We start from the raw sequence: 57,671 nt of genomic DNA on the forward strand, positions 1-57,671 counted from the left end.
ACATCGCTTTGATTGATGAAGAATTGACCAAGACCCTGATGGAGCTGAAAATTGATGACAGCAAAGAAGAAGTAATCGTCCTGCGGCATGTGCTTCTCAGCCACCATGGTCTCTTGGAATATGGCAGTCCTGTACGTCCTAAGATTATGGAGGCAGAAATTCTGCATATGATTGATAATCTGGATGCGGAGATGATGATGATGACTACTGCCTTAGGACTTGTAGATCCAGGTGAAATGAGCAATAAAATATTCGCTCTTGAAGGCCGTTCTTTCTACAAACCAAAACTTGAACAGTAAAATACGAAAAATGGACATTACTTGGAAAAGAATGTTCGTTTTTTTGTTTCTGTTATGGTATAATGAATAAAATAACTTTAATTGGTGAAAAAATGAAATTAAGAAGAAGTGAGCGTATGGTGGTTATTTCTAATTATTTGATTAACCATCCTTATGAATTAACGAGCTTAAATACATTTGCAGAAAAATACGAATCTGCCAAATCTTCTATTTCAGAAGATATTGTCATTATTAAGCGAGCCTTTGAAGAGATTGAAATTGGGACCATTGAAACGATTACTGGTGCCGGTGGAGGAGTCATTTTTAGCCCGTCCATCTCCGATACAGAAGCTAAGACCATTGTGCAAGGTCTTTGTGATCAGCTGTCTGAAAGTAATCGGATTCTTCCCGGGGGCTATATTTACCTATCGGATCTGCTCAGCACTCCATCCATTTTGAATAATATCGGACGGATCATTGCCAAAAGTTTTAAAGATCAACAAATTGATGCGGTCATGACGGTTGCGACTAAGGGTGTTCCTTTGGCCAATGCAGTAGCCAATGTTCTCAATGTACCTTTTGTCATCGTTCGTCGGGATTTAAAGATTACAGAAGGGTCAACGGTTAGTGTCAACTATGTATCGGGCTCCAGCGGAGATCGTATTGAAAAGATGTTCTTGTCCAAGCGCAGTCTCAAGGCCGGCAGCCGCGTCTTGATTGTAGATGACTTCCTCAAAGGCGGGGGGACCATTACAGGGATGATTAGCCTCTTATCAGAGTTTGACTCTGAGTTGGCAGGTGTAGCTGTCTTTGCGGACAACGCACAGGCCAACCGCGATTATCTGGACTATAAATCGCTCTTGAAAGTAACCAATATTGATGTCAAGGCGAATACCATTGATGTGGAAATTGGAAATATTTTTGATTAGGGAAAAGGGCGGAGATTATAGATGAAAACAGTTTTAGAAAAGTTTGACCACAGTCCGCTGTGGATTCGTTTAGGAGTATTGTCGATTTTATTTGGGATTCTGATTACCGGCATGGTTTTTGTACAAGGTCAGTCTAATGCCAATAGGAATTCAGTTAGTTCAGCTGCTAGCTTCGCATCAAGCAGCTCTTCCTTACAGCTATCTTCTGCTCAAAAAGAAGCACAGGAAAAAGAAATTCAGGAAGAGGAGCAAGCAGTTCAGGCCGCAGAAGAAGCGGTTAAACAGCTTGAAACCATGCAAACTTTGGAAGATTTACAGCTAGCTAAGACTGCAGCAGAGAAGGTTAAGGATGCAGCGACGAAGGCTAGATTCCAAAGTCGTATTCAGGCGATATCAGTCTTGATTGATCCGGAAGCAGCCCAGACAGCTATTTCTGAAAATCCAGCTGCTGTATCAGAAGAAGCAGTGGCTCAGCCGCAGCAATAAGTTAGCAGCAATCTAATAAGCAGAGATAAGCTTAAAATAGAAAAAATGTATTGACAGAAAAGTATCGTCGTGCTATAATGATAGACGGTACTTTTTACTTTTGGTCTCTCAAAAGTGTACAGAGACGTGCTGACAAATGTTGCAAAAGTACACGCAGATGGTAGCTGTCACCAAGTGTATCATCACCAAAATTAAAAAAATACAGGAGAATGTAGATGCCTACAATTAACCAATTGGTTCGCAAACCGCGTAAATCAAAAGTAGAAAAATCTAAATCACCAGCTTTGAACGTTGGTTACAACAGCCATAAAAAAGTTCAAACAAACGTATCTTCACCACAAAAACGTGGAGTTGCAACCCGTGTCGGAACTATGACACCTAAGAAACCAAACTCTGCCCTTCGTAAATTTGCCCGTGTACGTCTGAGCAACCTGATTGAAGTTACAGCTTACATCCCAGGTATCGGACACAACCTGCAAGAGCACAGTGTTGTGCTTCTTCGTGGTGGACGTGTAAAAGACCTTCCAGGGGTACGTTACCATATCGTCCGCGGTGCACTTGATACAGCAGGTGTTACTGATCGTAAACAAGGCCGTTCTAAATACGGTACTAAAAAACCAAAAGCATAAGGAAAGGGGAGAAAGATAAATGAGTCGTAAAAACCAAGCGCCTAAGCGCGAAGTATTGCCAGATCCGCTTTACAATTCAAAATTAGTTACTCGTCTTATCAACCGCGTTATGCTTGATGGTAAGCGTGGTACAGCAGCTTCTATCGTTTACGGAGCTTTTGACCAAATCAAAGAAGCAACTGGAAACGATGCGTTGGAAGTATTTGAAACAGCTATGGAAAACATCATGCCTGTACTTGAAGTTCGTGCTCGCCGTGTCGGTGGTTCAAACTACCAAGTTCCGGTTGAAGTTCGTCCAGAACGCCGTACAACACTTGGACTTCGCTGGTTGGTAACTATTGCTCGTCAACGTGGTGAGCACACAATGGTTGACCGCCTTGCAAAAGAAATCTTGGATGCATCTAACAACACTGGTGCAGCTGTTAAGAAACGTGAAGACACTCACCGTATGGCAGAAGCTAACCGTGCCTTCGCACACTTCCGTTGGTAAGAATAAGATACTAAGGGCGTTAAAAAAGCGACTGAAAATTAGGAAGCTTGACGCAGAATCAAAGATTCTAGAAAAGCTTATCTATTTTCTGAGTTTTTGGCCCGAATTCAATTTAACTTATCTACAAGTTGAAACCAACAAAAACAAGATAAACATTGAGAACGGGTAGGTCCTGCCTATCCGTTTTTGCTAAATAATGTTATAATAAACTGTAAAATAAATTAATAGGAGAAATAACCAAATGGCTCGCGAATTTTCACTTGAAAAAACTCGTAATATCGGTATCATGGCCCACGTCGATGCTGGTAAAACAACAACAACTGAGCGTATTCTTTACTACACTGGTAAAATCCACAAAATCGGTGAAACTCACGAAGGTGCGTCACAAATGGACTGGATGGAGCAAGAGCAAGAGCGTGGTATCACTATCACATCTGCTGCGACAACTGCTCAATGGAACAACCACCGCGTAAACATCATTGACACACCGGGACACGTGGACTTCACAATCGAAGTACAACGTTCTCTTCGTGTCTTGGACGGTGCGGTAACCGTTCTTGACTCACAATCAGGTGTTGAGCCTCAAACTGAAACAGTTTGGCGCCAAGCAACTGAATACGGAGTTCCTCGTATCGTATTTGCCAACAAGATGGACAAGATTGGTGCTGACTTCCTTTACTCAGTAAGCACTTTGCATGATCGTCTTCAAGCAAATGCTCATCCAATCCAATTGCCAATTGGTTCAGAAGATGACTTCCGCGGAATTATCGACTTGATCAAGATGAAGGCTGAAATCTATACTAATGACCTTGGTACAGATATTTTGGAAGAAGATATCCCAGCTGAATACCTTGAGCAAGCTCAAGAATACCGTGAAAAATTAGTGGAAGCAGTTGCTGAAACTGATGAAGACTTGATGATGAAATACCTTGAAGGTGAAGAGATCACTAACGAAGAATTGAAAGCTGGTATCCGCCGTGCGACTATCAACGTTGAATTCTTCCCAGTATTGTGTGGTTCTGCCTTCAAGAACAAGGGTGTTCAATTGATGCTTGATGCAGTTATTGACTACTTGCCAAGCCCACTTGACATCCCGGCAATCAAAGGTATCAACCCAGATACAGAAGAAGAAGAAACTCGTCCTGCATCTGATGAAGAGCCATTTGCAGCTCTTGCCTTCAAGATCATGACTGACCCATTCGTAGGTCGTTTGACTTTCTTCCGTGTTTACTCAGGTGTCTTGAACAGCGGTTCATACGTATTGAATACTTCTAAAGGTAAACGTGAACGTATCGGACGTATCCTGCAAATGCACGCCAACAGCCGTAACGAAATCGAAACAGTATACGCTGGTGATATCGCTGCTGCCGTAGGTTTGAAAGATACAACTACTGGTGACTCATTGACAGATGAAAAAGCTAAAATCATCCTTGAGTCTATCAACGTTCCTGAACCAGTTATCCAATTGATGGTTGAGCCTAAGTCTAAGGCTGACCAAGACAAGATGGGTATTGCTCTGCAAAAACTGGCTGAAGAAGATCCAACATTCCGTGTTGAAACAAACGTTGAAACTGGTGAAACAGTTATCTCTGGTATGGGTGAGCTTCACTTGGATGTCCTTGTTGACCGTATGCGTCGTGAGTTCAAGGTTGAAGCAAACGTAGGTGCTCCTCAAGTATCTTACCGTGAAACATTCCGCGCTTCTACTCAAGCTCGTGGATTCTTCAAACGCCAATCTGGTGGTAAAGGTCAATTCGGTGACGTTTGGATCGAGTTTACACCAAACGAAGAAGGAAAAGGCTTCGAGTTTGAAAATGCTATCGTCGGTGGTGTGGTTCCACGTGAATTCATCCCTGCGGTAGAAAAAGGTTTGGTTGAGTCAATGGCTAATGGTGTCCTTGCTGGTTACCCAATTGTTGACGTAAAAGCTAAACTATACGATGGTTCATACCATGATGTCGACTCATCTGAAACAGCTTTCAAGGTTGCTGCATCACTTGCTTTGAAAGAAGCTGCTAAGACTGCACAACCAGCTATCCTTGAGCCAATGATGTTGGTAACAATCACTGTTCCTGAAGAAAATCTTGGTGACGTTATGGGTCACGTAACAGCTCGTCGTGGACGTGTTGACGGTATGGAAGCGCATGGTAACAGCCAAATCGTTCGTGCCTATGTGCCACTTGCTGAAATGTTCGGTTATGCAACAGTTCTTCGTTCAGCATCACAAGGACGCGGTACCTTCATGATGGTATTTGACCACTACGAAGATGTACCTAAGTCAGTACAAGAAGAAATCATTAAGAAAAACAAAGGTGAAGCTTAATCTTTGAGCAAACCTTGGCACTCGCATTTGCGGGTGCTTTTTCTATTTTTGGAGAACGACCCCTCAATAAAAAGGGGAAAGGATTGATCAGATGAATCTGAATTTATAATTTCAATTCTGTCTTGTAAGTTGTATTTCTACATTTTCAAAAGATACTGCTTTGCTTTTTCAAATCAATGAAAGTCAAAATGAAAGTTAGTGAAAGAATTCATAATACTTGTTAATAACAATGAAATCAGTTGCATTTTACCTCAATTAAGTATATAATAGAAATGTTGAAAGGTGATTTGTATCAACTCAAGTTACTCTTTTCACATAAAAATTTTTTGATTTTCATAAGGAGGAAATCACGAATGGTAGTTAAAGTTGGTATTAACGGTTTCGGTCGTATCGGTCGTCTTGCTTTCCGTCGTATCCAAAACGTAGAAGGTGTTGAAGTTACTCGCATCAACGACCTTACAGATCCAGTAATGCTTGCACATCTGTTGAAATACGATACAACTCAAGGTCGTTTCGATGGTACTGTTGAAGTTAAAGAAGGTGGATTCGAAGTTAACGGTAAATTTGTTAAAGTTTCTGCTGAACGTGACCCAGAACAAATTGACTGGGCTACTGACGGTGTAGAAATCGTTCTTGAAGCAACTGGTTTCTTTGCTAAGAAAGATGCTGCTGAAAAACACCTTAAAGGTGGTGCTAAGAAAGTTGTTATCACTGCTCCTGGTGGAAATGACGTTAAAACAGTTGTATACAACACTAACCACGACGTTCTTGATGGTACTGAAACAGTTATCTCAGGTGCTTCATGTACTACAAACTGCTTGGCTCCAATGGCTAAAGCACTTCAAGACAACTTCGGTGTTGTTGAAGGATTGATGACTACTATCCACGCTTACACTGGTGACCAAATGATCCTTGACGGACCACACCGTGGTGGTGACCTTCGTCGTGCTCGCGCTGGTGCTGCAAATATCGTTCCTAACTCAACTGGTGCTGCTAAAGCTATCGGCTTGGTTATCCCAGAATTGAACGGTAAATTGGACGGATCTGCACAACGTGTTCCAACTCCAACTGGATCAGTTACTGAATTGGTTGCTGTTCTTGAAAAGAACGTAACAGTTGATGAAGTAAACGCAGCTATGAAAGCAGCAGCTAACGAATCATACGGTTACACAGAAGATCCAATCGTATCTTCAGATATCGTAGGTATGGCTTACGGTTCATTGTTCGACGCAACTCAAACTAAAGTTCTTGATGTTGACGGCAAACAATTGGTTAAAGTTGTATCATGGTACGACAACGAAATGTCATACACTGCACAACTTGTACGTACTCTTGAATACTTCGCGAAAATCGCTAAATAATTCAATAGTGAAAGAAAGAGGCTCAAATGAGCCTCTTTTTCTGTACCTTGCTTTGTGAGAATCATCAAAGACAGGGCTGTGGTATGTTGTACTTCTATTTTCCAAATTTTCAGTCATATAGAAAGTCATTTTTACCATATCTGTCCATTTTTCTAAATGCTTCAAGGAGCTATTTTGCGGTAAGAGAAGCTAAGCATACTTTTCTTAAAGAAAACTATACCAATTTCACGCTTGACAAAGTGAAAAACTTTGTGTATACTAGCTTTGTTGGAGTTTTTAGACTCCAAGAAGACTATACCAATTTTTAATAAGAAGGGCTGGTTTCTAAAATATAGGAAATCAGAAGTAACGTTATGTGTGGAATTGTCGGAGTTGTCGGAAATCGCAACGCAACAGATATTTTGATGCAGGGCTTGGAAAAGCTGGAATACCGTGGTTATGACTCGGCCGGAATTTTTGTAACAACAGGGAAAACTTCTAGTCTGGTCAAGTCAGTCGGTCGTATCGCTGACCTACATGCTAAAATTGGCATTGATGTTGCTGGGACTACTGGTATCGGACATACTCGTTGGGCTACTCATGGAAAACCAAGTGAAAACAATGCCCATCCTCATACTTCACAGACCGGTCGTTTTGTCTTGGTTCATAATGGTGTGATTGAGAACTACCTTGATATTAAGAATACTTATCTAGCTGGCCATGACTTCAAGGGGCAGACAGATACAGAGATTGCTGTGCATCTGATTGGCAAATTTGCTGAAGAAGAAGGCTTGTCTCTTTTAGAAGCATTTAAAAAAGCTCTTCACATTATCCGTGGTTCTTATGCCTTTGCTTTGGTGGACTCAGAAGATGCAGATGTTATCTATGTTGCTAAAAATAAATCACCTCTTCTAGTTGGACTGGGTGATGGCTACAATATGGTCTGCTCAGATGCTATGGCCATGATTCGTGAGACGAATCAGTTTATGGAAATTCATGACCAAGAGCTGGTTATTGTCCGTAAAGATAGTGTGGAAGTGCAGGATTATGACGGGCATACTCTAGAGCGTGAAAGCTATACTGCTGAGCTAGATCTGTCCGATATTGGTAAGGGAACTTATCCATACTATATGCTCAAGGAAATCGATGAGCAGCCAACTGTGATGCGTAAGCTAATCAGCGCTTATACAGATGATAAGGGGCAAGTATCAGTAGATGCGGATATTGTCAAGGCTGTTCAGGAAGCTGACCGTCTCTATATTCTTGCAGCTGGAACTTCTTATCATGCTGGCTATGCTTCTAAGCGTATGCTGGAAGAGCTGACAGATACACCTGTTGAGCTGGGCATTGCTTCTGAGTGGGGCTATGCTATGCCGCTCCTTAGCAAGAAGCCTCTCTTCATCTTTATCAGCCAATCTGGTGAAACAGCTGACAGCCGTCAGGTCTTAGTCAAGGCGAATCAGATGGGCATTCCAAGTTTGACCGTGACCAATGTTCCGGGTTCTACGCTTTCTCGGGAAGCCAATCATACCATGCTGCTGCATGCAGGTCCGGAAATTGCGGTTGCTTCTACTAAGGCCTATACAGCTCAAATTGCAACCTTGGCTTTCTTGGCTAAAGCTGTTGGTGATGCCAATGCTTCTGAGAAAGCGGCAGCCTTTGACTTGGTTCACGAGCTATCCTTAGTTGCGCAGTCTATTGAGTCCACTTTGTCAGAAAAAGAGTTGATTGACAATAAGGTCCGCGGCCTTCTAGAAACAACTCGCAATGCTTTCTATATCGGCCGTGGTCAAGACTACTATGTGGCGATGGAAGCTAGCTTAAAACTCAAAGAAATTTCTTATATCCAGTGTGAAGGCTTTGCTGCTGGTGAGCTCAAACACGGTACGATCTCTCTGATTGAAGACGGAACACCAGTTTTGGCTTTGCTTTCAGATGAAGTCTTGGCTAGTCATACTCGGGGCAATATTTCAGAAGTCGTAGCTCGGGGTGCCAAGGTGCTGACTATTGCTGAGGAGAATGTAGCCAAAGAAGGTGACGATATCGTACTCAATCAGGTTCACCCATACCTGTCACCAATCTCTATGGTGGTACCGACACAGCTCATTGCTTACTTTGCAACCTTGCACCGTGGTCTGGATGTAGACAAACCGCGTAATCTGGCTAAGTCTGTCACTGTAGAATAAGCACAGAGGGCTTTGCCTATAAAAATTATCTATCTCGTCTATAGAAAATATATATGGTACTTATCTAAAAAAGGTACAAAAAACAAGGTTATTCAGCAGAGTCTGAAAAGCCTTGAAAAAGCTAGCTTAGTCTAGCTTTTTTATTTTGCTTTGATAAATATTTTTAATCAGGCTGATAGGGAAAATATATTTCCCAGGAGAAAGAGAGGATGGTAAGATATATTACAAATTCAAAGAAGGAGGAAGTAATGGTCAGCAAGAAAGAATTAGTGCTGAGAGCTTTTCGGGGTGAAGAAGTTGACCGCGTACCAGTTGGTTTTTGGTTTCACTTTGTAAGCCAAGAGGAAAAGATGCTGGGCTTAGATAATCCAGTGATTTTCAATAAAAGTGTTGAGGGGCATGCTGCTTATGTTCGAGCTGCACGGCCAGACTTTGTCAAGATTATGAGCGATGGCTTCTTTAAGTATCCCAGCGCGCTTTATTCGGATCATATTGAGTCCATTCGGGACTTGGCTACTATCCAGTCTATCGGTGAGGGTCATCCTTGGATTGAGCAGCAGATTGAGATGGTGAAGGCTGTAAAAGCAAGCTATCCGGAGGACCTCGCTTCCTTCTACAATATCTTTGCACCGGTCTCCTATCTCAAGCGCTGGTTCCGCAGGGAAGGGTCGCGAGGAGATAGAGAAATTGTAGATTTTCTGGCAGAGGATCCTGAGCTGACAGGACATGTTCTAGATGTCATTGCTGGTGATATTGCTATTTTGACTAGGCGCATCATTGAGGAGACGGGCATTGAGGGGATTTATCTCAGTACCCAGCAAATCCAAGACGGCCGGGTAGATGCAGCCAGTTATCGTCGTTATATCGAGCCTAGTACGATTAAGGTTCTGGAAGCGGCCAATGCGGCTGGCGGTCAGAATATTCTCCACATCTGCGGCTTTGAAGGGGCCAGCAATGATTTGGAACTGTTCAAGGACTATCCGGCTCAAGTGTTTAACTGGGCAACCCATCATGAGGGGGTCAGTTTAGCGGAAGGGCGCAAGCTCTTTGGCGGTCAGACTGTCCTGGGCGGCTTTGAAAATGGCAGAGCAGCTCTTCTAAATACAAGCAGTCGTGCAGAATTAGAGGCTGAGACCAAGCAACTGCTGGCTGAAACTGGCAGTCAGGGAGTGATTCTAGGGGCTGACTGCACTGTACCAGATGATTTCGAAGTAGAAAGACTGGACTGGATTCGTCAGGCAGCTAGTCAGTTCTGATGGAATTGCCAAAGTTCTAAAGAGCATTTTTCAACTCTTTCAAGGAGGGAGATAGATGAATCGGTATCAAAAAAGGCTTGCAGCTCTTGCTCTGATATTCTTGATAATAGGAACCTTTCTGAGCATCAGTCAGATTTATGCTCATCAGTCTTCAGACAAAAAAGAAGATGATTTGCAGGTGCTCAAGAAATTACCAGATCAGTCAACTGGCTTGATGCAGCCCAATGATATCGCTGCCCTGCTCTTGTCGGATTAGAATTTTTACTAAAAAGTTAGATTAGCTCTATGAGAAAGCTAAAAAACAACTCATTGTTTAGATAGGAACGATTTAAAAAAGGAGAGAAGATGACTTCAAAAAGAGAATTAGTACTGAAGGCTTTTAGAGGAGAGCCTGTTGATCGAGTGCCAGTTGGTTTCTGGCATCATTTTACCAGCGAGGATGAGTGGCTGGCTGGTTTTGGAAATCAGGCCATTATTGATAAAAATCTGGCTGGTCATCAAGCTTTTCTGGCAGAAGTCAAGCCAGACTTTATCAAGCTGATGAGTGATGGTTATTTTTCCTATCCTAACGAACGCTTGAAAAAAGTCCAATCTATCAAAGTCTTGGCAGATATTGAGCCGCTAGGTGCTGATCACCCTTGGATTAGTGAGCAGGTGGAGCTGGTTCAGAAGATTAGGGCTGGCTTTACAGAGGACTTGGTCGCTATTTACAATATTTTTGCGCCAGTGACCTATTTCAAATGGTTGGTCGGCAAGGTTGCTGGTGGAGATGATATCATTGCAGATTTCTTGGCGGAGAATGCGGTGCTCACGAAGCGGGTGCTGGATGTGATTGCTAAAGATATTGCGGCTTTGACGGAGCGGATTATCAAGGAAGCTGGAGCGGATGGAATCTACCTCAGCGTTCAGAGCATTCAGGATGCACGGGTGTCAGCAGAAGATTATAAGACTTTTATTGCTCCTAGTGAATTGGCGGTGCTGGAAGCAGCCAACGCGGCTGGCGGAGTGAATATCCTGCACATTTGCGGTTACGAAGGCGCGCGAAACGATGTTCATCTTTTCACTGACTATCCAGCTCAGGTCATCAATTGGGCAGTGGGGCCAGAAGGTATCAGCCTAGCGGAGGGCCGGAAATTGTTTGGCGGCCGGACTGTCCTCGGTGGCTTTGAAAATGGCAAGGACGGCCTGCTTTACACGGGCAGCCAAGCGGCTATTCAAGATGAGACCAAGCGGCTGATAGCAGAGGCTGGCAAGGAAGCTTTGATTATCGGGGCTGACTGTACTATTCCAAGCGATATTAAGGCAGAGCGGATTCAGTGGGTTCGCCAAGCAGCAAGCTTAACATAAGAAGGAGACGAAAGAATGAGCAAGAAAAAATGGATTATTGGTGGAGCAGCAGTGATTGCTATTGTAGCTGCAACTTATTTGGGGCGGACCTTGACAGGTGCTTCATCTAGCAAGACGAGCAGCTCTGCATCAGGCAGTGGCAAGGTCACAACTTTGAAAGTAGCACATACACAGAACTATGTTCCTTATGACTTTGTGGATGAAAAGGGAGAGTCAGATGGCTATGAGGTTGCTGTTCTCAAGGCCATTGATGAAAAGCTGCCAGACTATCAGTTCGAATATACTGGCACTAGTGATGAGGATCTCTTAGTCGGTCTGGAATCTGGAAAATATGATATTGGAACCAAGGGAGCATGGTACACCGAAGAGCGGGCGAAGAAGTTCATCATTCCAGAAAGCCCAATCGGCGCTAGTATTATCGGTTTCACTATCCGAAAGGAAGACGCTGAAAAATACAAGACTATTGATGATTTTGCTAAGGAAAAGGGTAAGCTGGTACCGATCTCTCCGCAGAATGCTCAATGGGCCGTTATCGAAGAGTATAATCAGAAGCATAGCGGTGCTCCTATTGATTTGACTGCAGCAGAGTCCTTCAAGGTTGCTGATGCTTATGCTTGGGTTCTGGAAGGGCGCTACGATGCTTTCTTTGACATCAAGCTGTCTTTTGAAAAAGCTGTGACAGATAAAGAAGGTTCTTACCATCAGTATGCGGATCAACTGACTTGGTTCCCTTACAAGGGGATTCCGACCTATCCCCTGCTTCATAAAAACGAAAAAAATCAAGAATTTGCCAAGGCATATGAGAAGGCAATTAAGGAACTGGTAAAAGACGGAACCTTGGCTAAACTATCTGAAAAGTATTTCGGAGAAGATGTCTTCTCTTATGTGGACAAGGATTAGTGCCTGCTGTCTGCTGCTCATGGGAAATCAAAGGCTGACTGAAAAGCTAGCTGAATACGGAGCTGAGGGCTTCTAAGCTGACCTTGATGCTGTTTGAATGAATTTTCAAAAAGAGAGCAAGGCTGCTCCAATCTGAAAGTGCCCGTCCAAGAGAAGCTTATTCTATCTAATCACTGTCGAAGGAGAAGAAAATTATGGTCTCGTATGACTTATCCCGTGTCTTTGGCCTGCTGCCTAGTCTGCTGCAGGCTCTGCCGACCACTTTATGGATTATGTTTGTGACAGCATTTATTGGGTCTTTTCTGGGTAGTCTGTTGGCTTGGACTCAGATTGCTGAGGAGCAGTCTTTTGCTGGTCTGGCTAGAGGATATATATTTATTCTTAGATGTACACCGCCTATTGTCTTACTTTTCTTGGTTTTTTATGGGATTCCAGAGTTTTTAGAATGGTGGCTGGGGCTGGATATCAATCATTGGTCGCGGACTGTGTTTGTCATCATCACCATGATTCTTCTCTTTGCGGCCATGATTGCGGAAGTCTTCAAGGCAGCTTATCTTGCTGTTCCCAAGGGACAGACCGAGGCAGGTCTCAGTATTGGCTTGACACCGCTGCAGACATTTCTGCGCATCGTCCTGCCACAGGCGTTCCGCATCGCCCTGCCCAATCTGACTACTGCCCTTCTTAATCTCATGCGGGATGCTGCGCTGGCTTATACGATTGGAGCTGTTGATGTCATGGGAGCAGGACAAAATCTCATCAGCCGGAATTTGGGAAATTATTCCCTAGAAACCTATACAGCGGTGGCCTTGATTTACTGGGGGATTGCCCTAGTGGTTTCGCTGACTTCCCAGCTTCTGGAAAAAAGTCTGACAGTCAAGGAGAGGTAAAGCATGGATTTGAATTATATTGTAAATACCTTTCTGGTAACGTTGAAAGGCATACCGGTAACCTTAATCATTATGGCGGTGGCTATTCTGCTCAGCTTTATTCCGGCTCTGCTTCTAGCTCTGGGGCAGATTTATAAAGTTCGGGGTGTGCGGACCTTTTCAGTGGTTTATCTGGCCTTTATTCGTGCAACGCCGCCCATTTTGCTCATTCTCTTTTTCTACAGTCTTTTTCCTAGCTTACTGAATCAAATATTCAAAAGTCTGGGCAGTCAGGTAGACGTCTTTAAGTTCAATCCGCTTTACTATGCTTTCATCATCTATAGTCTGATGACGACAGGCAGTTTGTCGGAAATTCTGCGCTCTGCCATATTGACAGTGGATAAAGGGCAGTTAGAAGCGGCGCAGGCGATTGGTTTAACGAATTTTCAAGCTTATCGGAGAATTGTTTTTCCTCAGGCTCTGCGCTCTGCCCTCCCCAATCTGGCCAATCTGGTTATCAATCTAGTCAAGGGAACCTCGCTGGTATTTGTCATGACAGTCAAAGATATCACAGCCTTGGCTAAGATAGAGGCCTCCCATTCTTACCAGTATTCAGAGTCTTATCTGGTGATTTTTGTTATTTATCTCATTATTTGTGGCTTGATTCAGTGGATTTTTAGGGGCTTGGAAAAGCGCTATGCTCTTGCTTAGGAAGGAAAGATTATGTTAGAAGTAAAACATATCTCCAAACGATTTGGAGAGCACCAGGTGCTGGCAGATGTCAGTCTCAAGGTCAATCAAGGTGACGTTGTGGTTATTCTGGGCCCCTCAGGCTCTGGGAAAACAACATTTCTACGCTGTCTGAATCACTTAGAAAAAGCGGATGGCGGCCAGCTGACTTTGTCTGGTAAGGACTATGATTTGGCTAAACTTAGCAAAAAGGAGATTTTGGAAATTCGTAGAAAGACAGCCTTTGTCTTTCAGAATTATAATCTCTTTGCCAATAAAACAGCCCTTGAAAATATCTTAGAGGGCTTAGTGATCGCTCGTAAGATACCGAGGGAAGAAGCGCTTGAGATTGCGGAAGCGTCCTTGAAGCGCGTGGGTCTCTTGGCCTACAAGGACTATTATCCTTCGCAGCTATCAGGCGGCCAGCAGCAGAGGATTGGGATTGCGCGTGCCATTGCTGTTAAGCCAGATGTCATCCTGCTGGATGAACCAACTTCGGCTCTAGATCCGGAATTGGTCGGCGAAGTCCTTAGTGTCATGAAACAGCTGGCTCAAGAGGGAGTGACCATGGTCCTTGTGACCCACGAGATGAGCTTTGCCCGAGATGTGGCCAACCATGTCATCTTTATGGACGGAGGTCATATCGTCGAAGAAAATCCTCCTCAGGAATTCTTCAGCAGTCCAAAGGAAGAGCGGACCAAACAGTTTCTGTCCCGCATTCTGTCGGACGCCAGCTATAGCGTAGAGTATATGATTTAAAATCTGGATTCTGTCCAGATTTTTATTTTTGATAGATAGCTGTTATTCTTTGACTTGATAATGGGGGGATGAGAAGATACTAAAAAACTAGACCGAGATAGGCGTATCTCGGTCTAGTTTGTGTTTTATAAAAGTTGCTTACCAGAGGATTTCGCACTGGCTCCCGACAGCATTTTGGAAGGATTCGACTGGTGGCTGGTCGGTGATAATGCAATCCAGACTAGAATAGTTAGAAAGTTTGAAATAATGACTGGTGTTAAACTTAGAGTGGTCGGCCAATAGAATTGCCTTGTCACTATTAGCGATCATTTCCCGCTTGATATGTGCCTGATTATGGTTAGCTTCGTAAGCGGCGTAGCGATCCAATCCGCGGCAGCTAAAGAAGAGTAAGTCTGCATGGAAATTGTTGATGAAGTTGGCAGCAAAATCGCCTAGCGCAGAATTGGTCCCGCAGCCAATATGTCCGCCTGATAAGAAGAGGGTGACATTTTCAAAGTTATTTAGCTGGCGGGCTGCTTCAATACCATTGGTTATGACACGTAGGTTCTGGAAAGGTGCCAAATACGGAATGAGCATGGCTGCAGTCGTAGAGCTGTCAATGAAGATAGACTGGTTATGAGTGATAAAAGTTGAAGCAATTTCAGCAATTTGTTGCTTGCTTTTTTCTTCTTCACGGGCGCGAGCAGAATACACATATTCTACATTGTTGGCCGTAATCAGCATGACTTCACCATGAGAGCGGATGATTTTTCCCTCTTTTTCTAGCTCAATCAAGTCCCGTTGAAGTGTTGATGTAGAACAGTACAAAAGTTCTTCAAGTTGGGCGGTTGCAATAATCTTTCGCTTGCTGAGAATGTCTATAATTCGACTCATTCGTTCCAAAGAAACCATAGTGACCTCCACCGATGAACAAAGCTGAACATTTATGGTCACATTATAACACAATAAACGAAAAAAATCAATATAGTAACCATTAGATTGAACGATTATGAACAGTTTTGGCTATATTGTTATATAAAAGTTGGCTATTTATCAATTAGAGGTATAGGTATTGAATGCGCTTACAAAAAAGATTATGATGAATCCAGAAAGGAGTGAGATTATGGATCATCAAGAAGAAATAATCCGCGAACAAATATGTGATGTATGCCACAAGATGTGGCAATTAGGCTGGGTAGCCGCTAATGACGGCAATGTCTCAGTCCGTTTAGACCAAGATACCATTATTGCAACGCCAACAGGTATCAGTAAGAGCTTTATCACGCCTGAAAAACTCGTCAAGCTCAATCTGAAAGGGGAGATTATCGAGGCTCAGGACGGCTATCGTCCATCCAGTGAAATCAAGATGCACATTCGCTGCTATCAAGAACGGGAGGATGTGAATGCTGTTGTCCACGCGCATCCACCAATTGCAACAGGCTTTGCACTGGCTCATATTCCGCTTGATACCTATTCCTTGATTGAGAGTGCCATTGTAGTAGGGGCAATTCCTATCACTCCCTTTGGTGTGCCATCTACCATGGAAGTGCCAGATGCTATCACTCCGTACTTGCCAGAACATGATGTCATGTTACTTGAAAATCATGGTGCCTTGACTGTAGGAAGCGATGTAATTACAGCTTACTATCGGATGGAAACCTTGGAGTTGGTTGCTAAGACCACCTTCCACGGACGCATGTTGCTTTCTACTAAGGGAGTTGAGGAGGAAGAAATTTCTCTTCCAACCTTGGAACGCTTGTTTGCAATGCGGGCCAATTATAAAGTCACAGGCCGTCACCCTGGTTATCGTAAATATAATGGTGACGGAAGCATCAAAGAATAAGAAACATTGGAGGAAATGATTATGACTCAACATCCACGTATTGGAATTCGTCCAACCATTGACGGACGTCGCCAAGGTGTTCGGGAATCACTAGAAGTACAAACCATGAATATGGCTAAAAGTGTGGCTGACTTGATTAGCTCAACCTTGAAATATCCTGACGGTCAGCCTGTTGAATGTGTTATTTCGCCATCTACCATCGGTCGTGTCCCTGAAGCAGCCGCATCACATGAATTATTCAAAAAATCAAATGTCTGCGCGACTATCACAGTGACACCATGCTGGTGCTATGGTAGTGAAACCATGGATATGTCACCAGATATTCCGCATGCGATCTGGGGCTTCAATGGCACTGAACGGCCAGGAGCAGTTTATCTCGCTGCAGTACTGGCTTCACATGCACAAAAAGGTATTCCAGCTTTTGGTATTTATGGCAGGGATGTCCAGGAAGCTAGCGACACTGAAATTCCAGAAGATGTAAAAGAAAAAATTCTCCGTTATAGTCGGGCCGCTTTGGCAACAGGACTGATGCGTGACACAGCTTACTTGTCCATGGGCAGCGTCTCCATGGGAATTGGTGGCTCCATTGTCAACCCAGACTTCTTCCAAGAATACCTGGGCATGCGCAATGAATCAGTTGATATGACGGAGTTTACTCGTCGGATTGACCGAGGCATTTATGACCACGAAGAATTTGAACGGGCCATGGTCTGGGTCAAAGAGCACATCAAAGAGGGTGTGGATCGCAACCGCGAAGACTTGGTTCTTTCCCCAGAAGAAAAAGCAAAACAATGGGAATTTGTAGTCAAGATGTTCATGATTGGCCGAGACCTTATGCAAGGCAATCCTCGCTTGGCTGAGCTTGGCTTTGAGGAAGAAGCTGTTGGACATCATGCCTTAGTTGCTGGCTTCCAAGGTCAGCGTCAATGGACTGACCACTTCCCGAACGGGGACTTCATGGAAACCTTCCTCAATACTCAGTTTGATTGGAATGGTATCCGTAAACCTTATGTTTTTGCGACAGAAAATGACTCGCTCAACGGTGTGTCTATGCTCTTTAACTATCTCTTGACAAATACACCGCAAATCTTCGCTGATGTCCGGACTTATTGGAGTCCAGAAGCGGTAGAACGTGTGACAGGACACAAGTTAGAAGGTCAGGCAGCTGATGGCTTCCTGCACTTGATTAACTCTGGCTCTTGTACTCTGGATGGAACGGGGCAAGCCAGTCGAGACGGCAAGCCAGTCATCAAGCCATTCTGGGAATTGGAACAAAGCGAAGTAGATGCGATGCTTGAAAACACAGACTTCCCACCAGCCAATCGCGAATACTTCCGTGGTGGCGGCTTCTCTACTCGCTTCTTGACCAAGGGTCATATGCCTGTGACCATGGTGCGCTTGAACATCCTCAAAGGCGTAGGTCCGGTCTTGCAAATCGCTGAAGGCTATACTTTGGAATTGCCAGAGGAAGTGCATCATACCTTGGATAATCGGACAGATCCGGGCTGGCCAACCACTTGGTTTGCACCACGTTTGACAGGAAAAGGTGCCTTCAAGTCTGTCTATGATGTTATGAACAACTGGGGAGCAAACCACGGTGCCATTACCTATGGCCATATTGGAGCGGATTTGATTACGCTGGCTTCTATGCTGCGTATCCCAGTCAATATGCACAATGTGCCAGAGGAAGACATCTTCCGTCCGAAGAACTGGTCACTGTTTGGCACAGAAGATTTGGAATCAGCCGACTACCGTGCTTGCCAATTATTAGGGCCAATTCATAAATAAAGATTTTGGGTGGGCGTGCCTCTTTCTAGGCACGCAGCCTACCCAATAGAAAGAGAGTAGCTTAGATGACCAAGACAATTATTCTAGCCTGTGTGGGTGGCTTAACAACCAGCATGTTAGTAGAGCGAATCAATGAAGTTATTCATCGTGACCAATTGGATTATTCTTTTTATTCCATTGGGATTACGGGTATGAATAACTTGAAGAATATCGATGTCTTATTGCTCAGTCCGCAATTAGCCTATTTAGAAGAAAAGGCTAAAGCAAGCCTACAGGTGCCGGTCGCAGTCATTAGTGATGAAGATTTCGAGTTGATGAGAGGCGAAGAAGTGCTTCGTCAGGCTGAATTATTGATGGACTAGGCCTATGGCAGGACAAGACAAAGGCTCAAGCCAAGAGCTGATGCGACTGATTATCAAGAGTAGTAAAGTGACTGCGCAAGTCATGCAGAGTTTGGAGTTGGCTCAGTCAGGTCAGAAGGAAGAAGCAAATGCTGAGTTGGAACAAGCGAGAAAACTCAGCGTGGAGGCTCACAACTTACAGACCAACCTTATCCAGTCTGAACTGAGTGGTCAAGCCAATCCTCCAAGTCTGCTGGCGGTCCATGCTCAGGACCATTTTATGAATAGCCATTTATTACTCGAATTAGCCGCCGTATTTCTTAATCAAATAGAAGAAATCGAAGATTTAAAAGCAAGAATTGCAAAACTGGAACAGGTAGGTGAGTAGCATGGATCATCCTGTCATATTAGAAATGAAGGGCATTGTTAAAAGCTTCGGTCCAGTCCGAGCCTTAAAAGGGGTCAATTTTGACTTGCGGGCTGGTGAAGTGCATGCTCTAATGGGTGAAAATGGGGCTGGTAAATCCACTTTGATGAAGGTCTTGACTGGTATCTACGGAGCAAATGAGGGTACCATACATTACAATCAAGAAGAAGTGGTCTATTCCAAGCCCAAAGAAGCAATGGATGCAGGGATCGTTATCGTTCACCAAGAATTGAATATGATGAACCATCTAACAGTGGCTCAAAATATCTTTATTGGACGGGAAGAAGTTCAAGGCAGCTTCTTCATTAACGATGCATCCAGTATTAAAAAAGCAAAAGAACTCTTTAGTCTCTTAAAACTAGACATCAACCCAACTGAAAAAGTAGGAAATTTGACAGTTGGGAAACAACAAATGGTCGAAATTGCCAAGGCCCTCTCAATGGATGCCAAGGTGATAGTCTTTGACGAACCGACTGCAGCTCTGACTCAATCGGAAATCAATGAGCTCTTTGTCATCATTGACGACTTGCGTGCAAAAGGTGTCGGTATTATCTACATCTCCCACCGGATGGATGAGATTGCCCGAATCACAGACCGCGTGACTGTTATGCGGGACGGTGAGTATGTAGGTACGGTCAATACCAAAGACACCACCAAGGATGAAATCATCTCCATGATGGTCGGACGGACGATTTATGAAGATCCTAAGGCTGCGTCAACAGTAGCAGAAGATGCTCCTGTGGTACTGGAAGTGAAAAACCTCTGTGCTGGAACGGCCGTTAAAGATGTGAGTTTCAAACTCCATAAGGGCGAAATTCTAGGTTTCTCAGGATTGATGGGAGCCGGTCGTACAGAAGTTGCCCGTTTGCTGTTTGGTGCAGACAAAAAAGAAAGCGGTTCCATTTTTATAAATGGAAAAGAAGTAAGCATCAATTCTCCCCAAGATGCCATTCGGGAAGGAATTGGTTACTTATCTGAAGACCGCAAGCGCTTTGGCTGTATCGTGGACATGACCATTGCCAACAATACGGTTATAACCAATCTTGATAAGTATATCAAGGCGGGCTTGATTGATGATGGTGCTATTGTCAAGGCAAGTGATCAGTTTGTTCAATCTTTACATACCAAGACACCGTCATCCAAACAGCTGGTTCGCAATCTTTCGGGAGGAAACCAGCAGAAAGTAGTCATTGCCAAATGGCTGGAACAAAATAGTGATATTTTAATCTTTGATGAGCCGACACGAGGGATTGATGTCGGAGCAAAAAGTGAAATATACACACTGATGAATGATCTGGTTGCTCAGGGCAAATCCATTATTATGATTTCGTCAGAACTGACAGAAATCTTACGGATGAGCGATCGAATCGTAGTCATGTGTGAAGGTAAAAAAACGGGTGAGCTGGATATTAGCCAAGCAACACAAGAAAGAATCTTGGCGCTAGCGACTGACCGTTAAAAGTGAAAACAGAGGTGTTTACGTATGGAAGAGAAACAATCCTTATGGATGAAATTAGAAAAAACAGTTGGTTTACAAAAGCTGATTGCCTTGATTGCCTTGGTGGTAATCTTTGCCTTCTTTGCCATCTCCAGCGAATCATTTCGTTCGTTTGATACGGTAGTCAGTATCTTAGATGCGTCATATTACATTGGTTTCCTCGCCATTGGGGTCACATTTGTCATCATTACAGGTGGTATTGACCTCTCCATTGGTACGGTGATGATGTGCTCGGCTATTATCGGGGGCGTCCTTCATACTAAGATGGGCTGGCCGCTCTGGTTGTCTTTGCTGGCCATTCTAGTAATTGGAGGATTATTCGGTCTGCTGAATGGAATCATGGTCGCAAAATTCGGTTTGCCGCCTTTTATTGCGACATTGGGTACGATGATGATTTCCCGCGGTTTAAGCTCTATTGTCTCAAATGTGCAAAGTGTGACCTTCCCTCTTCGTGGAACAGGTGAAGGTTGGTACAAAGATTTATTCCGAACTCAGGATAATTTCCCGACAGGCTTGATTGTGCTGGTGCTTGTGGCTGTCCTTGCTGCGGTAGTATTGAACAAGACAAAAATTGGCCGCTATATTTTCGCGATTGGCTCCAATAAAGAAGCCACTCGTCTGTCTGGGGTCAATGTTGTCAAATGGGAAGGCATGGCATATGTCATAGGCGGTCTGTCAGCAGGACTTGCTGCCGTTGCTTATGCGGCCACTTACTCTACGATTCTTCCAGGTACTGGTAACGGTATGGAGCTTGATGCGATTGCCGGTGTCGTAGTAGGGGGAACTTCTCTAGCTGGAGGTGTCGGATCTGTTATCGGTACCATTATCGGGGTCTTCATCATGTCAGTCCTGAAAATTGGTTTGCCTTATATCGACCTACAACCCCACTATCAACTCTTTATTACTGGTTTCGTTGTTATCGTCGCTGTTTATTTTGATATTTTCATTCGCAAGAATAAGAAGAAATAAGTACAGCCCTCGCCATCATATATATGAGTGTATAAAATATAATAGGAGCTTTTATCATGAGAAAATCATTTAAATTTGCTACTGCGGCACTTCTTGCTGCTGCTGCGATTGGACTAGTTGCTTGCTCTTCTAAGAAAGACAGTAATAAAGCTACAAACAGCAAGGGTGGGGACTATCGGGTAGAAGTAATTGCAAAAGGTTTCCAACATGACTTCTGGAAAGCCGTTAATAAGGGTGCTGAACAAGCTGCAGATGAATTTGGCGCTAAGATTACTTTTGTCGGCCCTCAAAATGAAACCGCTATCGCAGAACAATTGGAACAGTTGAACAATGCCATTAACAAAAATCCAGATGCGATTGCCTTAGCAGCACTTGATACCGAATCAGAGCTAGACGCTATTAAACAAGCCCAAGCGAAGAATATCCCGCTGATTGGTTTTGACTCAGGGGTTCCCGGTGCACCAGACGGAGCAATCAAAGCAACCGCCTCTACAGACAACCATGCTGCTGGTGCCAATGCAGCAGAACACTTATTCCCGATGCTAGAAAAGAAATTGGGCGATAAGCCGGTTCGTATCGGAGTGGTTTCCCAAGAAGCAAACTCACTCTCTATCACACAACGGACTTCCGGTTTCATTGACAAGATGGTTGAGTTGCTAGAAAAGAAAGGCATCAAAACGGCTGTTGTTGGTCATGATAAATTCAAAAATAATGTCTCTGAATCAGATGCCAAAGCTATCATTGAAGTTCGTGTACCAGCTCAAGTAGACGATGCAGCAGGTAAGACAGAAGCATCCACTGTGCTTGAAAAATCAGATACAGTCGCTATTTACGGTTCAAATGAATTTGCAGCCAAAGCTATTATCAACGCAAATGGCAGTTTCAAGGAATCTAAGCTTGGTGCAGACAAGATTTTGGCTGTCGGTTTTGACTCAGGTGCCTTGCAGCAAGATGCGATTCGCAACGGTCTCTTTGTAGGATCTGTTACGCAAGACCCGATTCAAATCGGCTATCAATCTGTAAAATTAGCTATTGAAGCTGCTCAAGGGAAAGAAGTCAAAGATGTAGACACAGGATCAAAATGGTATGATGCCAAGAACATTGACTCTGATGAAATCAAACCATTGCTTTACCAATAATCAAAATCGTTTGTAAAGATTGGTGTATTGGAGGAGATGAGAATGACATTGATGAAATTACTGGCCATTGACCTAGGTGCTAGTTCAGGTCGTGTCATGCAAGCAATTTACAATGGCCATAGTATCCAGCTATCAGAAGTTCATCGCTTCAAAAACGAGCCGATGAACGTGAATGACGGTCTTTATTGGAATATCCTGCATCTGTTTGGAGAAATTAAGATTGGGATCAAGAAAGCTTCAGTAGATGGGATTCCTATTCGATCTATATCCGTTGATACATGGGGAGTGGACTATGCCTACCTAGACCAAAACGGTGATCTGCTCTACCAGCCGCATTGTTATCGTGACAATCGTATGGGGCAATACGAAGAAACTTTTTATAAGAAAATCAGCAAAGAGGCGCTTTTTGAGGAGACAGGCGTACAGCCTGCCTGCATTAATACTGTCCTGCAAATATTCGCTGATTTGCAGGAAAAGTCCCATTTGGCAAGAGTTGCAGAGCGCGTGCTCTTCATGCCGGATTTGATTAACTATCTTTTGTCAGGTGTTTTATCCAGCGAGTATACCATTGCCAGCAGCAGTGGTTTACTCAATATCGATTCTCAGACCTGGTCTGACAGCGTTTTTGAAACGCTGGGGATTCCTAAAAAGTGGTTTGGTGAGGTGACACAGGGAGGAAAAGTCCTTCGAAGTCTGTCGCCACGGATCACACAAGAGCTGAAAATTGAGCCATTTGATGTCATTGCAGGGGCTGGTCATGATACAGCGGCAGCTGTTCTGGCTATTCCTTATGCGAATGAGCAGCCAACAGCCTTTATCTCTTGCGGTACTTGGTCTCTGGTCGGTCTAGAATCTCAGAATCCTGTAACCAGCCAGGAAGCTTTAGCGGCCAATCTGACCAATGAAGGCTGCTTTGACGGACGCTATCGGATTTTGAAGAATACGACAGGGCTCTGGATTATCCAAGAACTGCAGCGGGACTGGCGCTTGCAAGGTCAGGACATCAGCTTTGCTGAAATGGTGACACTGGCAAGAAACGTCACGAATAATCGCTCTTGGATTAACCCCAATGATGCTATTTTTGCAGCCCCAGGAGACATGGAGGCTAAGGTCAAGGAGCGTTGCCATATGACTAACCAGCCTGTCCCTCAAAGCAAAGGAGAGGTTGTCCGAGTGGTCTTGGAAAGTCTCGCTTTTGCCTATCGTCAAACCGTGGAGCAAATTGAGAGCTTGACCGGTCAAAAAATCGAGCAGATTCACATGGTCGGAGGCGGTATCCAAAATGAACTGCTCTGTCAGCTGACAGCTGATGTAAGCCAGAAACCAGTCCTAACAGGGCCGATTGAAGCCAGCGCTTTGGGAAATATTTTGGCACAGCTTTTGACCTTGGGTGAGATTCAAGATCGGCAGACTGCCCAAAAGCTCATCAAGGATTCAGAAAAGACCAAGCAATACCAGCCTCAAGAGGATTCAGATTTGGCTCGGTCCTATCAAGAATTTCAAGCAAGAATGAAAGTAGGAAGCTAGATGTTAAAGCATATTCCAACTATTTTAAGTCCAGAGTTAGTCAAGTATCTGATGGAGATGGGGCACGGAGATGAAGTGGTCATTGCCGATGCAAACTTCCCTGCCCATCGGATTGGTCAGCGGGTTGTTCGCTGTGATGGGCACGGAGTTCCAGCGCTGCTAGATGCTATCTTGACTGTCCTGCCCCTGGATGCTTATAGTGATTACCAAGCAGGCCTTATGCAGGTAGTGCCGGGAGATCCGACCGTACCAGTCATCTGGGATGACTACAAGGCTTTGTTAGAAAAGCACTATCCAGGTACAGCCATCAAAGAATTTGAACGCTTTGCTTTCTATGAGCAGGCGGAAAAAGCTTATTTGGTCATCCAAACGGGCGAAGGAGCTCTGTACGGCAACATCATTTTGAAAAAAGGTGTCATTGCCAGCTAATGAAAAAACAGGTAAGAGATGGGCAAGGTTGCTTCTGGAAAGGAGTGTCCTTGTTCCTCATCCTTATCTGGGGCTTTCTTTGCTTTTTTTATCAATCTGCTTGTTAAAAAAATCACAAAAACTTGCAAAAAGCAAAATTTTGCAGTATCATTATATTAACAATATAAATCAAAAGGAGAAAATATATGTCTACATTTTACGTACCCGCTGTCAATCTTATTGGCAAGGGGGTTGTCAAGGAAGTTGGTCCTTATGTTAAGGAGCTGGGTTACAGCAAGGCCTTGCTGGTGACGGATAAATTTATCGAAGGCAGCGATATCCTGCCACAAATCCTAGCACCACTAGATGCAGAAGGCATCCAGTATGTGGTCTTCAGCGATGTTGAGCCAAACCCGACTTGTAAGAATGTCATGGATGGTGTAGCTGCTCTCAAGGAACACAACTGTGACTTCATCATCAGTGTCGGCGGCGGTTCACCGCAGGATGCGGCTAGCTGTATTTCAGTAATTGCGACAAATGGTGGCAAACCACAAGACTACGAAGGTTTGCACAAGTCTGCTAAGAAAGGTCTGCCGGTAGTGGCAATCAATACCACAGCGGGAACTTCAGCTGAAATTACCATTAACTATGTCATCACAGATGAAGAACGCAAGGTTAAGATGGTTATGGTGGACAAGAATAGCTTGGCTCTGATCTCAGTCAATGACCCTGAACTCATGGTATCCAAACCAGCCGCCCTCACAGCAGCAACAGGGATGGATGCTTTGACTCACGCGGTCGAAGCTCTCGTCACACCAGGAGCTTACGGTGTAACCAAGAAATTATCTATCGGAGCCATTGAACTTATCAAGGAATACCTACCTCGTGCGGTTGCAAATGGCCATGATATTGAAGCGCGTGAAGGCATGGTGAATGCCATCTTCCTTGGCGGTATGTCCTTTAACAATGCTGGTCTAGGTTATGTTCACTCTATGGCTCACCAGCTAGGGGCAGTTTATAATCTGCCGCATGGTGTCTGCTGTGCCATGCTCCTGCCAGTTGTAGAGCGTGAAAATGCGAAACGGGTACCAGAAGCTTTCCGCAATGTTGCCAAAGCCCTTGGTCTGCAAATCGAAGGCAAGACTGACGAAGAATGTGCAGCTTATGCCATTTCTGAAATCGAAAAACTGTCTGAAACGGTTGGTATTCCGAAGAAACTTACTGAACTTGGTATCGAAGAAAAGGACTTTGACTTTGACTACCTATCTAAAAACGCTTTGATTGATGCTTGTGCGCCAGGCAATCCATTCATGCCAACTCTAGAAGAAACGATTGCTTTTTATAAAGAACTCTTCTAAGAACGAAAAAATTCTGAAACAAACAAGGCTCTGCATGACTCTAACTTGCAGGGCTTGTTTTTATAGGAATGAAAAGGACCTAAACAAAAAAACGATTACAACTGTAAATTTATTTTAAAAAATTATGTAAAATCTATTGACAAATAAATTATGTCATGATAAAATTACAACCGTAAACAAAAAGTTTACGTAAATTTAATCAGAAGGTATGAATACAGCCGGAAGGCGATTATTTTTGGGAGGATTGGAAATTATGTAAAATCATCTTCTTTTGAAAGAGATTTAATTCACTCATAAAAGTAGAGACTAAATCAGTCTTGATTTTTGGAAATGAAATAAGTTATGTAAAGTAATGGACAGGAGAAGATCTCCCAAATGAATATTTATAGTAGATAAGGAAAAGATTTCTTATCTGAAATTTTGGTAAAAACAAAAATTATGTAAAGCGAAAAATGAAGAAAAGTGAGGCAATGCTATGAACAATAACTACAACAATTTTAACAATATGGACGATCTTTTCAACCAACTCATGGGGCGCATGGGCGGCTATAACAGCGAACATCGGCGCTACTTGATTAATGGTAGAGAGGTCACACCGGAAGAGTTTGCTCAGTACCGGGCTACTGGCAAGCTCCCCGGTCAAGGAGCAGGTGAGCAGACTAGCCAGACTGCTGCTCAGGGACCTAAGCAGGATGGTATCCTGGCTAAGCTAGGTCGCAATCTGACTCAGGAAGCTCGTGATGGTAAGTTGGATCCAGTCATTGGGCGCAATAAGGAAATCCAAGAAACTGCTGAAATCCTTTCCCGCCGGACTAAGAATAATCCTGTATTGGTTGGAGATGCCGGAGTTGGTAAGACAGCTGTCGTAGAAGGATTGGCTCAGGCTATCGTCAATGGTGATGTGCCAGCGGCCATCAAGAACAAGGAAATTATTTCTGTTGATATTTCCGGTCTGGAAGCTGGTACTCAATATCGTGGTAGCTTTGAAGAAAATATCCAAAACTTGGTCAATGAAGTCAAGGAAGCCGGCAACATTATCCTCTTCTTTGATGAAATCCATCAAATCCTGGGAGCAGGATCTACTGGCGGAGACAGCGGGTCCAAGGGCTTGGCGGATATTCTTAAGCCAGCGCTTTCTCGTGGGGAGTTGACCGTTATCGGGGCTACTACTCAGGACGAGTACCGAAACACCATTCTCAAAAATGCAGCTCTGGCTCGTCGTTTCAATGAAGTCAAAGTCAATGCTCCGTCTGCCAAAGATACCTATCAGATCCTTCGAGGCATTCGGGATTTGTATGAAAAGCACCACAATGTCATCCTGCCGGATGAAGTGCTGAAAGCGGCTGTGGACTACTCTGTTCAGTATATTCCACAACGGAGCCTGCCAGACAAGGCGATTGACCTGGTCGATGTGACTGCTGCCCACCTGGCAGCCCAGCATCCAGTTACCGATGTTCATGCGGTTGAACATGAGATTGCTGAGCAAAAAGACAAGCAGGAAGCAGCTGTTGAAAAAGAAGATTATGAAGCAGCTCTGAATGCCAAGACCCGCATTGAAGAGCTGGAAAAGAAAATTCAAAACCACACCGAGGATATGAAGGTGACGGCGACAGTCAACGACGTAGCGGAGTCTGTTGAGCGGATGACGGGAGTGCCGGTATCTCAGATGGGTGCCAGCGACATTGAGCGACTCAAGGGCATGAATGACCGTCTCAAAGCCAAGGTGATTGGTCAAGACAAGGCTGTAGAAGCTGTGGCTAGGGCTATCCGCCGAAACCGTGCAGGCTTTGATGAAGGCAACCGTCCAATCGGAAGCTTCCTCTTCGTTGGTCCGACAGGTGTTGGTAAGACTGAGCTAGCTAAGCAACTGGCTCTAGATATGTTCGGTACCAAGGAAGCCATCATCCGTCTGGATATGTCAGAATACTCCGACCGGACTTCTGTTTCCAAGCTGATTGGTACGACTGCGGGCTATGTTGGTTATGATGATAACAACAATACCCTGACCGAGCGTGTGCGTCGCAATCCTTACTCTATCATTCTCTTGGATGAGATTGAAAAGGCTGATCCACAGGTGATTACTCTTCTCCTTCAAGTTCTGGATGATGGTCGTTTGACAGATGGTCAAGGGAATACAGTCAACTTCAAGAACACGGTTATCATTGCGACTTCCAATGCCGGATTTGGCTATGAAGCAGGCTTGGAAGAGGATGCAGAAAAGCCTGATCTGATGGATCGACTCAAAGCTTATTTCCGTCCAGAGTTCCTCAATCGTTTCAATGCAGTTATTGAGTTCTCTCATCTCAAGAAAGAAGATTTGATGGAGATTGTGAATCTCATGCTGATCGAAGTAAATCAAACCTTGAGCAAGAAAGAAATTGATCTGGCTGTATCTGATGCAGCTAAGGAATTCCTGCGCGACGCTGGTTATGACCAAGTCATGGGTGTTCGTCCGCTCCGTCGTGTCATTGAGCAGCAAATTCGTGACAAGGTGACTGACTTCCACTTAGACTATCTAGATGCTAAGCACTTGACGGCTGATTTGGAAGATAGTGTCTTGGTTATCAAGGAAAAGGGGGCTGTCGCATCTGAAGAAGACAAGCGGGCAGAATAAAACTTACTAAGTAAACTACCTTTTCAAAGACCTCCTTCTTAGATGAAGGCAGGTCTTTTTTTGTTGAGTAGGAATTCCAAATATCTCCTCTTTCTGGAAAGAAATTAGCATTTATCCCAAAATCTCAACTTAATCCGTCTTGACAACACCTAAAAGAAATGTTACTATTAGGTATACAAAAAGCATTGAAATCTGATGCTGATGAAAAGCCAGGATTGCTTAGGAAGTATTGGTAGAATGATACAAACTCTTGATATTGCCGAAGCAGTCAATGACTAGAATCAACCTAGATTCTCTCAAATGAGAGATTAAGCTCGCATACTTTGGGATTTTCAAGGAAAAATTTAGACAATTTGGAGGAAGGCAGCAATGACAACTTTTCTAAAAAGCAGGCAACTTTATGAAGCCAGTATATTAGCCTATCAGGGGGAACAACTCTATTTGGAAGAAAACAAGGGACAGATGACGAGTGACACGCCTTTTGCCATTGCCAGTATTTCCAAATTATACACCGATGCCATTGTTTTCCAACTGATTGACCAAGGAAAGCTGACCTATGATACAGGCTTGAAAGAAATTTTACCGCCAGAAGTGACCAAGCATTTGCCTCAAGCTGAGCAGGTAACTGTACGACATCTGCTGGATCAGATATCCGGCTTTCCAAATTATGAAATGGACCGTCAAATCAATGGAAAGGTTTTGATAGATGACTTGTACAAAGCCGATCGGCGGGTACCTTTTGAGGAAGCTCTGGAAATGATAGCAGAATTGCCAGCTAGATCATGTCTGGACGGAGATAAAGCCTACTACGCTGATATCAATGCTATGCTCTTAGGAAAAATGGCTGAAACAGTGACTGGCCAGACCGCTGAGCAACTATTAGAACAAATTATTTGCCAGCCGCTTCAGCTTAGTCAGACCCATTGGGCGACAGGCCATGAGAAACTTGCTCCCCTATACAATGGCCAGCAAACTATAGCTTTTCAAGCCTATCTTTCCAGTCAAGTCTACCAAGGCGGTATTGTGGCGACTAACAGGGAGTTAATGACTTTTATCCGTGCCTTCTTTACCGGCAGATTATTTGCAAAGTCACATATCCAACAGCCGGCTTTTCGTCCTATTCAATTCCGCCCTCTTAAGTATGGCAGCGGTATGATGCAACTGACCATTAGCTCCCTCATGTCGCTCTTTTTCGGTGACGCGCATGAAATTCGTGGCCATAGTGGGATAACAGGAAGTTTTGCCTTTTATTGTCCAGAAAAGGATGTCTTTGTCACAGGTACGTTCAACCAGACAAAAAAACGTCCCTACCCTACCATTTTTCGGGCTATTGCGGCCGGTGTCAAGAGACAGAAGGATTTAAAACAAGAGAGATGAATAATTTTTTGACGAAAGGAGACTGCTATGAAACAGTCCATAACTACAATTAAACGCAATGTCATTATCTTTGCATTCTTCAGCACCTTATGTGGCTGGATTGGTTATGTTGTTGATAAAGTAACCGGCCAGGCTCATTACGGAAATATCGGAACAGAGATAGGAAGCGGCTCTTTAGGGATGCTGATTTGGCTAGTAACTCCCTTAATCTGTACCATCTTTCTTCGAAGCTTTGGCGGAGACGGCTGGAAAGAGGCAGGGTTTTCCATTAATTTTAAAAATAATAAAAAGTTATACCTGATTAGTCTTTTAGTTTACCCTCTTGTTACGATGATAGTCATATTCTTGGGACTGATGGCACAAGGCATCAGAGTGACAGATGTGAAGGTTGAGTTCACGGCCTATCTTGGAATCTTGCTCATACAGATAGGAACTCAATTCATAAAAAATATTTTTGAAGAATCTGTTTGGAGGGCATATCTTACCAATCAATTAATCAAATTAAAATTATCCGACTTAAAACTATATCTACTTGTTGGCTTTATCTGGTGGATTTGGCATCTGTCTTACATTATGAAGTTTCTGTCTGAGAGAGAAATCCAAAATACCTTGCCGGTTGGAAGATTTACATTCTTCCTTATCGGGATGATAACTGTTGCATGCTGGACGGTCATGTATACAGTGATTTTTAGAATTACTAAGTCAGCATGGCCGCTAGTAATTATGCACAACATAATACGGAAAGGCGAGCTAACAGAGTAACAAAAGACCATAAGGTTGATTTATTTTTCTATTTAATAGAGGCAAAATACTCTCAAAAGTCTGTAAAATTGGAAAAGTTGACATTTCAATAGATTGTGTTCTAATTTTTTTGTACATTTTCAAGTTTTTATATATGTAATTGTCAGAAAAAAGTGTATAATGGATTAGTAAATTAAATTTTAGGAGAGGATTTAATTATGAAAAAGTTGGATATTACAACCATGCCTGACTATAGGAAAGTCGAGGCTGTTGTTCAGTTGTTAGTTAACGGAACCTTAACTAGTTATCGAATTGCGACGGATGCAAACATCAGCAAGATGAGTATCCTGACCTTAACTAAAGGGACCAGCAAAATTAAGAACATTACTTATCAAACTGCGATGGCCTTAATTAATTGGTATGAAGAAAACCATGAAAAATATGGCATCACTATTCATCACAAGGCCGCAGGATAGTCTAAAACTATGATGTAGCTCAACCCTAACCCAGCTAACCATTTGGATAGCTGGGTTTTTCTATGCCTCTTAGCGATTGCCGGCTCGCAGAGTCGAGCAGAGCTTAGAGGCATAGATGCAGTTTGAGCGTTAGCGAAAACTACGTTCTGTAAAAACTTAATGAGACGAGCCAGAGGCGCAGTCGGACTTAGGAGCAGCGATGCTCACTTTCTTACTTTTTTTCTGTCCTTATGGGCAGATTTTTTTGACAGTCCAAGAGTGAACAGTCACCTGTGTAATTCTTGGTCTTTTTGTTACGCTTTCAAGATTTATAATAAATCTATAAAAAGATGAGATTATCCCTATCTTGCGATATGGGGATAATTTTCTTATAATAGATATGAGACAATTTTTATCGTTTCTACGACCATTGTTTATCCTGTTCTGATGTCAGGACAGATTTTAGTAAAAATAAGGAGAATCCAATGTCACAATTATCAGTTAATGCCATTCGCTTTTTAGGGATTGACGCGATTGAAAAGTCTAAGTCAGGTCACCCTGGTGTAGTCATGGGCGCTGCGCCGATGGCTTACGACTTGTTTACTAAACAACTTCGTATCAATCCAGAAGAGCCAAACTGGATTAACCGCGATCGCTTCGTCCTATCTGCAGGACATGGCTCTATGCTGCTTTATGCCCTGCTTCATCTGTCTGGCTTTAAAGATGTCAGCATGGAGGAAATTAAAAACTTCCGCCAATGGGGCTCTAAGACTCCAGGTCACCCAGAGTTTGGCCACACAGCCGGTGTCGATGCGACTACTGGTCCATTGGGACAAGGGATTTCTACAGCTACTGGATTTGCTCAGGCAGAGCGTTTCTTGGCTGCTAAGTACAACCGTGATGGCTATCCAATCTTTGACCACTACACTTATGTCATCTGTGGTGATGGTGATTTGATGGAAGGGGTTTCGGCAGAGGCCGCTTCTTATGCTGGCTTGCAAAAGTTGGACAAGTTGGTTGTTCTCTATGATTCAAATGATATCAACTTGGATGGAGAGACCAAGGATTCCTTTACTGAAAACGTTCGTGCCCGTTATGAAGCTTATGGCTGGCATACTGCCTTGGTGGAAGACGGAACAGATCTTGCAGCCATTGATGCAGCTATCAATGCGGCTAAGGCTTCCGGCAAGCCATCTTTGATTGAAGTTAAGACGGTTATCGGTTACGGTTCTCCAAACAAGCAAGGTACGAATGCAGTTCACGGTGCGCCTCTGGGAGCAGAAGAAGCAGCAGCGACCCGTCAAGCCTTGGGCTGGGACTATGCGCCATTTGAGATTCCTGAGGAAGTCTATGCTGACTACCGTACAAATGTAGCAGAGCGTGGTGCAGCAGCTTACGATGCTTGGAAACAGCTAGTAGAGGACTACAAGCAAGCCCATCCAGAATTGGCCGCAGAAGTAACAGCTATCATTGCTGGTCAGGATCCAGTAGAAATCAAGCCAGATGATTTCCCAGTTCTTGAGAATGGCTTCTCTCAAGCCACTCGTAATTCTAGTCAGGATGCCCTCAATGCAGCAGCTAAGGTGCTTCCGACTTTCCTCGGCGGTTCTGCTGACTTGGCTCATTCCAATATGACCTACATCAAGGAAGACGGTCTGCAGGATGATGCCCACCGTCTCAACCGCAACATCCAATTTGGTGTGCGCGAGTTTTCTATGGGAACGATCCTCAACGGTATGGCGCTTCATGGTGGTCTTCGCGTCTACGGTGGTACCTTCTTCGTCTTCTCAGACTATGTCAAGGCAGCTGTCCGTTTGTCTGCCCTTCAAGGTTTGCCAGTGACTTATGTCTTCACACACGATTCTATTGCAGTTGGTGAAGACGGCCCAACTCACGAACCGATTGAGCACTTGGCTGGTCTGCGTGCCATTCCAAACCTGACTGTTTTCCGCCCAGCAGATGCGCGTGAAACTCAGGCAGCTTGGTACCTGGCCCTTAAGAGCCAATCTACTCCGACTGCTCTGGTCTTGACCCGTCAGAATCTGACAGTTGAAGAAGGCACAGACTTTGACAAGGTAGCTAAAGGTGCTTATGTCGTTTACGAAACAGGAGCAGATTTCGATACCATCTTGCTGACTTCTGGTTCTGAGGTTAATTTGGCTGTTGCAGCTGCTAAAGCACTTGCAGCAGAAGGCGCTAAAATCCGCGTGGTCAGCGTGCCATCAACAGAGCTTTTTGATGCTCAAGATGCAGCCTACAAAGAAGAAATTCTGCCAAATGCAGTTCGTCGCCGCGTAGCAATCGAGATGGCAGCTAGCCAGCCTTGGTACAAGTATGTCGGCTTGGATGGAGCAGTGATCGGAATCGATCAGTTCGGTGCATCTGCTCCAGCAGGCAAGGTGCTGGAAGAATACGGCTTTACAGTTGAGCACGTAGCAGAAGTTGTTAAAAATCTTAAATAAAAAGACATAAAATCAGGGTGTCGGTCATCCTGATTTTTGCTTTTTAAAAAATGTATTCAGATCAGTCACGCTTCCTCCGACTTGAGACGGACTTTGCCTGAAAAGTCAGAATCGTCTTGTAAAAATAAGGGAAATCTGCTATAGTAGTTCATATATGACATTCGAAGGAGAAAATATATGAATCCAACTATGCTTATTGTCTTTGCGGTTGTACTGATCGGGATGACCTATTTCCAAATGCGTGCTCAAAAGAAACAGGCTCAGCAGCGTATGGAAAGTCTTAACAAGCTGCAAAAGGGTTATGAAGTTATTACCATCGGTGGTTTGTATGGAACGGTAGATGAAGTGGATACAGATAAAAAGACAGTTGTTCTGGATGTGGACGGTGTTTACCTGACCTTTGAACTGACAGCTATTAAGACTGTACTGCCATTGACTGAGGGTATTCCTGCTGTTGCTGGCGGTGAAGGAAGCGTTGACCTTCCAGAGGAAGAATCAGCGATTGAAGAGTAAAGAAATAAACAGCTTGCGGGCTGTTTTTTTGCTTTGGTTCATGTAGCTAGGAGGTGTTTGATTGTAACCTTATCTGCCTTGCAGTTTGGACAAGATGGGTGAGTTTGGATTCTCTGGTTGACATTTTGTCCTTATTTTATATCCTCGGGTTTGAAAAAGCGGATGAATTGCCCACATTCCAAGGATTTATGATATAATGAACTGACAAAACTTTAAATAGGATAAAAAGTATGTTTAGTTTTAAGAAAAAAGAAAAGCTGAACGCGCCGCTGAATGTTCCCAAACACATTGCTGTCATTATGGACGGCAACGGCCGCTGGGCCAAAAAAAGGATGCAGCCGCGCGTGTTCGGTCATAAGGCTGGCATGGAAACACTGCAAAAGGTGACGATTGCTGCCAAGGAAATGGGTGTTCAGGTCTTGACTGTCTATGCCTTTTCAACGGAAAATTGGTCTCGGCCGGAAAAGGAAGTTTCCTTTATCATGAATCTGCCGGTTGAATTTTACGACCGCTATGTGCCGGAGCTGCACAAGAACAATGTAAAAATCCAGATGATTGGTGATACGGCTAAGCTTCCTAAGGCGACATTTGAAGCTTTGGAAAAGGCTGAAAGCCTGACCAAGCTCAATACAGGTTTGATTCTCAATTTTGCCCTAAACTACGGTGGCCGATATGAGATCAATCAGGCGGTTAAACTGATTGCTCAGGATGTTCTGGATGCCAAACTCAGTCCCGGTGACATTACTGAGGAAGTCATTGGCAACTACCTCTATACCAGCAATTTGCCCAAGATGCTGCGCGATCCAGATCTGGTGATTCGGACCAGTGGAGAGCTGCGTCTCAGCAATTTTCTGCCTTGGCAGTCAGCCTACAGTGAGCTGTATTTTACGGATATTCTCTGGCCTGACTTTGATGAGAAGGCTTTGAAGGCTGCAATTGCAGAATACAGACGTCGGAATCGACGCTTTGGCGGTGTTTAAGGGAGAAAGCAAAAGAGTATGAGTAAAAATTTACAAAAACGTCTAATCTTTGGAGGAATCGCTCTTGCTATTTTTATTCCTCTGGTATTGACAGGAGGCGTCATCTTTCAGATTTTTGTGGGGCTGCTAGCCATGCTAGCAGTGCATGAATTTCTCCAAATGAAAGGTCTTCCGACAGCGACCATCGAAGGCGTCTTAGCCATGCTGGCAGCCTTTGTCCTAACCCTGCCCCTGGAGAACTATCTGAAGTTTCTGCCTGTGGACGGCAATGTCTTGGCCTATGGCTTGGTCGTCTTTCTTCTGTTGATTTCGACTGTTCTAGGTTCCAACTACACCTTTGAAGATGCGGCCTATCCGATTGCAGCTAGTTTTTATGTCGGCCTTGGTTTTAATGCCTTAATTGATGCCCGCTTGATGAATATTGACAAGGTCCTGCTAGCTCTCTTTATCGTCTGGGCTACTGACAGCGGAGCTTATCTGGTCGGGGTGCGTTTCGGTAAAAGAAAGCTGGCGCCGAGAGTTTCTCCTAATAAGACTATTGAAGGCAGCCTAGGCGGCATTCTATCAGCCGTTCTAGTGACTGGAATCTTTATGTTGGTTCGACCGCAAGTGTACGCTCCTTATAATGCCCTTGTCTTTTTGATTCTGGCAGTGCTCTTTAGTATTGCAGGCCAGCTAGGTGATTTGGTCGAAAGCTCAGTCAAGCGCCATTTCGGGGTCAAGGATTCTGGGAAATTCATTCCTGGCCACGGCGGTGTCTTGGATCGTTTTGACAGCCTTCTCTTCGTCTTTCCGCTGATGCATTTCTTCGGCTTGTTCTAAGACAGTCATGCATGGCTGAAAGCAAGGGATAGTTAGCTTGTCTAACGACCGCACAATCTGAGAAGGAGCTGGGATTTAGAGCTCAAAATTTTGAGTTGAGCTTCTACCCTATTTTCAAAAGTGTCAGCTATGCAGGGGCGGGAAGCTCGGTATTTGGCCGTTTTCTGCTCCTTCTTTGATTTAAAAGCAAAAACAAGATTTCTAGGAAAGGTAAAATATAGAAGTCCATGCAGTTTATAACCTTTATTATTATTTTTGGGATCATTGTGGTGGTCCATGAGTTCGGACACTTCTACTTTGCGAAGAAGTCCGGCATTTTGGTCAGAGAGTTCGCTATCGGTATGGGACCCAAGATTTTCTCCCATATTGGTAAGGATGGGACGGCCTACACGATTCGGATTTTACCCTTGGGGGGCTATGTGCGTATGGCCGGCTGGGGGGAAGATTCCACTGACATTAAGGTGGGGACACCGGCTAGTCTGACCTTGGATGCAGAGGGCAAGGTGGTTCGCATCAATCTCTCTGGCAAAAAGGTTGACCAGACAGCTCTGCCCATGAATGTGACCGGCTTTGACTTTGAGGAAAAGCTGGAAATCACAGGTCTGGTCCTTGACGAGCTCAAGACTTATGCAGTAGATCATGATGCAACGATTGTTGAAGAAGACGGCACTGAGGTGCGGATTGCACCGCTGGATGTTCAGTATCAGAATGCTAGTATCTGGGGCCGCCTCATCACCAACTTTGCTGGGCCTATGAATAACTTCATCCTGAGCGTGCTGGTATTTATGCTGCTAGCCTTTGTTCAGGGTGGTGTTCGTGATGAGAACAGCAATCATTTCCAAGTCATGGATGGTAGTGCCATAGCAGCTGCTGGGGTTCAAAATAACGACCAAATCCTTAAGATTAATGACTATGAAATTAGCAACTGGGCGGATCTAACCAGCGCTCTGGCGAAAATCACAGCCAAGAGCAAGGAAGCGCCGACCTTGTCTGTTACCTACAAGCGCGGCAGCGAAACGAAAGAGATTACCGTACAGCCTAAAAAAGACGGCAATCGTTATCTGCTAGGTGTATCCCCGACAGTCAAAACAGGCTTCTGGGACAAGGTGATTGGTGGCTTTACTGCAGCTTGGTCTACCACGGTTCGCATTTTGTCAGCTCTGAAAGATATCGTCTTCAATTTCAATATCAATAAGCTGGGCGGTCCGGTCGCTATTTACAATTTCAGCAGTCAGGCTGCCGAGCAAGGCTTGCCAGCAGTCCTTAGCCTTTTGGCCATGCTGTCGCTCAATATCGGTATTTTCAACCTGATTCCCATTCCAGCCTTGGATGGCGGAAAAATCGTCCTCAATATTCTGGAGGCTATCCGCAGAAAACCGCTGAAAAGAGAAACGGAGACCTATATCACTCTGTCTGGAGTGGCTATTATGGTCATCCTAATGATTGCCGTTACCTGGAACGATATTATGAAATTATTCTTCTAGGAAACTAAAGTTCTTAGAACTATGAAAAAGAAATTATTCAATGAAAGTCAAGGAGTTTTGTTTTTATGAAACAAAGTAAAATGTTAATTCCAACCCTGCGTGAGATGCCTAGTGATGCTCAAGTTATCAGCCACGCCCTGATGCTGCGGGCTGGCTATGTCCGTCAGGTTTCAGCTGGAGTCTATTCTTATCTGCCGCTGGCTAATCGTGTGATTGAAAAAGCAAAAAAAATCATGCGAGAAGAGTTTGACAAGATTGGTGCAGTAGAGATGCTGGCGCCAGCCCTGCTCAGTGCAGATCTCTGGCGCGAGTCTGGCCGTTATGAAACCTATGGTGAAGACCTCTACAAACTGAAAAATCGTGAGAAATCCGACTTTATCTTGGGGCCAACCCATGAGGAAACCTTTACGGCTATCGTCCGTGATTCGGTTAAATCCTATAAACAGCTGCCGCTCAACCTCTATCAGATTCAGCCTAAATACCGCGATGAAAAGCGTCCTCGTAACGGACTCTTGCGGACGCGTGAGTTTATCATGAAAGATGCCTACAGTTTCCACGCTAACTATGACAGCTTGGATGTAGCTTATGATGAATACAAGTCTGCCTATGAGAAAATCTTTACCCGCAGCGAGCTGGATTTCAAAGCCATTATCGGTGATGGTGGTGCCATGGGGGGCAAGGACAGCCAAGAATTCATGGCCATTACGCCAGACCGGACGGATTTGAACCGCTGGGTTGTCTTGGATAAATCTGTAGCCAGCTTTGATGAAATTCCTGAGGATGTTCAGGAAGCTATTCGGACAGAATTGACCAGCTGGATGGTATCTGGTGAGGATACCATTGCCTACTCCAGTGAGTCTAGCTATGCTGCCAACCTTGAAATGGCGACAGATGAATACAAGCCAGCAGGACGTGTCGTGACTGAGGAAGAAGTAGCCCGCGTTTCAACGCCTGACTGCAAGACAATTGACGAAGTTGCTGCCTTCCTTGGGCTGGATGAAAGCCAGACAATCAAGACTTTGGTTTACATGGCTGACGAGTCTCCTGTCGTAGCGCTTTTGGTCGGCAATGACCAGCTTAATGAAGTCAAGCTGAAAAATCATTTGGCAGCGGATTTCTTTGATGTGGCGAGTGAAGATCAAGTCCGTCAGCTTTTGGGTGCGGGATTTGGCTCACTAGGGCCAGTCAATCTGCCAGAAGGCGTGAGAATCATCGCTGACCGCAAGGTGCAAGACCTGGCTAACGCTGTGGTTGGGGCTAACGAAGATGGTTACCACCTGACCGGTGTCAATCCAGGTCGTGACTTTACCGCTGAGTATGTAGATATCCGTGAGGTTCGTGAGGGTGAAATTTCACCAGACGGACAAGGTATCCTCAAGTTTGCTCGTGGGATTGAGATTGGACATATCTTTAAGTTGGGAACTCGCTATTCTGACAGCATGAACGCTAATGTCTTGGACGAAAATGGCCGAGCAGTACCGATGATTATGGGTTGTTACGGTATCGGCGTCAGCCGTCTCCTGTCTGCTGTTATGGAGCAGCATGCCCGCCTCTTTGTTAACAAAACACCGAAAGGTGAATTCCGCTATGCTTGGGGCATCAACTTCCCGAAAGAGCTAGCACCATTTGATGTGCACTTAATTCCGGTCAATGTCAAGGACGAGGAAGCCTTGGCGCTAACTGACCAAATCGAAGCTAGCTTGCTAAATGCTGGTTATGAGGTCTTAGTGGATGATCGTAATGAGCGAGCTGGTGTTAAGTTCAGTGACAGCGATTTGATTGGTCTCCCAATCCGTGTGACAGTCGGTAAGAAAGCTGCAGAAGGCATTGTCGAAGTCAAGATTAAAGCTACTGGCGATACCATTGAAGTCCACGCTGATAATTTGCTAGAAACCTTGTCTATTTTGACAAAATAAAACAAACTGCCAGTTTTATCTGGCAGTTTTCTTTTGCTTATTGGAGGTGAAAATGCTATAGTAGGAAAAAATAGATTGGAGGACCGAGTGATGGGATTATTCAGCGGTTTATTAGGCAATGCCTCTCAGAAAGATATTGAAAAAACAGAAAGACAGTTGGAGGATATTCTGACAACAACAGAGAATGTGGAACTGGCTTTTAGCCTCATTCGTGACTTGATTGTCTTTACAGATAAGCGTTTAATCTTGGTCGACAAGCAGGGAATGACTGGCAAAAAGACTTCTTATAAGTCCTTTCCTTATCGCTCAATTAGCCGTTTCTCAGTGGAAACTGCGGGTCATTTCGACCTAGATGCTGAGCTGAAAATCTGGGTTTCCAGCGCTCAAGAGCCAGCAGAAGTCCTGCAATTTACCAGCGATCGCAGCGTCATCGCCATCCAAAAGGCTTTGGCAGAAGCAGTGTTAAGATAGACAGAAAAAGCCTTCTGAGCATTAACTGTAAAGTTAAATCACTCAGAAAGCTTTTTTATTCTTCTGTGAATCCTTGAGATAGCAGATAAGAGAAGAAATCTTCGGGCTTTTCCTTAAGCTTTTTGAACAGATTGTCTTCAGATGTTTCTCCTAAAGCAGCCATCACTTGTTTTTCATTTGCTTTGCTGAGGTCAAAGTGGGCAATTTGTTCAACAGTTTTCCTGTCTGCTGAAACTTTGACTTCAACTGTGACTCCGTCTAACTTGCTAAATTTATCATAAAAATCACCAGTTTTCAATTCTTCTTGATAAATGTTGTTGATTTCTTCAGTACTCTTGTTTTGCTCGTCCTCTTGTGTTGGTTTACCAGCCATAAAATCGAAGGCTAGAATCTTATTTTTCTGATAATAAACAACGATTTTATTACTGTAACCGTTAGGAATATTGTAAGAAAAAGTCTTTCTTTCAGTCTTTTCTTCTTTAGTCTTGCTTTGACTCTGATTTTGCTTGGGTTTGTTTTCTTGCTGATTCTGATTAGGCATACTGCAGGCAGTCAGGGTCAGCAGACAAGCACAGGCTAAGAGAATTTTCTTCACAATTAAGTCTCCTTTTGATAAATGTTTTTTTCTATTATATCATAACTTAGCATCATGAAAAACGACTTAATAATTGTGTAGGAACTAGCGCTTTGCCCTATTCTTTTTCTGTCGAAAAAAGTGCTGATTTATGGTAAAATAGGGTCACTACTGTACGAGGAAATGTCATGTCAAACAAGTTTGAAATTTTAATGCATCAGCTGGATATGCCACTGGAAATGAGAAATTCAGAGGCCTTTTTGAATGCAGAAATTGAGAAGGTTCTGGTCCACAAGGTCAGTCGGGTCTGGGAGTTTCATTTTTCTTTTGCGAATATTCTGCCCATTGAGATTTTTCGGGAATTGCAGAAACGCCTAGCTCAAGAGTTTTCGAAGACAGGCAATCAAGCTATTTTTGAAATTCACTGTCAGGCTCCCCAGGTATCGGATGAGATCTTGCAGGCTTATTACCAGCTGGCCTTTGAGGAAGGTCCATGTGCCAGCCATGGCTTCAAGAGTCTGTATCAGGATTTGCGGGTTCATTTGGATGGGGACAAGCTGCTGATTGAGGGGGCTTCGACCATTGATACGGAGCATTTTCGCAAGAATCACCTGCCCAATCTCAGCCAGCAGCTGATCAAGTACGGCTTTCCTCAGCTGACCTGTCAGGTTCAGCACAGCGATGAGCTGACCCAGCAGCAAGCGGAGAATTTCCAGGCGGAGAATGATAAGATTGTCCAGGCGGCCAATGAAGAGGCGCTCAAAGCCATGGAATCCCTGCAGCAGATGGCACCGCCGCCAGAGGAAAAGCCAGCCTATGACTTCCAAGCTCGCAAGGCGGCGGCTAAGCCAAAGCTGGACAAGGCAGAGACTACCCCTATGATTGAAGTTCAGACTGAGGAAAATCGTCTGGTCTTTGAGGGAATGGTCTTTGACCTAGAGCAGAAAGTTACTCGGACCGGCCGGGTCTTGCTCAATTTCAAGATGACAGACTACACTTCTAGCTTTTCCTTGCAGAAATGGATGAAAAACGAAGAAGAAGCCAAGAAGTTTGACATGATTAAGAAAGGCGCCTGGCTGCGCGTGCGGGGAAATGTGGAGATGAACAATTTCACCCGCGACCTGACCATGAATGTGCAGGATGTGCAGGCCGTCACCCACTATGAGCGCAAGGACTTGATGCCTGAGGGGCAGAAGCGGGTTGAATTTCACGCCCATACCAATATGTCTACTATGGATGCCCTGCCTGAGGTCGAGGAAATCGTGGCAACGGCCGCAAAGTGGGGCCACAAGGCTGTCGCCATTACCGACCATGGCAATGTGCAGAGCTTTCCCCATGGCTACAAAGCTGCTAAGAAAGCTGGTATTCAGCTGATTTATGGTATGGAGGCCAATATAGTAGAGGACCGGGTGCCCATCGTCTACAATGAAGTGGACATGGAGCTGAGCGATGCGACCTATGTAGTCTTTGACGTCGAAACAACAGGGCTTTCGGCGGTCTACAATGACTTGATTCAAGTTGCGGCCAGCAAGATGCACAAGGGCAATATCATCGCTGAGTTTGATGAGTTTATCAATCCTGGGCATCCTCTGTCGGCCTTTACGACGGACTTGACTGGGATTACTGATGAGCATGTCCGCAATGCCAAGCCACTGGAGCAGGTGCTGAAAGAATTTCAGGAATTTTGCCAGGACAGCGTCCTCGTTGCCCATAATGCCACCTTTGACGTGGGCTTTATGAATGTCAACTATGAGCGTCATGGCCTGCCAAAAATTACCCAGCCAGTCATTGACACGCTGGAATTTGCCCGCAACCTCTATCCGGAGTACAAGCGCCATGGTCTGGGGCCTTTGACCAAGCGTTTCCAGATTGCTCTGGAGCACCACCATATGGCCAACTATGATGCGGAAGCGACGGGTCGCCTCCTCTTTATCTTTATCAAGGATGTGGCTGAAAAGCATGGTGTGACCAATCTCAAGGATTTGAATACGGATCTGGTTGATGAGAATTCCTACAAGAAAGCTCGGGTCAAGCATGCGACCATTTATGTGAAAAATCAGACGGGACTCAAGAATATTTTCAAGTTAGTCAGTCTGTCCAATACCAAGTATTTCGAAGGTGTCCCGCGGATTCCACGGACCGTGCTGGATACCCATCGTGAAGGCCTGATTCTGGGCTCAGCCTGCTCAGAAGGCGAAGTCTATGACGCCGTTGTCTCTCAGGGGGTGGATGCGGCTGTCGAAGTGGCCAAGTATTATGACTTTATCGAGGTCATGCCACCGGCTATCTATGAGCCGCTGATTGCCAAGGAGCAAATCAAGGACCAGGAAGAATTGCAGACCATTATTCGCAATCTAATTGAGGTCGGAGATCGCTTGGGCAAGCCTGTCCTTGCGACGGGGAACGTCCACTATATCGAGCCGGAAGAAGAAATCTATCGTGAGATTATCGTCCGGAGTCTCGGTCAGGGAGCCATGATTAACCGGACCATTGGTCACGGTGAAAATGCCCAGCCGGCGCCGCTTCCTAAGGCTCACTTCCGGACCACTAATGAGATGCTGGACGAATTTGCCTTTCTAGGCGAGGATTTGGCTAAGAAGCTAGTTATCACCAATCCGAATCAGCTGGCCGAGACCTTTGAGCCGGTTGAGGTAGTTAAGGGCGACCTCTATACGCCTTTCATTGACAAGGCTGAGGAGACAGTTGCTGAGCTGACCTATCAAAAAGCCTTTGAGATTTATGGTAATCCACTGCCAGATATCGTGGACTTGCGGATTGAAAAAGAGTTGACCTCCATCTTGGGGAATGGCTTTGCCGTGATTTATCTGGCTTCGCAGATGCTAGTGCAACGATCCAATGAGCGGGGTTATCTGGTAGGTTCACGGGGGTCAGTCGGTTCCAGCTTTGTCGCGACCATGATTGGGATTACCGAGGTCAATCCTTTGTCGCCCCACTATGTCTGTGGCAAATGCCAATACAGCGAGTTCATCACGGACGGCTCCTATGGTTCTGGCTTTGATATGCCGGATAAGGACTGTCCAGAGTGTGGTCACAAGCTGAGCAAGAACGGTCAGGATATTCCTTTTGAGACCTTCCTTGGATTTGACGGCGACAAGGTACCCGATATTGATTTGAACTTCTCTGGAGAGGATCAGCCGAGCGCCCACTTGGACGTGCGGGATATCTTTGGTGCGGAGTATGCCTTTCGGGCTGGTACTGTTGGTACCGTTGCGGCTAAGACGGCCTATGGATTTGTCAAGGGCTACGAGCGCGACTACGGGAAGTTCTATCGGGACGCAGAAGTTGAGCGTCTGGCGCAGGGAGCTGCCGGAGTCAAGCGGACGACTGGACAACACCCGGGCGGAATCGTTGTTATCCCTAACTACATGGATGTTTATGACTTTACACCGGTCCAATATCCAGCTGATGATGTGACGGCTGAGTGGCAGACCACCCACTTCAACTTCCACGATATCGATGAAAATGTCCTCAAGCTAGACGTTCTGGGACACGATGATCCGACCATGATTCGGAAGCTTCAAGACTTGTCTGGCATTGATCCAAATGATATTCCTATGGATGATGCTGGCGTCATGGCCCTCTTTTCTGGGACAGACATTCTGGGTGTAACTCAGGAGCAAATCGGCACGCCGACTGGTATGCTGGGAATTCCGGAGTTTGGGACCAACTTTGTACGGGGCATGGTTGATGAGACCCATCCGACAACCTTTGCGGAGCTCTTACAGCTATCTGGTCTCTCTCATGGTACGGACGTATGGCTGGGGAATGCTCAAGACTTGATCAAGCAAGGGATTGCTGACCTGTCCACCGTTATCGGCTGTCGGGACGACATCATGGTTTACCTCATGCACAAGGGCTTGGATCCTAAAATGGCCTTTACGATAATGGAGCGCGTGCGGAAGGGCCTTTGGCTGAAGATTTCTGAAGAAGAGCGTAACGGCTACATCGCAGCCATGAAGGAAAACAATGTGCCAGAATGGTACATCGAGTCCTGCGGAAAAATCAAGTACATGTTCCCCAAGGCCCATGCGGCAGCCTACGTTATGATGGCCTTGCGGGTGGCCTACTTCAAGGTGCATCATCCGATTTATTACTACTGTGCTTATTTCTCCATCCGGGCTAAGGCCTTTGATATCAAGACTATGAGTGGCGGACTTGATGTCGTCAAACGCCGGATGAACGAAATCGCTGAAAAGCGCAAGAACAACGAAGCCTCCAATGTAGAAATTGACCTTTATACGACTCTGGAAATCGTCAATGAAATGCTGGAGCGGGGCTTCAAATTCGGAAAGCTGGATCTCTACAAGAGCCATGCGACTGAGTTTCTCATCGAAGAGGATACCCTTATCCCACCATTCTCTGCTATGGACGGTCTGGGTGACAACGTTGCCCGCCAAGTGGTCAGAGCGCGGGAAGAAGGCGAATTCCTCTCTAAGACAGAGCTCCGCAAACGTGGCGGCCTCTCTAGCACCCTAGTCGAAAAAATGGACGACATGGGAATTCTGGGCAATATGCCTGAGGATAACCAGTTGAGTTTGTTTGATGAGTTGTTTTAAGAAGGATGTTTATGGAAAATATTACGAAACAATTTAATGCGGTTGCTTTAGAATATGATTGGGTAACCACTCTTTTGGAAGGCAAGCCCGATTATCTACTGGATAATTTGCCTGACAGTAGAGTTTCCGCTTTGGATATTGGTTGTGGCGGAGGGAATACCTGCATTTTTCTGTCTTCATATTTTCAACATGTGACAGGAATAGATCTTTCTGCGGATTTTCTGCAGATAGCAAAAGATAAAGTAGAAAAAGAAGATTTACAGAATGTAGAATTACTGCAGGATGATTTTTTAACCGCTGTTTTTGAGAAACAATTTGATTTTATTTTCAGTCGAACGACATTTCATCATTTGGACATCCCTGAAGCTTTGGAAAAATGTAAGAAATTACTAAAGCCAGGTGGCATCCTGTTTGTTATGGACAATGTATCAGAAAAGCCCACTCCTTCAACTTGGACCTATATTGTAGGCGCTTATTTAGATTTTCCTCGACACTGGAAAAGATTCGGCTTGAAAAATGCCAGAAGAATCTTCAAACATAGCACCTCCAAATCTTGGCTCAATCATTTAGCAACAGATCGCTACCTTTCTAAAAAAGGATATGAAGAGATTTATGGGAAGTTGCTGCCAGGCTATAAATTAATTTCGGATGGCTGGAATATGAAAGTCATCTGGCAAAAAAACAGTGTATGATTAGCAAAGAAAGGACTTTCTCAGGAAACTTACCATTTCCGCTCAGGATAAGCTTGCGCAAAAGGTGTTTGATTACCAACTGGACTTTGATCCAGATACGATTTTGAAAATGACCGCCTTGATTTGCGGTACGGTAGCAGCGGTTAGCCTGCTGTCCTTATTTAAAGAGAAATAACAAAAGAAAAGGAGAAGCAGAATGGTTCTGCCAAATTTTAAAGAAAACTTAGAAAAATACGCTAAACTATTGGTTGCCAATGGTATTAATGTGCAGCCGGGTCACACGGTGGCGCTCAATATTGATGTGGAGCAGCGTGAGTTGGCTCACTTGATTGTCAAGGAGGCCTATGCTCTGGGGGCTCACGAAGTCATTGTCCAGTGGGCGGATGATTTGAGTACGCGGGAGAAATTCCTCCATGCGCCGATGGAGCGCTTGGACAATGTTCCAGACTATAAGGTGGCTGAGATGAACTATCTTCTTGAGAAGAAAGCCAGCCGCTTGGGCGTTCGTTCATCTGACCCAGGAGCTTTAAATGGCGTGGATGCTGAGAAATTATCGGCTTCTGCTAAGGCTATGGGGATAGCCATGAAGCCGATGCGGATTGCAACCCAATCCAATAAAGTCAGCTGGACAGTCGCTGCAGCAGCCGGTACAGAGTGGGCTAAGAAGGTCTTTCCAAACGCAGCCAGTGATGAGGAAGCGGTAGACTTGCTTTGGGATCAGATTTTCAAAACCTGCCGTGTCTATGAGAATGATCCAGTAGCCGCTTGGCAGGCGCATGAAGAAAAACTCAGCTCAAAAGCTAAGGTTTTAAACGAGGAGCAATTCACAGCTCTGCACTACACAGCTCCTGGAACTGACTTGACATTGGGCTTGCCCAAGAACCATCACTGGGAGTCAGCTGGCAGTCTAAATGCTCAGGGCGAGTATTTCATTGCCAACATGCCGACAGAAGAGGTCTTTACAGCACCGGACTTTCGCCGGGCAGAAGGTTATGTGACTAGCACCAAGCCTCTCAGCTACAATGGCAACATCATCGAAGGCATCAAGGTGACCTTCAAGGATGGCCAGATTGTGGATATTACTGCTGAAAAGGGAGACCAGGTTATGAAAGATCTTGTCTTTGAAAATGCTGGTGCGCGTGCTTTAGGTGAGTGTGCCTTGGTACCAGATCCAAGTCCGATTTCTCAGTCAGGCATTACTTTCTTCAATACTCTCTTTGATGAAAATGCTTCTAACCACTTGGCTATCGGTGCAGCCTATGCGACTAGTGTGGTCGGTGGAGAGAATTTCTCTGAAGAAGAGCTTGAAGCAGCGGGTCTCAACCGCTCGGATGTCCATGTGGACTTTATGATTGGCTCTGATCAGATGGATATTGACGGTATCCGAGAAGACGGCAGCCGTGTAGCAATCTTCCGCAATGGAGACTGGGCAATCTAAGATTTCGAGCTGCCCTAAATGGCGCATTCCATAATGATAGCTTCCACTTGCTTCTTGTGAAGCCTTGCTAGAAATATAGAAAGAAGGGGCATATATGATTGGTAGTATGTTTGTCGGTTTTATCATCGGCCTTATCGCCGGGGCTATTACTAGCCGAGGGGAGCGCATGGGCTGTATCGGAAAAATCCTCTTGGGTTGGTTTGGTTCCTTGATTGGTCAATTTCTCTTTGGCCATTGGGGACCAATGCTTGCTGATACAGCTATTGTTCCATCAGTGCTAGGAGCAGTTATCCTCTTGGCTATTTTCTGGAGACGGGATAGTTAGAATAGAAAAAGAGAAAAAACAACAGCTATACGAAATTATTAGCTGTTGTTTTCTTTGGTCAGTTTACAAACTGTACTTTCTATTATGAATAAACAATGATAAAGTAGAACTCTAAAGTTTATAATATTTTATTTGATTTTGAGCGGTTACATTTCCAACATAATGTTTGCAAATTATCTCGTGTAGATAATCCACCTTTAGAAATTGGAATAATATGATCAATTTCTAATAGTAAAAGACTTTGCTCTTTGGTTGATGCACCGCAAATTTGGCATGTATAATTATCGCGCTCTTTAATATAGTTGCGTAATCTATTTGTCATTAATGATCGTTGGGCTTGAATACTTTTATTATATTGAATTTGTTCTAAAAGATATTGACAGACTGCTTCAACAGTTTCGTTGTTAAAGGTTATTGTTGTTCTTTGAGAACTGTTCCCAGAGTTACTTACATATTCAAAAACATATCTAGTATATTCAATATTAATATCAGGAACATTGACTTCTAAATGTTGTATTAAATCTTGTTCGTAATATTTAATGATATATTTTGGGACTTGAACATTATTTTTAATATTTTCAAGCCTATTTTTCAAATTCCCAAGAGTATTTTCTATCCGCGAAATATTTTCGCTAATTTCTTCAAGTTGTTTTAAGCTTTCTTCGCTTGCTTCTATATCGAAATATTTGCATAGGTATTTAATAGGTTCTTCTGAAGAACGTTTAACAATATATAAAGAAGCTGGATAGACTTTATCATTATTATAAGTTCGGATATTTCTATCTCTTCGATAGTTATATCTACTTGTATTTTCAAATGATGCTAAATGAATATGTTCTCCTATAACCTTCTTTGCTTTAAAACAATTATTGTTTGGTATTGACTTAGCATACTCTGCAATGTCGTTAAACTCTTTAATTGTAGATGTAATATTATTTTTTTGTTCTAGAAAATCTGGACTATTAAAATAAAGATTTTTCATCAAATTTCTAATTTTGATGTAAATAATGCAAAAAATAAACGTACCAATTACTGTTATAATTAAACCTAAAAATTGGTTCCATAAAAAAGGTAGCAAAGAAGGTAATAAGGCTAGACATACCAACAAAATAGTGATATCAAAAAACTTTTTTATGAGAATTCCTCCTCCTAAAATTTTTTAAAATAATCTCTTCATTTTTATAAACAATAATAAAACTAGTTTTAAATTATAACATCAGTATTTTCGATAATGATATGCAAGTTATTTACTCAATCACCAACATGCTGTCTTTGACTGCAAATGGGTCTTTTTCATTAATACGGTCGTAGAACATGATGCCGTTGATATGGTCGATTTCATGCTGAACAACGATGGCATTATAGCCCTTGAGTTTGATACGATGCTTTTGACCGTCCTTGTCAAAGTAATCCACGGTCACTCGCGCATGCCGAACCACGTAGCCAGGTACTTCTCGATCGACTGATAGGCAGCCTTCACCATCGGCTAAGGCTGCATCCTGAACGGAATGGGCTACAATCTTAGGATTGTACATCAGCGTTTGCAGGCTATAAGCTTCCTTAGGCGGATTGCCCTCTTCGTCGTCAGGGTTGGGAACTAAAACAGCGATGAGCCGTTTAGAAATATCCAGCTGGGGAGCAGCTAGACCAACACCGCCGCGCAGTCCCATTTTTTCCGCCATGACTGGATCCTGGGAATGCTTGAGAAATTGCATCATCTTCTCGCCCAGGATGATTTCCTGGTCTGATAGAGGGAAGCTGACTTCCTCAGCGATAGCGCGCAGGGTCGGATTGCCCTCGCGGATAATGTCCTTCATATCAATTAAATGGGCTGGTTTGGTTAATCGTTCAATAACAGATGTTTTTTCACTCACAGACATGATTCTCTCCTTTTTTCTATCCTTCATCATAACATAAAACCTGCAAGAAATAAAGGCGGGAGCGGTTTTGACTGGCTGGGGATGCCTGCTTTTTGATGAAGCCACAGCGACCCATAATATTCCTGACAAAGAAATTGCGTCTTGGCCCAAAAAACTGTATGATAGAGGTAGTGTGAATTTTAAAGGAAAATAGAATGAAAAAATTGATGGAAAAGGTGAGTATCCTCTCGCTTTCTTTGATTCTGACTACGGCTTTTTCGATTTCCAGTGCCCAGTCGGCCATGTTTGCTTTTTATAAAGGGATTCCAGAAAGTTGGGTAGAACTTCTGGTTTCTTTGCCTTCGGCTGGGATTATGCTGATGTTGCTGTTTAATAGGGTCATTGAAAAATACCTGACAGAGCGTCAGATGATTGTGAGCGGGCTTCTGATTTTTTCACTTTGCGGGCTTCTTCCTCTTCTTAACCAGTCCTACTGGCTTATGTTTGTATCTCGGCTTGTCTTTGGGATGGGAATCGGTCTGCTCAATGCCAAGGCTATCTCGATTGTTAGCGAGCGCTACAAGGGACAGGAACGCGTTCGGCTTTTAGGACTGAGGGGATCAGCAGAAGTAGTCGGGACAGCCCTCTTGACTTTTGGAGTCAGTCGACTTCTTCCTCTCGGCTGGCAGGCTGCCTTTCTCGTCTATACCTTCGGACTAGTGGTTTTAGCGCTTTATCTGCTTTTTGTCCCTTATGACAAGGTCTTTGAAAAGCAGCAAGAACAGTCTGAATCGACTTCTAAGTTAAGTCGGCAGGATTGGCAGCTGAGTTTGTTTTTTGCCTTTGTGGCGGGGGTTATTGTACTGACTTATATTGCTATCAATGTGCGCGTGCCGGGAATTGTAGAGAAGTCTGGCATGGGAACAGCCCAAACTGCAGGCGTTATTCTTTCCTTGATGCAGTTGATTGGGATTGCAGCGGGCATCAGCTTTGCTAGTTTGACCCGTCTTTTTAGAGATAAACTGCTGATGCTTTCTGGTCTGGTTTTTGGACTGACTCAGATTATTATTGGCTTCTCACCAAATCTCTTGTCACTCAGCATGGCTACTATTAGTGCTGGCTTTGTCTATAGTGTCGGTCTGACGACCATTTTTTACACTCTGTCCGAGCGCATTTCCGCCCACCTACTCAATCAAGCCACTTCTATCGTGATTTTAGGTTGCAGTATCGGAGCAACGGCCACTACATTTGTCCTCAGTTTTATCGGGAGATTCTCCAACGTCCCAGCCTTTATCTTCAGCGTTTTGGGACTAGCTATGATTTTGACCTCGCTCTTTGTTCTAAGATTTAGCAAAGAAAAGAGCGGATTGCCCCCAAAAAGCTAGGAGGTTATACGATGCGTCTGGATAAATTTTTAGCAGAAAATGGTCTGGGCTCACGCGCCCAGGTTAAGCAGCTCCTAAAGAAAGAGCTGGTTTTGGTCAATGGCAGAGCAGAGAAATCACCTAAGACCCAGATTGATGAGACAGCAGATGAGATTATTGTTTCTGGCCAAAGGCTGACCTATGAAAAATTCGTCTATTACCTTCTCAACAAGCCGCAGGGAGTCATTTCGGCGACAGAGGATGACCGTCATAAGACGGTTCTGGACTTGCTGGACGAGACTGCCCGTCAGAAAGAAGTTTTTCCTGTCGGCCGCTTGGATATTGATACCCACGGCCTGCTCCTTCTGACCAATAATGGCAAGCTAGCCCATGCCATGCTGTCACCCAAAAAGCACGTAGAGAAAATCTACCGAGCTCAAGTGGCTGGCCTGATGAACCAAGCAGATGAAGAGCGATTTGCTGCAGGAATAGAACTGAAAGATTTCACCTGCCAGCCAGCTCAGCTCAAGATTTTAGAGCTAGACGCGGCAAAAGAGACTTCTCTCGTAGAAATTACCCTAGCTGAGGGTAAGTTCCACCAGGTAAAGCGCATGGTGGCTGCCTGTGGAAAAGAAGTCACGGATCTTCAGCGCCTCACGATGGGACCCCTACAATTGGATTCCGCACTAGCTCTTGGAGAATGGCGGAGGCTGACTGAGGAAGAAATGCAGTCTTTGGCAATCTTCGGCGTTGAATTGTAAATGAAAGAGCCTGAATTCCTAATACAAAAGAGTTGAAACAGAATCATTTGACAAAGGTAGACCTTCTTGGTAGAATAAGTATGTCGTAAAGACAAATAACTTCTTCTTGGTTGCAGGCCATGCCAAACCTGCCACTCGGATGAAGCGTAAAGAAAAGGAGTATATCATGGCAATCTCAAAAGAGAAAAAAAATGAAATCATTGCACAATACGCACGTCACGAAGGTGACACTGGTTCAGTAGAGGTACAAGTTGCTGTCCTTACTTGGGAAATTAACCACCTCAATGACCACATCAAACAACACAAAAAAGACCACGCTACTTACCGTGGTTTGATGAAGAAAATCGGTCGCCGTCGTAACCTCTTGGCTTACCTTCGTAAGAACGACGTTAACCGTTACCGTGAGTTGATCAACTCTCTTGGACTTCGTCGCTAATCATGATGCTAAGGGCGTCAAAAATCCGTATGAAAATAGGGAAACGACACCGTGTTCGATGAACACAAGGAGTTTCATCTTTTTCACTAGGATTTTAGCCCGAGCTCAAATTGGCTCTCTGACTTCAGGGAGCTTTTTCTGTTCCGTCACCTTACCTCGATATACTCAAGTATTATCTTCGGTTACGGTTACTAGCACTGCAAGGTAAAATAAACCAGATCTTCTCCCTTAGGGGAGCTTTTTTATTTTTCAAGAGAATTTTAGTACAATCTTCGGCTCGTCGCCTTGTCTAGAAACATTTTATCCTGCAAGAATGGAGCACTCTTATTTGTAGAGTGCTTTTTCTTTTTCACTGGGATCTTAGTCCGAGCACAAATCACCCCCTCTGGATTCAGAGGGCTTTTCCTTAGTCTTGCTTCTAACTCAGTCAGACTCTTTTTGTGGTCCAAAAAAGCCCTTCTATTATTTTAGAAGAACTTTTTCTATCAGCAAATTTACTCTTTCAGAAATTTTTGGATCGCAGGAGCGGCAGTGATAGCAAATCTTTCGTCGATGCGATGCTCCCCACCTTCCACAGTGATCAACTCTGCATTTGGAATGGTCTTACTCGCTTGAACAGCATACTGGTAGGGCACGACTGCATCATCAGTACCGTGGATAATGAGAGTCGGAGCGGTGATTTTTGCCTGCTCTGCTTGGATGTCAATGTCTAAGGCATCGATTAGATAAATCTTGCCCAGAGTAGTATTGTGGTGTGTCAAGCTATCAGGAAGTTGGTCGAAGTCAGGACTCCCTAGCTCATGATAAGTCGCTTTGGCATCGTCGAAAAGAACGAAAGCTGGAAAGATGAGCATGAGTTTGTGCACGCGGTCCGGATAAGCAGCAGCATAGAGACTGGCAACGACACCGCCTTGGCTAGCACCGAATAAACTCATTTTGCTCTTGTCTACAAAGGGCTCAGAAAGAAGCTTTTCCATGACTTGAGTCAAGTCTGTGAGTTCGGTCTTGACCGACATATTCAGCATATCTTGTCCACCGCTTTTCGATTGGCGGCTGCCACCGTAGAAATCAAAGCTGTAAACCAGATAACCTTGCTTTGCCAGCAGCTGACTGTACATTTCATATTGCTCAAGGGTGTTGTTCAATCCATGTGCAATGACAATAGTCGGCAATTTTTTACTCTTGTAGTCAGAAGGAGCAGTAATCTTTCCGTAGAGCTGCTTGTCATCGTATGAAACGCTGTATTCTTCAGACACGATGTCATCAGTAGGAGTCGGCTGCTTGTCGCTCTTCTCGCTAGAAGCTGTCTGTGTGGTTTCTGGCTTAGGAGGGGTAGGGTTCGGTTTAGTCTGAGAATGCCAGAAGAACAGAGCCAGTCCAGCCAAGCTCAAGGATGCTAAGAAAGCCCAAATATACTTCATAGTTCTCTCCTTTCAGTATTTGTAGTATTATAGCGGAAATGAATTTATTTTACAAGGATAGTGATTTCTTAGTTTTTGATTTTTCTGGATCTCATACAAGAAAATCCAATTCAGTCATCTAAGCGAGATTCCGATGACCTTGAGTTTTTTAGAAAATCTTGCTAAACTGTAGCTACTAAGATAAAAACACAGTTCTGGTTGGTAGTCCAGACGCAAAAAATCCATTTTTGTCAGTAACCTTCCTCCTTGGTTGTCCATTCTTAGGGATTTTTAAAGGAGGTGCTGTCATGGATAAGATTTCAATGACGCTGACAGTTTATTTTGAAGAGGGATTTTGGTACGGTCTTTTCGAGCAGGAATATGCTCAATCTTATAGAGTTTGCCGAGTCACCTTTGGTGCAGAGCCTAGCACGCAGGAATTGCTGGATTTTCTAAACCGTTATTATCATCGGTTGCAGTTTAGTCCTAGCATCAGGGTGAAAGAGAAGACTAAGTCGGTCAGTCCTAAACGCCTGCAGAGACAGGCTAAAAAAGAGCAGATGGCTTCACGTTCTTCAAAGTCTCAGGAAGCGCTGAAGCTGCAATTTGAAGAGCAAAAGAAAATCGCTCGAGTCAAGCGCAAGCAGCAGAAAGAACTGGCTAAGCAAAGGAAATTCGAACTCAAACAGCAAAAACGGTTGGAAAAGCACAAGGGGCATTGAGCCTGGTTTTTCTTATTTATATGGGAAAGTCTTCCGATGGGAGGTTTTTTTGTTTATCAGGAAATCGGTGAGTGGCTTGAAAAGCGAATTGATTTCTCCAAGTCGTTTTATTTGACAGATGTAATTAAAGATATTACAATATAATCATAAAATAAAAATTACAAGCGTAGTTTTAAAAAGGAGAGTTTATGATTGAAATTACATATTTGGATGCTGTCAAGCAGGAGCGCAAGATGACCTTTGAGTCTTATCAGGAGTTTGAGCAGTCCCAGCAAGCCTGCTTAATTGGAGTGGCAGATTATTACCCAGTTAAAAAGTTGACCTATAAAGGTCATGATTTGAACTACCAGGGCACTTACGGCGATGTCTTCTTTTTCCTGATGAAGCAGGATTTGACAAAGTTTGACTAAGAATAAAGGAGAAAAATAATGGTAAAAGCAATCACAGATGCAACATTTGAGCAAGAAACAAAAGATGGATTAGTGCTCATTGACTTTTGGGCTACTTGGTGCGGACCTTGTCGGATGCAGGGGCCAATCCTTGACAAGCTCTCAGAGGAACTTTCAGAAGATGAGCTCAAGATTGTCAAGATGGATGTCGATGAAAATCCAGCTACAGCACGCGCCTTTGGCATCATGTCTATCCCGACCTTGCTCTTTAAAAAAGACGGTCAGGTCGTCAAGCAGTTAGCGGGTGTCCATACAGCCCAGCAGATTAAAGCTATTGTGGCAGAATTGGGATAAGGTGAGTGGAAGATTAAATTAGACCTATTTAAAATTGAGGCTGCTCTGGTTATAGAGTGGTCTTTTTTATTGCGATTATAATAATAATGAGTCAATTTAAAAATTTTGTTCGAAAATTCACTTTTTAAGGTATAATAAGTAGAGGTAAATTTTCCAATGGAACGCGCTAGAGAGCTGGGTTATTTAAAACATGATGGGAATGAGGTAATGATTATTATTGAGTTGCTAAAACATCTTTTATTTGTCTTTATGATTTTTACACCATTCATCGCTCCAGCGGTTTTATGTTTCTTTGTGGGGTGGATGATTCCTAGGGAAGAGATAACGCAAAAAAGAATCATACTAGTATTAGCCTTGTTGATCCCTGTTTTGCTTTTAATTTCATATTTTGCCCCTCAGATATTAGGCCTGGTTTTTTGGAGTCTGATTTGGTTTTTCATCGGGTTGCTGCGAATGAAGAATTATACTAAGTCACAGTACTGGATAAGATGGCTTATATTTATCGCTTGTTTTAGTGCCTATATTTTGCTTTATCTCCGCTTTTTTGGATCGCTTTATTTTTATTGAACTATTTAAAAAACAGCTTGAAGATTTGCTTCAAGCTGTTTTTGTTTCTTCTTTATTCCCCCAACTCCTCGCTGTAAGCAATAATCTGATCAACTGTGTCTGACAGGAATTGGATGGTATCACGGAGTGGTTTGTCTGTTGAGATATCTGCTCCGATAATCATAGCTGACTCAAGCGGAGTCTTGCTGCCGCCGGATTTGAGTAGCTCAAGCCAGTCACGGGCACCATTTTCGTCATTTTTCAGGTGGAGGTAACCGGCAGTAGAGATGACCAGACCTGCTGAGTAAGTATAGCTGTAAAGCCCCATGTAGTAATGCGCTTGGCGCATCCAAGTCAGGGCAGCATCGTCGTCAATCTCAACGGCATCGCCCCAGAATTCTGTCAAAACTTCTTTCATGATAGCGTTGAGTTTGCTTGCACCGAAGGTTCCGCCTTCTTCAATCAAAGTATAGACCTTGCGTTGGAAGGCAGCTTCCAGCAAGTGAGTAATGAAGTTATGGAAGTAAGTATCCGTCAGACGGTGAGCAAGGGCAAAGCGTTTTTGGCGTGGGTTATCAAACTGGCGTTCCAGATAATCACTGAGCAGGAGCTCATTAAAGGTAGACGGTGCTTCCACATAGTAGGTGGACATGTGGGCGTTGAAGTAGCTTTGGTGATTGTCAGAGAAGATAAACTGACCAGAGTGGCCAATTTCGTGAATCAGAGTATAGACATCGCTCATGCGACCGGTCCAGCTCATGAGGACATAAGGGTGAACCCGATAAGGATCAGCAGCATAGCCTCCAGAGTCCTTTCCGGCATTGGCCGCAAAGTCGACCCAGCGTTCTTCCTTGTAGCGGGCAACTTCTTGACAATACTCTTGTCCGAGTGGCTCGACTGACTTCATGACGAGCTCATAGGCATCATTAATGCTGACTTCGGGATTGAGCTCGCTGTCCAAGTCCAGTTTCCAGTCAGCAAAGGTCATTTTTTCAAGTCCGTTTACCTTAGCGACATGCTTGAGGTATTTCTGAGCTACTGGGGCAAATTCGCTCATAATCAAGTCAATTTGCCGGTCAAACATAGAGCGATCAACTTCTTGCTCTGCCAGTAAGTAGTCAAAGACAGAGTCGTAGCCTTTCATGTCAGCCAGCAATTTTTCAGACTTGACCTGAGCTAGATAGGCAGCAGCGGCAGTATTTTGATGCTGACGAAGACCTTCTGAGAAAGAGCGGAAAGCTTTTTCGCGGATTTCTGCATTTTCATGGTTTTGATAGAAATTCTCATAGGTGACAAAGCTGTTTTTGTAAACTTTACCGTCTACTTCGAAGTCAGCCATGGCAAAGTCGCCAGCCCGCATCTTGGTGTAAATATCCTGTGGACTGTAAAATACCTCACCTAGATTAGTCAAGGCTTTTTCGACATCTGCTCCTAGATAGTGGGCTTTTTTGATTTTAGCCTGGCGAATGGCTGAGGTCAAATGGGGCTCTTGGCCTAGTTTTTCCAAGACAGCCTCGTCTGCACCGACCAGGGCATCATCAAAAAAGCTGAGTGCGACATTGGCCTCGGTCTCAAACTCCATGGCTGCTTGGGCAATCTGCGCAAAGCTCTCATCACCAAAGTCAGTGGTCTGTGGCATAAAGCCGTAGTTGCCAATGTGGCTGATTTGGATATAAATCTGCTCTAACTCAGCAAAAGCCTGCTCAAAATCTTCGAAAGTGCTAAGCTTGCCTTGGTAATCACGGACGAATTTCTGGATATCCTCTCTGGCCTTTTCGATGGCTCGCAGGAAGTCCTCTTGGTCTTGGTAAAGGGCCGTTAGGTCCCAGAGTTCATTTTCCGGAAATTCAGAACGATGTTTTTGCTCCATAGTCTACTCCTTTTGTCGTATATAGAAATAGTATAGCAAAAAATCCCCCAAAATGTCTTTGGGAGAGAAGGATAAGTCAGTAATTTTTAGCTGTTTATCACTTGAGTATAAAAGTCAAAGTTTCTTTGTAGCAATTTTTTTAAAAAGCAGTAGATAAGATAAGAATACGAAAATAACCAAGCCCAATAAAAGGGTAAAGACGTTTTGAGTTCCTTTTGTCATATTGGGAGCTTGATTGGCGATGACAGCTGTGACTGCAGTACCTATAGCTCCCGCAAAGGTCTGGGCCAGCTGAAACAGCGCGGTCGTATCTGCGGTTTTTTCTTTATCAACTTGAGTCGTGGCTAGAGCAAGTGTATTATTGAAGGCCATGTTTCGTCCCAAGGTAAAGCAAATATAAATCGCAATAACAGCTGTTAAGGTGAGTTCTTTTGTGAAGATAAGGAGCAAGAGTACAGCCAGGAAAAGAAGTGAATTTCCTGTAAAAAGGGTTGGTTTAGGACCATTTCTATCATAGAGCTTGCCAAAGACAGGAGAGAGGAAGGCTCCGAGCATGGTTCCTGGAAGCAGCGCAAAGCCTGCCTGAGCGGTTGAAATGTCTTTTTCTATGACTAGGAAGTTGGGAATCAGAAAATTAGCTGATAGGTTGATAAACTGAAAAATGAAGAAGGGTAAAATAGCCAATAAGACTGTTGGTTGCTTTAAAATCCGAATATCTAAGAATGGATGATCAA

54 protein-coding genes (2 of these 54 only partly in view) are annotated in these 57,671 nt (G+C 44.2%); 47 read left to right on the forward strand and 7 right to left on the reverse strand.

Annotated elements, in window-relative coordinates; translation table 11 throughout:
• The 15 genes from O3621_RS03645 to O3621_RS03715 form a co-directional block, all read left to right on the forward strand.
• Positions 1-299, forward strand: the final stretch of a protein-coding gene (locus O3621_RS03645) for a 3'-5' exoribonuclease YhaM family protein (protein WP_314450378.1). It extends 646 nt beyond the left edge of the window; 299 of the gene's 945 nt are visible here — the last part of the coding sequence; its start codon lies off the left edge, out of view; its stop codon occupies positions 297-299.
• A 92-nt stretch (positions 300-391) separates the two neighbouring features.
• Entirely contained in the window at positions 392-1,207 is an 816-nt protein-coding gene (gene purR, locus O3621_RS03650) for a pur operon repressor (protein WP_032905583.1), read from the forward strand.
• 21 nt (positions 1,208-1,228) lie between these two features.
• Positions 1,229-1,693, forward strand: a complete 465-nt coding sequence (locus O3621_RS03655) for a hypothetical protein (RefSeq protein ID WP_371513694.1) — start codon at positions 1,229-1,231, stop codon at positions 1,691-1,693.
• 215 nt (positions 1,694-1,908) lie between these two features.
• Positions 1,909-2,322 carry a 30S ribosomal protein S12 gene (gene rpsL, locus O3621_RS03660; protein WP_002893867.1) on the forward strand — a complete coding sequence of 138 codons (414 nt, stop codon included), beginning with the start codon at positions 1,909-1,911 and terminating at the stop codon, positions 2,320-2,322.
• Between the two features lie 19 nt (positions 2,323-2,341).
• Positions 2,342-2,812, forward strand: a complete 471-nt coding sequence (gene rpsG / locus O3621_RS03665; RefSeq protein WP_002893865.1) for a 30S ribosomal protein S7 — start codon at positions 2,342-2,344, stop codon at positions 2,810-2,812.
• 241 nt (positions 2,813-3,053) lie between these two features.
• Positions 3,054-5,135 (forward strand): elongation factor G, encoded by a 2,082-nt coding sequence (gene fusA, locus O3621_RS03670; RefSeq protein WP_061592470.1) that lies wholly within the window; start codon positions 3,054-3,056, stop codon positions 5,133-5,135.
• Between the two features lie 353 nt (positions 5,136-5,488).
• Positions 5,489-6,496, forward strand: coding sequence for a type I glyceraldehyde-3-phosphate dehydrogenase (gene gap / locus O3621_RS03675; RefSeq protein ID WP_002908655.1), 1,008 nt, complete (start codon positions 5,489-5,491; stop codon positions 6,494-6,496).
• 353 nt (positions 6,497-6,849) lie between these two features.
• Positions 6,850-8,661: a glutamine--fructose-6-phosphate transaminase (isomerizing) gene (gene glmS / locus O3621_RS03680; protein WP_371513697.1), complete on the forward strand. Its 1,812-nt coding sequence runs from the start codon at positions 6,850-6,852 to the stop codon at positions 8,659-8,661.
• Positions 8,662-8,870: 209 nt separating this feature from the next.
• Positions 8,871-9,917 (forward strand): uroporphyrinogen decarboxylase family protein, encoded by a 1,047-nt coding sequence (locus O3621_RS03685; protein ID WP_314448697.1) that lies wholly within the window; start codon positions 8,871-8,873, stop codon positions 9,915-9,917.
• Positions 9,918-9,972: 55 nt separating this feature from the next.
• Positions 9,973-10,173, forward strand: a complete 201-nt coding sequence (locus O3621_RS03690) for a hypothetical protein (protein ID WP_002893853.1) — start codon at positions 9,973-9,975, stop codon at positions 10,171-10,173.
• An 89-nt stretch (positions 10,174-10,262) separates the two neighbouring features.
• On the forward strand, positions 10,263-11,264 hold the full coding sequence (locus tag O3621_RS03695) for a uroporphyrinogen decarboxylase family protein (protein ID WP_371513700.1): 1,002 nt from the start codon (positions 10,263-10,265) through the stop codon (positions 11,262-11,264).
• 15 nt (positions 11,265-11,279) lie between these two features.
• Positions 11,280-12,164: a transporter substrate-binding domain-containing protein gene (locus tag O3621_RS03700; protein ID WP_314448692.1), complete on the forward strand. Its 885-nt coding sequence runs from the start codon at positions 11,280-11,282 to the stop codon at positions 12,162-12,164.
• A gap of 194 nt (positions 12,165-12,358) precedes the next feature.
• Entirely contained in the window at positions 12,359-13,051 is a 693-nt protein-coding gene (locus O3621_RS03705) for an amino acid ABC transporter permease (protein WP_314448691.1), read from the forward strand.
• Positions 13,052-13,054: 3 nt separating this feature from the next.
• Positions 13,055-13,741, forward strand: a complete 687-nt coding sequence (locus O3621_RS03710) for an amino acid ABC transporter permease (protein WP_125331568.1) — start codon at positions 13,055-13,057, stop codon at positions 13,739-13,741.
• 12 nt (positions 13,742-13,753) lie between these two features.
• The gene (locus tag O3621_RS03715; RefSeq protein ID WP_314448686.1) at positions 13,754-14,518 is read left to right on the forward strand and encodes an amino acid ABC transporter ATP-binding protein; all 765 of its coding nucleotides are present in this window, start codon (positions 13,754-13,756) and stop codon (positions 14,516-14,518) included.
• 138 nt (positions 14,519-14,656) lie between these two features.
• Here the strand turns inward: O3621_RS03715 and O3621_RS03720 are convergent, their stop codons facing one another.
• Positions 14,657-15,409, reverse strand: a complete 753-nt coding sequence (locus O3621_RS03720; protein WP_314448684.1) for a DeoR/GlpR family DNA-binding transcription regulator — start codon at positions 15,407-15,409, stop codon at positions 14,657-14,659.
• A gap of 211 nt (positions 15,410-15,620) precedes the next feature.
• Between O3621_RS03720 and O3621_RS03725 the strand changes: the two genes are divergently transcribed.
• The 21 genes from O3621_RS03725 (at position 15,621) to O3621_RS03825 (ending at position 39,630) form a co-directional block, all read left to right on the forward strand.
• Positions 15,621-16,340 carry a class II aldolase/adducin family protein gene (locus O3621_RS03725; protein WP_314448683.1) on the forward strand — a complete coding sequence of 240 codons (720 nt, stop codon included), beginning with the start codon at positions 15,621-15,623 and terminating at the stop codon, positions 16,338-16,340.
• Between the two features lie 21 nt (positions 16,341-16,361).
• The gene (locus O3621_RS03730; protein ID WP_125445685.1) at positions 16,362-18,128 is read left to right on the forward strand and encodes an L-fucose isomerase; all 1,767 of its coding nucleotides are present in this window, start codon (positions 16,362-16,364) and stop codon (positions 18,126-18,128) included.
• 65 nt (positions 18,129-18,193) lie between these two features.
• Positions 18,194-18,490, forward strand: coding sequence for a PTS sugar transporter subunit IIB (locus O3621_RS03735; protein ID WP_314448677.1), 297 nt, complete (start codon positions 18,194-18,196; stop codon positions 18,488-18,490).
• A 4-nt stretch (positions 18,491-18,494) separates the two neighbouring features.
• The gene (locus tag O3621_RS03740) at positions 18,495-18,857 is read left to right on the forward strand and encodes a PTS lactose/cellobiose transporter subunit IIA (RefSeq protein ID WP_072074639.1); all 363 of its coding nucleotides are present in this window, start codon (positions 18,495-18,497) and stop codon (positions 18,855-18,857) included.
• Position 18,858: 1 nt separating this feature from the next.
• A complete protein-coding gene (locus O3621_RS03745) occupies positions 18,859-20,355 on the forward strand; it encodes a sugar ABC transporter ATP-binding protein (protein WP_314448673.1) in 1,497 nt (498 codons plus the stop codon).
• A gap of 48 nt (positions 20,356-20,403) precedes the next feature.
• Positions 20,404-21,363 carry an ABC transporter permease gene (locus O3621_RS03750; protein WP_223313787.1) on the forward strand — a complete coding sequence of 320 codons (960 nt, stop codon included), beginning with the start codon at positions 20,404-20,406 and terminating at the stop codon, positions 21,361-21,363.
• A 56-nt stretch (positions 21,364-21,419) separates the two neighbouring features.
• Positions 21,420-22,502 (forward strand): ABC transporter substrate-binding protein, encoded by a 1,083-nt coding sequence (locus tag O3621_RS03755; protein WP_002907949.1) that lies wholly within the window; start codon positions 21,420-21,422, stop codon positions 22,500-22,502.
• Between the two features lie 42 nt (positions 22,503-22,544).
• On the forward strand, positions 22,545-24,029 hold the full coding sequence (locus O3621_RS03760) for a rhamnulokinase family protein (protein WP_314448670.1): 1,485 nt from the start codon (positions 22,545-22,547) through the stop codon (positions 24,027-24,029).
• The gene (locus O3621_RS03765; protein WP_314448668.1) at positions 24,030-24,458 is read left to right on the forward strand and encodes an RbsD/FucU domain-containing protein; all 429 of its coding nucleotides are present in this window, start codon (positions 24,030-24,032) and stop codon (positions 24,456-24,458) included.
• Between the two features lie 185 nt (positions 24,459-24,643).
• Positions 24,644-25,795, forward strand: a complete 1,152-nt coding sequence (locus O3621_RS03770) for an iron-containing alcohol dehydrogenase (protein WP_125340330.1) — start codon at positions 24,644-24,646, stop codon at positions 25,793-25,795.
• 475 nt (positions 25,796-26,270) lie between these two features.
• Entirely contained in the window at positions 26,271-28,409 is a 2,139-nt protein-coding gene (locus O3621_RS03775) for an ATP-dependent Clp protease ATP-binding subunit (RefSeq protein ID WP_371513709.1), read from the forward strand.
• Between the two features lie 369 nt (positions 28,410-28,778).
• Positions 28,779-29,786: a serine hydrolase domain-containing protein gene (locus tag O3621_RS03780; RefSeq protein WP_314448662.1), complete on the forward strand. Its 1,008-nt coding sequence runs from the start codon at positions 28,779-28,781 to the stop codon at positions 29,784-29,786.
• Between the two features lie 27 nt (positions 29,787-29,813).
• A complete protein-coding gene (locus O3621_RS03785; RefSeq protein WP_314448661.1) occupies positions 29,814-30,548 on the forward strand; it encodes a type II CAAX prenyl endopeptidase Rce1 family protein in 735 nt (244 codons plus the stop codon).
• Between the two features lie 197 nt (positions 30,549-30,745).
• The gene (locus O3621_RS03790; protein WP_002927965.1) at positions 30,746-31,003 is read left to right on the forward strand and encodes a hypothetical protein; all 258 of its coding nucleotides are present in this window, start codon (positions 30,746-30,748) and stop codon (positions 31,001-31,003) included.
• Positions 31,004-31,467: 464 nt separating this feature from the next.
• Positions 31,468-33,444, forward strand: a complete 1,977-nt coding sequence (gene tkt / locus O3621_RS03795) for a transketolase (protein WP_371513712.1) — start codon at positions 31,468-31,470, stop codon at positions 33,442-33,444.
• A 177-nt stretch (positions 33,445-33,621) separates the two neighbouring features.
• Positions 33,622-33,957 (forward strand): preprotein translocase subunit YajC, encoded by a 336-nt coding sequence (gene yajC, locus O3621_RS03800; RefSeq protein ID WP_002927941.1) that lies wholly within the window; start codon positions 33,622-33,624, stop codon positions 33,955-33,957.
• Between the two features lie 230 nt (positions 33,958-34,187).
• The gene (locus O3621_RS03805) at positions 34,188-34,937 is read left to right on the forward strand and encodes an isoprenyl transferase (RefSeq protein ID WP_111675264.1); all 750 of its coding nucleotides are present in this window, start codon (positions 34,188-34,190) and stop codon (positions 34,935-34,937) included.
• 18 nt (positions 34,938-34,955) lie between these two features.
• Positions 34,956-35,759 (forward strand): phosphatidate cytidylyltransferase, encoded by an 804-nt coding sequence (locus O3621_RS03810; protein WP_371513714.1) that lies wholly within the window; start codon positions 34,956-34,958, stop codon positions 35,757-35,759.
• Positions 35,760-35,986: 227 nt separating this feature from the next.
• Positions 35,987-37,243: an RIP metalloprotease RseP gene (rseP, locus tag O3621_RS03815; protein WP_371513716.1), complete on the forward strand. Its 1,257-nt coding sequence runs from the start codon at positions 35,987-35,989 to the stop codon at positions 37,241-37,243.
• Positions 37,244-37,308: 65 nt separating this feature from the next.
• Positions 37,309-39,159 carry a proline--tRNA ligase gene (locus tag O3621_RS03820; RefSeq protein ID WP_314448647.1) on the forward strand — a complete coding sequence of 617 codons (1,851 nt, stop codon included), beginning with the start codon at positions 37,309-37,311 and terminating at the stop codon, positions 39,157-39,159.
• A 90-nt stretch (positions 39,160-39,249) separates the two neighbouring features.
• Complete coding sequence (locus tag O3621_RS03825) at positions 39,250-39,630, forward strand: PH domain-containing protein (RefSeq protein WP_032905620.1); 381 nt, start codon at positions 39,250-39,252, stop codon at positions 39,628-39,630.
• A 55-nt stretch (positions 39,631-39,685) separates the two neighbouring features.
• On the opposite strand, the gene O3621_RS03830 is transcribed toward O3621_RS03825, so the two are convergent.
• Complete coding sequence (locus tag O3621_RS03830) at positions 39,686-40,225, reverse strand: DUF1307 domain-containing protein (RefSeq protein WP_371513719.1); 540 nt, start codon at positions 40,223-40,225, stop codon at positions 39,686-39,688.
• A gap of 167 nt (positions 40,226-40,392) precedes the next feature.
• Here O3621_RS03830 and O3621_RS03835 point away from each other — a divergent pair, with 167 nt between their 5' ends.
• The 4 genes from O3621_RS03835 to O3621_RS03850 all read left to right on the forward strand — a co-directional run bounded on the left by O3621_RS03835 (position 40,393) and on the right by O3621_RS03850 (position 47,236).
• Positions 40,393-44,781, forward strand: coding sequence for a PolC-type DNA polymerase III (locus O3621_RS03835; RefSeq protein ID WP_371513720.1), 4,389 nt, complete (start codon positions 40,393-40,395; stop codon positions 44,779-44,781).
• 11 nt (positions 44,782-44,792) lie between these two features.
• Positions 44,793-45,473 carry a class I SAM-dependent methyltransferase gene (locus O3621_RS03840; protein ID WP_314448639.1) on the forward strand — a complete coding sequence of 227 codons (681 nt, stop codon included), beginning with the start codon at positions 44,793-44,795 and terminating at the stop codon, positions 45,471-45,473.
• 196 nt (positions 45,474-45,669) lie between these two features.
• Positions 45,670-46,911, forward strand: a complete 1,242-nt coding sequence (locus O3621_RS03845) for an aminopeptidase (protein WP_371513723.1) — start codon at positions 45,670-45,672, stop codon at positions 46,909-46,911.
• A 94-nt stretch (positions 46,912-47,005) separates the two neighbouring features.
• Positions 47,006-47,236, forward strand: coding sequence for a GlsB/YeaQ/YmgE family stress response membrane protein (locus O3621_RS03850; RefSeq protein ID WP_002893807.1), 231 nt, complete (start codon positions 47,006-47,008; stop codon positions 47,234-47,236).
• 118 nt (positions 47,237-47,354) lie between these two features.
• Here the strand turns inward: O3621_RS03850 and O3621_RS03855 are convergent, their stop codons facing one another.
• Both O3621_RS03855 and def read right to left on the reverse strand, forming a co-directional pair.
• Positions 47,355-48,218 carry an HNH endonuclease gene (locus O3621_RS03855; RefSeq protein WP_231082611.1) on the reverse strand — a complete coding sequence of 288 codons (864 nt, stop codon included), beginning with the start codon at positions 48,216-48,218 and terminating at the stop codon, positions 47,355-47,357.
• A 265-nt stretch (positions 48,219-48,483) separates the two neighbouring features.
• Positions 48,484-49,116, reverse strand: a complete 633-nt coding sequence (gene def / locus O3621_RS03860) for a peptide deformylase (protein ID WP_048773951.1) — start codon at positions 49,114-49,116, stop codon at positions 48,484-48,486.
• A gap of 194 nt (positions 49,117-49,310) precedes the next feature.
• On the opposite strand from def, the gene O3621_RS03865 reads away from it, so the two are divergent.
• The 3 genes from O3621_RS03865 to rpsO all read left to right on the forward strand — a co-directional run bounded on the left by O3621_RS03865 (position 49,311) and on the right by rpsO (position 51,656).
• The gene (locus O3621_RS03865; RefSeq protein ID WP_227965441.1) at positions 49,311-50,480 is read left to right on the forward strand and encodes an MFS transporter; all 1,170 of its coding nucleotides are present in this window, start codon (positions 49,311-49,313) and stop codon (positions 50,478-50,480) included.
• Between the two features lie 11 nt (positions 50,481-50,491).
• Positions 50,492-51,220 (forward strand): pseudouridine synthase, encoded by a 729-nt coding sequence (locus O3621_RS03870; protein ID WP_371513725.1) that lies wholly within the window; start codon positions 50,492-50,494, stop codon positions 51,218-51,220.
• A 166-nt stretch (positions 51,221-51,386) separates the two neighbouring features.
• Entirely contained in the window at positions 51,387-51,656 is a 270-nt protein-coding gene (rpsO, locus tag O3621_RS03875) for a 30S ribosomal protein S15 (protein WP_004193424.1), read from the forward strand.
• A 494-nt stretch (positions 51,657-52,150) separates the two neighbouring features.
• Here rpsO and O3621_RS03880 read toward each other — a convergent pair whose 3' ends face one another.
• Complete coding sequence (locus tag O3621_RS03880) at positions 52,151-53,077, reverse strand: alpha/beta fold hydrolase (protein ID WP_314448617.1); 927 nt, start codon at positions 53,075-53,077, stop codon at positions 52,151-52,153.
• A gap of 287 nt (positions 53,078-53,364) precedes the next feature.
• Here O3621_RS03880 and O3621_RS03885 point away from each other — a divergent pair, with 287 nt between their 5' ends.
• The 4 genes from O3621_RS03885 (at position 53,365) to O3621_RS03900 (ending at position 55,088) form a co-directional block, all read left to right on the forward strand.
• A complete protein-coding gene (locus O3621_RS03885; protein ID WP_314448615.1) occupies positions 53,365-53,778 on the forward strand; it encodes a YjdF family protein in 414 nt (137 codons plus the stop codon).
• Positions 53,779-53,966: 188 nt separating this feature from the next.
• Positions 53,967-54,188: a DUF4649 family protein gene (locus tag O3621_RS03890; protein ID WP_002899027.1), complete on the forward strand. Its 222-nt coding sequence runs from the start codon at positions 53,967-53,969 to the stop codon at positions 54,186-54,188.
• 18 nt (positions 54,189-54,206) lie between these two features.
• Positions 54,207-54,521 (forward strand): thioredoxin, encoded by a 315-nt coding sequence (gene trxA, locus O3621_RS03895; protein WP_125337654.1) that lies wholly within the window; start codon positions 54,207-54,209, stop codon positions 54,519-54,521.
• A 156-nt stretch (positions 54,522-54,677) separates the two neighbouring features.
• Positions 54,678-55,088 carry a hypothetical protein gene (locus O3621_RS03900; protein WP_049541501.1) on the forward strand — a complete coding sequence of 137 codons (411 nt, stop codon included), beginning with the start codon at positions 54,678-54,680 and terminating at the stop codon, positions 55,086-55,088.
• 52 nt (positions 55,089-55,140) lie between these two features.
• Here the strand turns inward: O3621_RS03900 and pepF are convergent, their stop codons facing one another.
• Both pepF and O3621_RS03910 read right to left on the reverse strand, forming a co-directional pair.
• The gene (gene pepF / locus O3621_RS03905) at positions 55,141-56,937 is read right to left on the reverse strand and encodes an oligoendopeptidase F (RefSeq protein ID WP_314448608.1); all 1,797 of its coding nucleotides are present in this window, start codon (positions 56,935-56,937) and stop codon (positions 55,141-55,143) included.
• A gap of 114 nt (positions 56,938-57,051) precedes the next feature.
• On the reverse strand, positions 57,052-57,671 hold the final stretch of the coding sequence (locus O3621_RS03910) for an MFS transporter (protein ID WP_032910563.1). The gene runs 742 nt beyond the window's last position; 620 of the gene's 1,362 nt are visible here — the last part of the coding sequence; its start codon lies beyond the right edge, outside the window — the gene reads right to left on this strand; its stop codon occupies positions 57,052-57,054.

This window comes from Streptococcus sp. 20925_1_22, assembly GCF_041431685.1.
In the GTDB taxonomy this organism is placed as follows: domain Bacteria; phylum Bacillota; class Bacilli; order Lactobacillales; family Streptococcaceae; genus Streptococcus.

Excerpts from the sequence above, each read along its gene's own strand:
- purR (WP_032905583.1), top strand. The coding sequence starts at position 392 with ATGAAATTAAGAAGAAGTGAGCGTATGGTGGTTATTTCTAATTATTTG.
- O3621_RS03655 (WP_371513694.1), top strand. The coding sequence starts at position 1,229 with ATGAAAACAGTTTTAGAAAAGTTTGACCACAGTCCGCTGTGGATTCGT.
- rpsL (WP_002893867.1), top strand. The coding sequence starts at position 1,909 with ATGCCTACAATTAACCAATTGGTTCGCAAACCGCGTAAATCAAAAGTA.
- rpsG (WP_002893865.1), top strand. The coding sequence starts at position 2,342 with ATGAGTCGTAAAAACCAAGCGCCTAAGCGCGAAGTATTGCCAGATCCG.
- fusA (WP_061592470.1), top strand. The coding sequence starts at position 3,054 with ATGGCTCGCGAATTTTCACTTGAAAAAACTCGTAATATCGGTATCATG.
- gap (WP_002908655.1), top strand. The coding sequence starts at position 5,489 with ATGGTAGTTAAAGTTGGTATTAACGGTTTCGGTCGTATCGGTCGTCTT.
- glmS (WP_371513697.1), top strand. The coding sequence starts at position 6,850 with ATGTGTGGAATTGTCGGAGTTGTCGGAAATCGCAACGCAACAGATATT.
- O3621_RS03685 (WP_314448697.1), top strand. The coding sequence starts at position 8,871 with ATGGTAAGATATATTACAAATTCAAAGAAGGAGGAAGTAATGGTCAGC.
- O3621_RS03690 (WP_002893853.1), top strand. The coding sequence starts at position 9,973 with ATGAATCGGTATCAAAAAAGGCTTGCAGCTCTTGCTCTGATATTCTTG.
- O3621_RS03695 (WP_371513700.1), top strand. The coding sequence starts at position 10,263 with ATGACTTCAAAAAGAGAATTAGTACTGAAGGCTTTTAGAGGAGAGCCT.
- O3621_RS03700 (WP_314448692.1), top strand. The coding sequence starts at position 11,280 with ATGAGCAAGAAAAAATGGATTATTGGTGGAGCAGCAGTGATTGCTATT.
- O3621_RS03705 (WP_314448691.1), top strand. The coding sequence starts at position 12,359 with ATGGTCTCGTATGACTTATCCCGTGTCTTTGGCCTGCTGCCTAGTCTG.
- O3621_RS03710 (WP_125331568.1), top strand. The coding sequence starts at position 13,055 with ATGGATTTGAATTATATTGTAAATACCTTTCTGGTAACGTTGAAAGGC.
- O3621_RS03715 (WP_314448686.1), top strand. The coding sequence starts at position 13,754 with ATGTTAGAAGTAAAACATATCTCCAAACGATTTGGAGAGCACCAGGTG.
- O3621_RS03720 (WP_314448684.1), bottom strand. The coding sequence starts at position 15,409 with ATGGTTTCTTTGGAACGAATGAGTCGAATTATAGACATTCTCAGCAAG.
- O3621_RS03725 (WP_314448683.1), top strand. The coding sequence starts at position 15,621 with ATGGATCATCAAGAAGAAATAATCCGCGAACAAATATGTGATGTATGC.
- O3621_RS03730 (WP_125445685.1), top strand. The coding sequence starts at position 16,362 with ATGACTCAACATCCACGTATTGGAATTCGTCCAACCATTGACGGACGT.
- O3621_RS03735 (WP_314448677.1), top strand. The coding sequence starts at position 18,194 with ATGACCAAGACAATTATTCTAGCCTGTGTGGGTGGCTTAACAACCAGC.
- O3621_RS03740 (WP_072074639.1), top strand. The coding sequence starts at position 18,495 with ATGGCAGGACAAGACAAAGGCTCAAGCCAAGAGCTGATGCGACTGATT.
- O3621_RS03745 (WP_314448673.1), top strand. The coding sequence starts at position 18,859 with ATGGATCATCCTGTCATATTAGAAATGAAGGGCATTGTTAAAAGCTTC.
- O3621_RS03750 (WP_223313787.1), top strand. The coding sequence starts at position 20,404 with ATGAAATTAGAAAAAACAGTTGGTTTACAAAAGCTGATTGCCTTGATT.
- O3621_RS03755 (WP_002907949.1), top strand. The coding sequence starts at position 21,420 with ATGAGAAAATCATTTAAATTTGCTACTGCGGCACTTCTTGCTGCTGCT.
- O3621_RS03760 (WP_314448670.1), top strand. The coding sequence starts at position 22,545 with ATGACATTGATGAAATTACTGGCCATTGACCTAGGTGCTAGTTCAGGT.
- O3621_RS03765 (WP_314448668.1), top strand. The coding sequence starts at position 24,030 with ATGTTAAAGCATATTCCAACTATTTTAAGTCCAGAGTTAGTCAAGTAT.
- O3621_RS03770 (WP_125340330.1), top strand. The coding sequence starts at position 24,644 with ATGTCTACATTTTACGTACCCGCTGTCAATCTTATTGGCAAGGGGGTT.
- O3621_RS03775 (WP_371513709.1), top strand. The coding sequence starts at position 26,271 with ATGAACAATAACTACAACAATTTTAACAATATGGACGATCTTTTCAAC.
- O3621_RS03780 (WP_314448662.1), top strand. The coding sequence starts at position 28,779 with ATGACAACTTTTCTAAAAAGCAGGCAACTTTATGAAGCCAGTATATTA.
- O3621_RS03785 (WP_314448661.1), top strand. The coding sequence starts at position 29,814 with ATGAAACAGTCCATAACTACAATTAAACGCAATGTCATTATCTTTGCA.
- O3621_RS03790 (WP_002927965.1), top strand. The coding sequence starts at position 30,746 with ATGAAAAAGTTGGATATTACAACCATGCCTGACTATAGGAAAGTCGAG.
- tkt (WP_371513712.1), top strand. The coding sequence starts at position 31,468 with ATGTCACAATTATCAGTTAATGCCATTCGCTTTTTAGGGATTGACGCG.
- yajC (WP_002927941.1), top strand. The coding sequence starts at position 33,622 with ATGAATCCAACTATGCTTATTGTCTTTGCGGTTGTACTGATCGGGATG.
- O3621_RS03805 (WP_111675264.1), top strand. The coding sequence starts at position 34,188 with ATGTTTAGTTTTAAGAAAAAAGAAAAGCTGAACGCGCCGCTGAATGTT.
- O3621_RS03810 (WP_371513714.1), top strand. The coding sequence starts at position 34,956 with ATGAGTAAAAATTTACAAAAACGTCTAATCTTTGGAGGAATCGCTCTT.
- rseP (WP_371513716.1), top strand. The coding sequence starts at position 35,987 with ATGCAGTTTATAACCTTTATTATTATTTTTGGGATCATTGTGGTGGTC.
- O3621_RS03820 (WP_314448647.1), top strand. The coding sequence starts at position 37,309 with ATGAAACAAAGTAAAATGTTAATTCCAACCCTGCGTGAGATGCCTAGT.
- O3621_RS03825 (WP_032905620.1), top strand. The coding sequence starts at position 39,250 with ATGGGATTATTCAGCGGTTTATTAGGCAATGCCTCTCAGAAAGATATT.
- O3621_RS03835 (WP_371513720.1), top strand. The coding sequence starts at position 40,393 with ATGTCAAACAAGTTTGAAATTTTAATGCATCAGCTGGATATGCCACTG.
- O3621_RS03840 (WP_314448639.1), top strand. The coding sequence starts at position 44,793 with ATGGAAAATATTACGAAACAATTTAATGCGGTTGCTTTAGAATATGAT.
- O3621_RS03845 (WP_371513723.1), top strand. The coding sequence starts at position 45,670 with ATGGTTCTGCCAAATTTTAAAGAAAACTTAGAAAAATACGCTAAACTA.
- O3621_RS03850 (WP_002893807.1), top strand. The coding sequence starts at position 47,006 with ATGATTGGTAGTATGTTTGTCGGTTTTATCATCGGCCTTATCGCCGGG.
- O3621_RS03855 (WP_231082611.1), bottom strand. The coding sequence starts at position 48,218 with ATGAAAAATCTTTATTTTAATAGTCCAGATTTTCTAGAACAAAAAAAT.
- def (WP_048773951.1), bottom strand. The coding sequence starts at position 49,116 with ATGTCTGTGAGTGAAAAAACATCTGTTATTGAACGATTAACCAAACCA.
- O3621_RS03865 (WP_227965441.1), top strand. The coding sequence starts at position 49,311 with ATGAAAAAATTGATGGAAAAGGTGAGTATCCTCTCGCTTTCTTTGATT.
- O3621_RS03870 (WP_371513725.1), top strand. The coding sequence starts at position 50,492 with ATGCGTCTGGATAAATTTTTAGCAGAAAATGGTCTGGGCTCACGCGCC.
- rpsO (WP_004193424.1), top strand. The coding sequence starts at position 51,387 with ATGGCAATCTCAAAAGAGAAAAAAAATGAAATCATTGCACAATACGCA.
- O3621_RS03880 (WP_314448617.1), bottom strand. The coding sequence starts at position 53,077 with ATGAAGTATATTTGGGCTTTCTTAGCATCCTTGAGCTTGGCTGGACTG.
- O3621_RS03885 (WP_314448615.1), top strand. The coding sequence starts at position 53,365 with ATGGATAAGATTTCAATGACGCTGACAGTTTATTTTGAAGAGGGATTT.
- O3621_RS03890 (WP_002899027.1), top strand. The coding sequence starts at position 53,967 with ATGATTGAAATTACATATTTGGATGCTGTCAAGCAGGAGCGCAAGATG.
- trxA (WP_125337654.1), top strand. The coding sequence starts at position 54,207 with ATGGTAAAAGCAATCACAGATGCAACATTTGAGCAAGAAACAAAAGAT.
- O3621_RS03900 (WP_049541501.1), top strand. The coding sequence starts at position 54,678 with ATGGAACGCGCTAGAGAGCTGGGTTATTTAAAACATGATGGGAATGAG.
- pepF (WP_314448608.1), bottom strand. The coding sequence starts at position 56,937 with ATGGAGCAAAAACATCGTTCTGAATTTCCGGAAAATGAACTCTGGGAC.